42 protein-coding genes and 5 tRNA genes are annotated in these 44,841 nt (G+C 58.7%); 44 read left to right on the plus strand and 3 right to left on the minus strand.

Annotated features, from left to right (window positions below; all coding sequences use genetic code 11):
* Nucleotides 1-135 precede the first annotated feature (135 nt).
* The 40 genes from DW136_RS03890 to DW136_RS04085 all read left to right on the plus strand — a co-directional run bounded on the left by DW136_RS03890 (nt 136) and on the right by DW136_RS04085 (nt 39,197).
* Complete coding sequence (locus DW136_RS03890; RefSeq protein WP_197032793.1) at nt 136-912, plus strand: WecB/TagA/CpsF family glycosyltransferase; 777 nt, start codon at nt 136-138, stop codon at nt 910-912.
* Nucleotides 913-1,971: a polysaccharide biosynthesis protein gene (locus DW136_RS03895; RefSeq protein ID WP_089571660.1), complete on the plus strand. Its 1,059-nt coding sequence runs from the start codon at nt 913-915 to the stop codon at nt 1,969-1,971.
* Between the two features lies 1 nt (nt 1,972).
* Nucleotides 1,973-3,190 carry an NAD-dependent epimerase/dehydratase family protein gene (locus DW136_RS03900; protein WP_117837165.1) on the plus strand — a complete coding sequence of 406 codons (1,218 nt, stop codon included), beginning with the start codon at nt 1,973-1,975 and terminating at the stop codon, nt 3,188-3,190.
* A 4-nt stretch (nt 3,191-3,194) separates the two neighbouring features.
* Nucleotides 3,195-4,376 carry a non-hydrolyzing UDP-N-acetylglucosamine 2-epimerase gene (gene wecB / locus DW136_RS03905; protein ID WP_117839775.1) on the plus strand — a complete coding sequence of 394 codons (1,182 nt, stop codon included), beginning with the start codon at nt 3,195-3,197 and terminating at the stop codon, nt 4,374-4,376.
* Complete coding sequence (locus DW136_RS03910) at nt 4,376-5,557, plus strand: glycosyltransferase (RefSeq protein WP_199580157.1); 1,182 nt, start codon at nt 4,376-4,378, stop codon at nt 5,555-5,557. The genes wecB and DW136_RS03910 overlap by 1 nt, the downstream gene beginning before the upstream one ends.
* Before the next feature lie 2 nt (nt 5,558-5,559).
* Entirely contained in the window at nt 5,560-6,123 is a 564-nt protein-coding gene (locus DW136_RS03915) for a DapH/DapD/GlmU-related protein (protein WP_117839777.1), read from the plus strand.
* Nucleotides 6,110-7,180 carry a glycosyltransferase family 4 protein gene (locus DW136_RS03920; protein ID WP_158558601.1) on the plus strand — a complete coding sequence of 357 codons (1,071 nt, stop codon included), beginning with the start codon at nt 6,110-6,112 and terminating at the stop codon, nt 7,178-7,180. Before DW136_RS03915 ends, DW136_RS03920 begins: the two co-directional genes overlap by 14 nt.
* Nucleotides 7,170-8,360 carry a hypothetical protein gene (locus DW136_RS03925; RefSeq protein ID WP_147334503.1) on the plus strand — a complete coding sequence of 397 codons (1,191 nt, stop codon included), beginning with the start codon at nt 7,170-7,172 and terminating at the stop codon, nt 8,358-8,360. Before DW136_RS03920 ends, DW136_RS03925 begins: the two co-directional genes overlap by 11 nt.
* A complete protein-coding gene (locus DW136_RS03930) occupies nt 8,350-9,504 on the plus strand; it encodes a polysaccharide pyruvyl transferase family protein (RefSeq protein WP_117839780.1) in 1,155 nt (384 codons plus the stop codon). The genes DW136_RS03925 and DW136_RS03930 overlap by 11 nt, the downstream gene beginning before the upstream one ends.
* A gap of 44 nt (nt 9,505-9,548) precedes the next feature.
* On the plus strand, nt 9,549-11,282 hold the full coding sequence (locus tag DW136_RS03935; protein ID WP_117839781.1) for a thiamine pyrophosphate-binding protein: 1,734 nt from the start codon (nt 9,549-9,551) through the stop codon (nt 11,280-11,282).
* Nucleotides 11,279-12,361, plus strand: coding sequence for an NAD-dependent epimerase/dehydratase family protein (locus tag DW136_RS03940; protein ID WP_117839782.1), 1,083 nt, complete (start codon nt 11,279-11,281; stop codon nt 12,359-12,361). Before DW136_RS03935 ends, DW136_RS03940 begins: the two co-directional genes overlap by 4 nt.
* 64 nt (nt 12,362-12,425) lie before the next feature.
* Nucleotides 12,426-13,802: a lipopolysaccharide biosynthesis protein gene (locus DW136_RS03945; protein ID WP_147335434.1), complete on the plus strand. Its 1,377-nt coding sequence runs from the start codon at nt 12,426-12,428 to the stop codon at nt 13,800-13,802.
* A 610-nt stretch (nt 13,803-14,412) separates the two neighbouring features.
* A complete protein-coding gene (locus DW136_RS03950; RefSeq protein WP_118289130.1) occupies nt 14,413-15,513 on the plus strand; it encodes a hypothetical protein in 1,101 nt (366 codons plus the stop codon).
* 441 nt (nt 15,514-15,954) lie between these two features.
* Nucleotides 15,955-16,818 carry a hypothetical protein gene (locus DW136_RS03955; protein ID WP_117583154.1) on the plus strand — a complete coding sequence of 288 codons (864 nt, stop codon included), beginning with the start codon at nt 15,955-15,957 and terminating at the stop codon, nt 16,816-16,818.
* 124 nt (nt 16,819-16,942) lie between these two features.
* Complete coding sequence (locus tag DW136_RS03960) at nt 16,943-17,728, plus strand: hypothetical protein (RefSeq protein ID WP_117583155.1); 786 nt, start codon at nt 16,943-16,945, stop codon at nt 17,726-17,728.
* Nucleotides 17,729-18,064: 336 nt separating this feature from the next.
* Nucleotides 18,065-18,874 carry a DUF3825 domain-containing protein gene (locus DW136_RS03965; RefSeq protein WP_117583156.1) on the plus strand — a complete coding sequence of 270 codons (810 nt, stop codon included), beginning with the start codon at nt 18,065-18,067 and terminating at the stop codon, nt 18,872-18,874.
* A 138-nt stretch (nt 18,875-19,012) separates the two neighbouring features.
* A tRNA-Val gene (locus DW136_RS03970) sits at nt 19,013-19,087 on the plus strand.
* Between the two features lie 369 nt (nt 19,088-19,456).
* A complete protein-coding gene (locus tag DW136_RS03975; RefSeq protein WP_147330249.1) occupies nt 19,457-20,614 on the plus strand; it encodes a hypothetical protein in 1,158 nt (385 codons plus the stop codon).
* A 367-nt stretch (nt 20,615-20,981) separates the two neighbouring features.
* A tRNA-Ala gene (locus DW136_RS03980) sits at nt 20,982-21,054 on the plus strand.
* 198 nt (nt 21,055-21,252) lie between these two features.
* A tRNA-Ile gene (locus DW136_RS03985) sits at nt 21,253-21,328 on the plus strand.
* Nucleotides 21,329-21,803: 475 nt separating this feature from the next.
* A tRNA-Ala gene (locus DW136_RS03990) sits at nt 21,804-21,876 on the plus strand.
* A 75-nt stretch (nt 21,877-21,951) separates the two neighbouring features.
* A complete protein-coding gene (locus DW136_RS03995; RefSeq protein WP_118256827.1) occupies nt 21,952-23,985 on the plus strand; it encodes an ABC-F family ATP-binding cassette domain-containing protein in 2,034 nt (677 codons plus the stop codon).
* A complete protein-coding gene (locus tag DW136_RS04000) occupies nt 23,972-24,268 on the plus strand; it encodes a hypothetical protein (protein ID WP_233508968.1) in 297 nt (98 codons plus the stop codon). The genes DW136_RS03995 and DW136_RS04000 overlap by 14 nt, the downstream gene beginning before the upstream one ends.
* Nucleotides 24,269-24,277: 9 nt before the next feature.
* The gene (locus tag DW136_RS04005) at nt 24,278-24,961 is read left to right on the plus strand and encodes a site-2 protease family protein (RefSeq protein ID WP_118289131.1); all 684 of its coding nucleotides are present in this window, start codon (nt 24,278-24,280) and stop codon (nt 24,959-24,961) included.
* Between the two features lie 84 nt (nt 24,962-25,045).
* On the plus strand, nt 25,046-25,858 hold the full coding sequence (locus DW136_RS04010; RefSeq protein ID WP_117716112.1) for a ScpA family protein: 813 nt from the start codon (nt 25,046-25,048) through the stop codon (nt 25,856-25,858).
* Nucleotides 25,859-25,869: 11 nt separating this feature from the next.
* A complete protein-coding gene (scpB, locus tag DW136_RS04015) occupies nt 25,870-26,598 on the plus strand; it encodes an SMC-Scp complex subunit ScpB (protein ID WP_117716113.1) in 729 nt (242 codons plus the stop codon).
* The gene (locus DW136_RS04020; RefSeq protein WP_117716114.1) at nt 26,585-27,559 is read left to right on the plus strand and encodes a pseudouridine synthase; all 975 of its coding nucleotides are present in this window, start codon (nt 26,585-26,587) and stop codon (nt 27,557-27,559) included. The genes scpB and DW136_RS04020 overlap by 14 nt, the downstream gene beginning before the upstream one ends.
* A 66-nt stretch (nt 27,560-27,625) precedes the next feature.
* A complete protein-coding gene (gene cmk, locus DW136_RS04025) occupies nt 27,626-28,312 on the plus strand; it encodes a (d)CMP kinase (RefSeq protein ID WP_117716115.1) in 687 nt (228 codons plus the stop codon).
* Between the two features lie 3 nt (nt 28,313-28,315).
* Nucleotides 28,316-29,044, plus strand: a complete 729-nt coding sequence (locus DW136_RS04030; protein WP_117716116.1) for a lysophospholipid acyltransferase family protein — start codon at nt 28,316-28,318, stop codon at nt 29,042-29,044.
* Nucleotides 29,045-29,046: 2 nt separating this feature from the next.
* Nucleotides 29,047-29,943 carry a 4-hydroxy-3-methylbut-2-enyl diphosphate reductase gene (locus tag DW136_RS04035; RefSeq protein WP_117716117.1) on the plus strand — a complete coding sequence of 299 codons (897 nt, stop codon included), beginning with the start codon at nt 29,047-29,049 and terminating at the stop codon, nt 29,941-29,943.
* Between the two features lie 2 nt (nt 29,944-29,945).
* Nucleotides 29,946-31,388 (plus strand): DUF512 domain-containing protein, encoded by a 1,443-nt coding sequence (locus DW136_RS04040; RefSeq protein ID WP_117790787.1) that lies wholly within the window; start codon nt 29,946-29,948, stop codon nt 31,386-31,388.
* 10 nt (nt 31,389-31,398) lie between these two features.
* Nucleotides 31,399-32,733, plus strand: a complete 1,335-nt coding sequence (der, locus tag DW136_RS04045; protein WP_006236029.1) for a ribosome biogenesis GTPase Der — start codon at nt 31,399-31,401, stop codon at nt 32,731-32,733.
* Nucleotides 32,726-33,409 (plus strand): glycerol-3-phosphate 1-O-acyltransferase PlsY, encoded by a 684-nt coding sequence (gene plsY / locus DW136_RS04050; protein WP_117583167.1) that lies wholly within the window; start codon nt 32,726-32,728, stop codon nt 33,407-33,409. Before der ends, plsY begins: the two co-directional genes overlap by 8 nt.
* A 9-nt stretch (nt 33,410-33,418) precedes the next feature.
* Entirely contained in the window at nt 33,419-34,426 is a 1,008-nt protein-coding gene (locus DW136_RS04055) for an NAD(P)H-dependent glycerol-3-phosphate dehydrogenase (protein ID WP_117716119.1), read from the plus strand.
* Nucleotides 34,427-34,444: 18 nt separating this feature from the next.
* The gene (gene rpe, locus DW136_RS04060) at nt 34,445-35,116 is read left to right on the plus strand and encodes a ribulose-phosphate 3-epimerase (RefSeq protein ID WP_117716120.1); all 672 of its coding nucleotides are present in this window, start codon (nt 34,445-34,447) and stop codon (nt 35,114-35,116) included.
* A gap of 6 nt (nt 35,117-35,122) precedes the next feature.
* A complete protein-coding gene (locus DW136_RS04065; protein WP_117716121.1) occupies nt 35,123-36,301 on the plus strand; it encodes a cysteine desulfurase family protein in 1,179 nt (392 codons plus the stop codon).
* Nucleotides 36,298-37,107, plus strand: a complete 810-nt coding sequence (locus DW136_RS04070) for a Nif3-like dinuclear metal center hexameric protein (protein WP_118227204.1) — start codon at nt 36,298-36,300, stop codon at nt 37,105-37,107. Before DW136_RS04065 ends, DW136_RS04070 begins: the two co-directional genes overlap by 4 nt.
* Nucleotides 37,104-37,823 (plus strand): zinc ribbon domain-containing protein, encoded by a 720-nt coding sequence (locus DW136_RS04075; RefSeq protein WP_117716123.1) that lies wholly within the window; start codon nt 37,104-37,106, stop codon nt 37,821-37,823. Before DW136_RS04070 ends, DW136_RS04075 begins: the two co-directional genes overlap by 4 nt.
* 2 nt (nt 37,824-37,825) lie before the next feature.
* Nucleotides 37,826-39,040, plus strand: a complete 1,215-nt coding sequence (gene coaBC / locus DW136_RS04080) for a bifunctional phosphopantothenoylcysteine decarboxylase/phosphopantothenate--cysteine ligase CoaBC (RefSeq protein ID WP_233546534.1) — start codon at nt 37,826-37,828, stop codon at nt 39,038-39,040.
* Between the two features lie 80 nt (nt 39,041-39,120).
* Nucleotides 39,121-39,197: transfer RNA gene (locus tag DW136_RS04085), tRNA-Pro, on the plus strand.
* 534 nt (nt 39,198-39,731) lie between these two features.
* On the opposite strand, the gene DW136_RS04090 is transcribed toward DW136_RS04085, so the two are convergent.
* Complete coding sequence (locus DW136_RS04090) at nt 39,732-40,553, minus strand: DUF6273 domain-containing protein (RefSeq protein ID WP_158571434.1); 822 nt, start codon at nt 40,551-40,553, stop codon at nt 39,732-39,734.
* Between the two features lie 382 nt (nt 40,554-40,935).
* On the opposite strand from DW136_RS04090, the gene DW136_RS04095 reads away from it, so the two are divergent.
* The 4 genes from DW136_RS04095 to DW136_RS04110 all read left to right on the plus strand — a co-directional run bounded on the left by DW136_RS04095 (nt 40,936) and on the right by DW136_RS04110 (nt 43,815).
* Nucleotides 40,936-41,184: a hypothetical protein gene (locus DW136_RS04095; RefSeq protein ID WP_117716125.1), complete on the plus strand. Its 249-nt coding sequence runs from the start codon at nt 40,936-40,938 to the stop codon at nt 41,182-41,184.
* Nucleotides 41,185-41,186: 2 nt separating this feature from the next.
* Nucleotides 41,187-42,605 carry a hypothetical protein gene (locus tag DW136_RS04100; protein WP_118289133.1) on the plus strand — a complete coding sequence of 473 codons (1,419 nt, stop codon included), beginning with the start codon at nt 41,187-41,189 and terminating at the stop codon, nt 42,603-42,605.
* A 553-nt stretch (nt 42,606-43,158) separates the two neighbouring features.
* Nucleotides 43,159-43,563: a hypothetical protein gene (locus DW136_RS04105; protein WP_117629395.1), complete on the plus strand. Its 405-nt coding sequence runs from the start codon at nt 43,159-43,161 to the stop codon at nt 43,561-43,563.
* A 12-nt stretch (nt 43,564-43,575) separates the two neighbouring features.
* Nucleotides 43,576-43,815, plus strand: coding sequence for a hypothetical protein (locus DW136_RS04110; RefSeq protein WP_117629396.1), 240 nt, complete (start codon nt 43,576-43,578; stop codon nt 43,813-43,815).
* 12 nt (nt 43,816-43,827) lie between these two features.
* On the opposite strand, the gene DW136_RS04115 is transcribed toward DW136_RS04110, so the two are convergent.
* Together DW136_RS04115 and DW136_RS04120 are read right to left on the minus strand one after the other, a co-directional pair.
* Nucleotides 43,828-44,124 (minus strand): hypothetical protein, encoded by a 297-nt coding sequence (locus tag DW136_RS04115; protein ID WP_117629397.1) that lies wholly within the window; start codon nt 44,122-44,124, stop codon nt 43,828-43,830.
* Nucleotides 44,125-44,265: 141 nt separating this feature from the next.
* Nucleotides 44,266-44,694, minus strand: coding sequence for a hypothetical protein (locus tag DW136_RS04120; protein WP_117629398.1), 429 nt, complete (start codon nt 44,692-44,694; stop codon nt 44,266-44,268).
* Nucleotides 44,695-44,841: the final 147 nt, after the last annotated feature.

Consider the following 44,841-nt stretch of genomic DNA (forward strand, 5'->3'; position numbering starts at 1 on the left):
GGACCGCAATTCGACCGATTTTGACGGCATGGTCCAGCGCGACCTTGAATACATCGCTAAGCGCGGGATCATCACGGACCTCAAGATTGTCGTCCTTACGGTAATCGAGGTCATCACCGGTAAGGGTGCGTGCTAATGCTCGATAATTATTCAAAGTATTCCGAGCTCAATCGCGTGCCGGTAATTGATGTCCCGATTACCGGCACGAATATGCCTCACTGCATTCATTTTCTTACTGAGCATATCGATGAGCTCCGTGGCGAATACATCTGCGTTTCTAATGCACATACGTCTGTAATGGCCCACGATGATCCTTCCTATTGGGCTTGCCAAGCTGAATCCGTCATGTCTGTTCCTGATGGAAAACCCCTGTCGATTGTTGGTAGAAAGGCTGTTGCATCAATGGACCGCGTTACTGGTCCAGACTTGATGCGAGAGATTTTTGAGATCTCCAGCCTGCACGGATGGAGCCATTACTTCTACGGAAATGAGACGAAGAACCTCGAGGCGCTCAGAGATGCGCTTCAAAAGGAATATCCGAGCTTGGAAATCGCAGGCATGGAACCCTCCGTTTTCCGTCCACTGACATATGGCGAAAAATGCGATTTATCCCAACGTATTGCCGACTCAGGGGCCGATTTCGCATGGATCGCGCTTGGTGCGCCTCGTCAGGAGCTTCTTATGCACGAACTCAAAGGGGGGCCGCAGCCGCTGATGATCGGCGTTGGTGGCGCGTTCAACGTTCTCGCCGGAGTGGTACCGGAGGCACCGATCTGGATGCAAAACCTGAGCCTTGAGTGGCTATACAGACTTATCCAAGAGCCGAAACGACTTTTCAAACGATATCTAGTTACTAATACCAAATTCCTCTTTTACCAGTTCACGGGCGCCAAGCGCAAGGAAGGCAAGTAGATGAAATCCACCACCGCATTCAAAGACAAGACCCTGATGATCACGGGCGGCACCGGCTCGTTCGGCAACACCGTCCTCAAGCACTTCATGGACACCGACCTGGCCGAGATCCGCATCTTCTCTCGCGACGAGAAGAAGCAGGACGACATGCGCCACCGCCTGCAGGAGAAGTCGCCCGAGCTCGCCTCCAAGGTGCGCTTCTTCATCGGCGACGTCCGTAACGCCCAGTCGGTGCGCGACGCCATGCACGGCGTGGACTACATCTTCCACGCCGCCGCCTTGAAGCAGGTGCCCTCCTGCGAGTTCTTCCCCATGGAGGCCGTGCGCACCAACGTCATCGGCACGGACAACGTGCTGCACGCCGCGATCGACGAGGGCGTCGACCGCGTCGTGTGCCTGTCCACCGACAAGGCGGCATACCCCATCAACGCCATGGGCAAGTCCAAGGCCATGATGGAGTCCATCATCTACGCCAACGCCCGAAACGGCGCCGGCCGCACCACCATCTGCTGCACCCGCTACGGCAACGTCATGTGCTCGCGCGGCAGCGTCATCCCGCTGTTCATCGACCGCATCCGAAAAGGGGAGCCGCTCACGGTCACCGACCCCAACATGACCCGCTTCCTCATGAACCTGGACGAGGCGGTCGACCTGGTGCAGTTCGCCTTCGAGCACGCCAACCCCGGCGACCTGTTCATCCAGAAGGCGCCTGCCTCCACCATCGGCGACCTCGCCGAGGCGGTCCAGGAGGTCTTCGGCCGCGTGGGCACCCAGGTGATCGGCACCCGCCACGGCGAGAAGCTCTTCGAGACCCTCATGACCCGCGAGGAGCGCCTGCGCGCCGAGGACATGGGTGGCTACTACCGCGTGGCATGCGACTCGCGCGACCTGAACTACGACAAGTTCGTCGTGGACGGTGAGGTGGAGACCCAGGCCGACGAGTCCTACACCTCCCACAACACCGAGAGGCTCGACGTTGAGGGCACCATCGCCAAGATCAAGACCGCCGAGTACGTGCAGCTGGCGCTCGAGGGCCGCGAGCACGAGGCGGTGCAGTAGGGTGCGCGTCCTCGTCACCGGCGCCAGGGGCTTCGTCGGGAAGAACCTCTGCTGCGCGCTGAAAAACATCCGCGACGGCAAGGACCGCCGCGCCAAATACCGAGCCCTGCTGCCGCTCGAGGTCATGGAGTATGACGTCGACTCGACGACCGAGGAGCTGGACGGCTACTGCTCCCGCGCCGACTTCGTCTTCAACCTGGCCGGCGTCAACCGCCCCGAGGACCAGGCGGAGTTCATGGAGGGCAACTTCGGGTTCGCCTCCACGCTGCTTGATGCCCTCGAGCGCCACGGGAACACGTGCCCCGTCATGCTCTCCAGCTCCGCGCAGGCGAGCCTTTCCGGCCGTTTTGAGGGCTCGGTCTACGGCGAGTCGAAACTGGCGGGGGAGGGCCTGTTCCGCGATTATTCCGAGCGCACGGGCGCCCCGGTGCTCATCTACCGCTTTCCCAACCTCTACGGCAAGTGGTGCCGCCCGCGTTACAACTCCGCCGTGGCCACCTTCTGCGACGCCATCGCCAACGGCCGCCCCTACACCGTGAACGACCCCTCGGTGGAGCTGGAGCTCCTCTACATCGACGACCTCGTCGACGAGATGCTGGGCGCCCTGCTGGGGGAGGAGCACCGCTGCGGATACGAGGGGCTCGAGCGCGTCGACGGAGATGATTTCTGCTACGTCCCCGGGACCGACGTGAAAACCCTGGGCGAGATTGTCTACCTGCTGGGCAGCTTCCGCGACAGCCGCGAGACGCTTTCGGTGCCGGACCTTTCCGAGGGATCCTTCTCCAAGAAGCTCTGGAGCACGTTCCTGTCCCACTACGAGCCGGGGCACTTCGCCTACTCCCTGAAGCCCAACACCGACGAGCGCGGCTCGTTCACCGAGTTCCTGCGCACGCCGGAGCGCGGCCAGGTCTCCATCAACGTCTCGAAGCCCGGCATCACCAAGGGCAACCACTGGCACATGAGCAAATGGGAGAGGTTCCTGGTGGTCTCCGGTACCGCGTCGATCAGGCTGAGGAGGGTGGGGGAGGACGCCGAGGGCAAGCCCTTCCCCGTCGACGAGTATGTCGTCTCTGGTCCCGACATGCGCGTGGTCGAGATGATCCCCGGCTACACGCACTCCATCACCAACATGTCCGACACCGAGGACCTCGTGACGGTCATGTGGGCCAACGAGCCCTTCGACCCCGAGGACCCCGACACCTACTACGAGGAGGTCTAGCCGCATGGGCAAGGACTATTCCGATATCCGCTTCGGGGACGACGGCCGCCTGAAGCTGCTGATCATCGTGGGCACCCGCCCCGAGGTCATCCGCCTGTCCGAGGTCATCAAGAAGTGCCGCCGCCACTTCGACTGCCTGCTGGCTCACACCGGGCAGAACTACGACTACACGCTCAACGGCATCTTCTTCCGCGACCTGTCGCTGGACGACCCCGACGTCTACCTGGACGCTGTGGGCGCCGACCTGGGCGAGACGGTGGGCAATATCATCGCCGCGAGCTATAAGCTGATGGTGCAGGTCCAGCCCGATGCGCTGCTGATCCTGGGCGACACCAACAGCTGCCTGTCCGCTATCGCGGCCAAGAGGCTCCACATCCCCATCTTCCACATGGAGGCGGGCAACCGCTGCAAGGACGAGTGCCTGCCCGAGGAGACCAACCGCCGCATCGTCGACGTGATCTCCGACGTCAACCTTGCCTACTCCGAGCACGCCCGTCGCTACCTCAAGGACACCGGCTGCGCCCCGGAGCGCACCTACGTCACAGGCTCGCCCATGGCGGAGGTCCTGCGCGCCAACCTGGACAAGATCGAGGCATCCGATATCCTCTCCGAGCTCCGCCTTGAGCCCAAGCGCTATATGCTGCTCTCGGCCCACCGCGAGGAGAACATCGACACCGAGGCGAACTTCACGAGCCTGTTCACCGCGATCAACGCGCTGGCCGAGAAATACGACATGCCGATCCTGTACTCCTGCCACCCGCGCTCCCGTAAGCGCCTGGAGGCCACTGGCTTCAAGCTCGACCCGCGCGTGCGCATGCACGAGCCCATGGGTTTCCACGACTACAACTGCCTGCAGATGAACGCCTTCGCGGTTGTCTCCGACTCCGGCACCCTGCCCGAGGAGTCGAGCTTCTTCGCCAGTATCGGCCGCCCGTTCCCGGCGGTGTGCATCCGTACCTCGACCGAGCGCCCCGAGGCGCTGGACAAGGCGTGCTTCACGCTTGCCGGCATCAGCGAGCGCGGCCTGCTCCAGGCGGTCCACACCGCCGTCGAGCTCGACGCCGAGGGGTCGCTCCCCGAGGCCCCCGTGCCCGACTACGCCGACGAGACCGTGTCCACCAAGGTCGTGAAAATCATCCAGAGCTACACAGGCGTCGTAGACAAGATGGTGTGGAGGAAATGCTAGTGTCGCAGACCCAAGGGCTCACGACCGACGCGCTCGTCGACGAAGCACTCGCTCTGGGTGAATGTCTGGGACGCCCGCTGCGCTACGTCCAGCTCAACAGCTTTTACAACGGTTCCACCGGTACCATAATGCGCAACCTTCACCATGAGCTGACTGAGCGCGGGGTTGACTCTTACATCTTCTGGGGCCGTCGCCACAACACGATAAGCGACCATGAGCAGTGCTGCGCTTCGAAGGCCGGCTACCTCTCCCACGGCGCCATGACACGTTTGCATGACCGCATGGGCTTCTACTCTAAGCGAGATACCGCAAAACTGCTCAAGCGCCTGGACGAGATCGATCCCGATGTGGTGCACCTGCATAACATACACGGCTATTACGTGAACATAGAGATGCTGTTCTCTTGGCTCGCCTCACATCGTTGCCAGGTTAAATGGACGTTGCACGATTGCTGGGCCTTTACGGGCCATTGTGCGTACTTCACATATGTGAAGTGTGCACAATGGCAGTCTCATTGCGCGTACTCGAAATGCTGCCCGCAGCTGGACACCTATCCCATAACGATTTCAAAAACCAACTGCGCGAGAAACTATGAAGATAAGAAACGCATCTTCACGAGCGTACCGCCTGAGCGGATGACGCTAATAACACCTTCACAGTGGCTCGCGGATTTGGTCGGGGAGAGCTTTCTCAAAGATTATCCGGTGGAGGTCCGTCATAACGTCATCGACACCGACGTTTTCAAGCCCACCCCAAGCGACTTCCGCGAGAGATACGGTATTGGCGACCGGTTTATGGTGCTAGGCGTTGCGAGCCCTTGGACCAAGCGCAAGGGACTTCCTGATTTCGTCCGCTTAGCCGAGGAACTTGACTCTGACAAGTTTGTCGTAGCGCTCGTCGGCCTTTCGGATCGGCAGCTAAAGGCGCTTCCCCGGGGCGTTGTTGGCCTCAAACGTACCAACTCTCCCCAGGAGCTCGCCGGCATCTATACAACGGCGGACGTCTATTTCAATCCTACCGTAGAGGACAACTATCCGACGGTCAACCTTGAAGCCGAGGCCTGTGGCACTCCTGTTATAACTTACGACACAGGTGGGTGCAGGGAGACGCTTCATCGTGCTGATTCAAGTTTCGTTGCCGGCTTTGATCAAGCACTATCCATGATAGAGAAAGGCTTTTAATAATGAGGGTCGACAAAGTCGTTCCTGCTGCTCAGGGATATAAACGCGTAGCGAAAATACCTTTAAAGGGCGTTCTCCTTGCAATAAATAAGTTATCGAACAAAACTTATAAAAAGCTATACCCTCGCTACTTGGCGTGGCTAGGGGTCAACATCTCGGATAAGTTCTCCGAGTACGGTGATCCTTGGATAAGCCCTGAATGCCGCTTCGATGCGGCGGGCTACAATCTCATCACTTTGGGCGATGGAGTCACCATCAGCTATGGAACGTCCATCTTAGTCCACGACTACAGCATCGACAAGGCGTTGTATGCTCGCCGTGGGACGCATGGTAAGCTTCTCAAGTCTGTGACTATTGGCAGGAACTGTTTTATCGGCGCAAACACAATGATTCTGCCTGGCACTGTTATCGGTGATGACTGCATCATCGGGGGGGGGTCGGTTGTCAAAGGCCGCTTTCCGGTTGGATCGGTCGTATGCGGCAACCCGGCTCGCGTTGTTGGAACTGTAGATGAGTTCCTTGAAAAGCACGAGGCCAAAGAGGATATCGTTTATGGACTTTCCTAATGAGAAGGTGCTGCTGATTTCACGTCTCGACGGAAACAGGGGGCCTTTGGGCGTAGCCGCGGCAGTCCACTCCCGTCTTGCCCAGAATCATGCTTGCAAGCTTGCTGAGGTTTATTCCTTTGCCGATGTGCTAAAGCTCATTGTGAAGATTCCATTTACTTACAAGGGTTACTCCATATGCGTGCACCAAAATGGATTCAGAGTACCCATGGCGCTCTGCATGCTATCGAAGATTGATCACGGCAATAACTACTACCTCGTAGTTCATGGCATTGCAGCCGAAGAACGCAAATACCGGCCGGTGCTGTCTCGTGATCTTAAGCTCGAACCTAAGCTAATTAGAGAGTTCCCGAATCTCATCTGTGTTTCTAGGTTTGAGGCTGAAGTTCTTAAGAAGTTGTATGGCCGTAACGAAAACGTTACGGTGATCGGGAACGGTGTCGACCTCCCTGTAGGGGTTGAAGTCGACTCATTGTTGGCTGAGAAGCGCTCCTCGAATCCTCCCGTCGTGATAACGACGGGAGGATTCGAGGAGCGCAAGGGCTGCGATCTCGCACTCCTTGCGCTGTCGAAGTATGCTGCCCTAACGGATGCCCAACCTAGGCTCATAGTATGCGGTCGGGATTCCCGGGCCGTCGGCTCCAATCGTGCCCTCTGCGAAAAGATGGCTAGGGAGGGTGGTGTTGAGCTTGATTACCGCGGAGAAATATCTGACAAGGAAGAGTTAATGAGGCTCTATCGTAAGGCTGACTTCTATGCCGGGCTCAGCAGGTTCGACACCTTCAATGTATCCGTTTTGGAGGGCGCCGCATCTTGCTGCATACCTATTATTTCCGAGAAGTGCGGCGCCTCTGCGCTCTTTGACGGATCCAACTCTATTCGTTGCGATATCGACGAAGCGGATTGGGCAGATGAGGCTGCCACATCCCTTGTTCGCCTGTGTTCTGATAACGCCCTCTATCGCGAGGTGGCAAGTCGCTCTCACGCTGTTGCCACAGCGAATACTTGGGATGCCGTGGCGGAGCGCTATTGGGAGGTTCTTTCGAATGACGAATAGCGCTACCGCTGATCAGCCTGTAAACCTATCACTTTCGTCAAGGAGCTCGGTCTTCTTCTGGATGGGTTTTTGGGTCTTATTTGCCAAATTCTTTCTCCAAGCTACTGTTTTCGTTGCTGTAGAAGGTGCGTTTGCTAAGGTCTTATTGCTATTTGGATGCGCTTTTCTGGCGTTCAGGGTGGCTGTCCTTTTCCTGGAGGGCCACTCGAGCGGTTTGGGAATTATAGGTATATGTCTCGGAACTGTGTCCTATGTTCTATCTGGCGAGTCTGTTTTGTTGACTACTTCGCTTCTTCTTACCGCCGCATATGAAATTGATCCGCAATCTATCCTTAAATGCTGGAGCCGCGCCGTAACGGCAATCATAGTCCTTATGATCTGGACCTATGTCATCGCTCGGCTGATGGGCGTGACGATTGGATTGCAATGGTCCGATATTGGAGGCCTGTCTTCGAATCGTAGTGCGTTGTTTTTTATCCATCCGAATTACTGCGCAGCCGTATTCTTCGCTTGGGCTATGGCCATGTTCTGTCGAACGGATGTACACATTGCGCTGAGGGGAATCGTCGGCGCGATTTCTACGAGTGTGATTGTTGCTGTAGCGGGTTCGCGGACTTCGGCAGCATCTCTCCTTCTCTTCTATGCATTGGTGGTTGTACTAACGGCCTGGTCAAATCGTGCGGGCAGCGGCTTTGTAAAATGGGTGCCAAGGGTTATCGTTGCCGTTCCTTTGGTTCTCTTTCTTTTTACGTTGTGGATTTCCGCCATCTGGTTCATGGGACCCAACTTCAGCCAGGCTGCGAGTGATTTTCTTACTGGTAGGCCTGCTCTTTGGTGGGCACAATGGAATTATGCTGGTCTCACTGTTTTCGGACACCATGCCTTTGAAGGCGTTCTTCTCATCAGGGGATCATTTCACGATATCCACACTGTTGATGGGATGTACGCATCGTTTCTGTTCAATATGGGGGTCGCAGGTTTCGCCTGGCTTCTAGTGCTCGCATGGCGTGCTTTCAAATTGAAGGAAGGAATCGATCCCATCTTTGCAGCCGCTCTTATTGCCATTTTCATCTTTGCTTTCACCGAGTGGCATGCCGTAAATGCTGCTGTCTGCGCCCCTCTAATTCTCCTCTCTCGAGGAATGGTGCCTATCGAAAGGAGAGTACTCCGTGATTCCTGATATTCACAAACCTCTAATTTCTCAAATGACTTGGTACCAGTCTCAAAACTATGGGACGGTTCTTCAGGCATATGCCTTGCAAAGAACATTGAATGACATTGGGGCGGACGCTCGCCTCGTGAATTACGACCCCGCGCCTTGGCAGCAGCGAAATCAATCCGGGCTGCGTAAGAGTAAGCCCTTCAAGGCCGCTCGCATGTTCCAGCAGCGTGCAATGGGGGTTGCGCCGTTCACCTCAGCCGAGAAGAGTGCCGCGTTCAAGGGGTTTACTTCCACCTTCATTAAAGAAACCGAGCCGGTAGCTTCGCCAGATGATTTTGAAGCTCTGAATTCCTTTTTTGATGCGTTTGTCTGTGGCAGCGATCAAGTGTGGTCCCCACGTTGCTTCGACCCTCGTTACTATCTCGATTTCGTCGCTGACGATAAACCCCGTATCGCCTATGCTCCAAGCTTCGGTTGTGACTCGCTCCCGGATACCATTGCTGCGGCTATCGCCCCACTTGTCTCTGGCTTCAACGCTTTGAGCGCTCGTGAGACTGCGGGAGCGCGAATGGTGAGGGACCTTAGCGGCAGGGAGTGTAAGGTTGTCTGCGATCCAGTGGTACTGCTCGGTGCTGATGAGTGGCGTTCTATCAGTCGGCATGACACTCCGCTAGTCTCCGAGCGCTACTGTCTCTGCTACTTCTTGGGTCGCTCCGAGGGGAACTGGAAGCTTGCCCGTTCCATTGCCAAGAAAAAGGGCCTCGAACTCGTTATCATCCCTGTGTTTAACGGAGATATTAAGCGTGGGGGTATGGTTCCTTCTGGCGTGGGGCCGCTAGAGTTCCTCTGGCTCATAGACAATGCATCCCATGTGTGCACTGACTCGTTCCACGGTCTTGTCTTCTCGACCCTACTAGAACGAGACTTCTCTGTCTTTGAACGCTTTAAACCTGGCACCACCGCCTCACAAAACGTAAGAATTGAAAGCTTTTTGAGCCTTACAGGCCTTGAGGATAGATTAATCCGATGGGATGCTAAGGACGCATCCTGCTCTGTCGCCCAAGTCAACTTTGCTCGTGCCGAAACCAGGATTTCCTCACTTCGCCAGAGTTCTCTGGAGTATCTGCGAGGGGCTCTCAAGCCGGTACTCTCTGAGCACTAACGGTGCGCGTAATCGTGAACCATTAACAAAGAAAGGTAGCGTAAATGCCTGCTAAGTACACAGAAGAGAAGAACGTTCTCATGCTCATGAGTCTTATGAAGCAGCATGGAGTGAGGAAAATCGTTGCCTCTCCGGGGACCACAAACATATCGTTCGTGGTCAGTCTTCAGCGCGACCCGTATTTCCAGGTGTTCTCCTCCGTTGATGAACGCTCCGCGGCCTATATCGCCTGCGGTCTTGCAGAAGAGTCTGGCGAGCCGGTGGCTCTCAGCTGCACGCAGGCCACAGCGTCCAGGAATTACTTTCCGGGTCTCACTGAGGCCTATTATCGGAAACTTCCCGTGCTTGCAGTTACTTCGACGCAGCATGCGGTCCGCATTGGCCAAAACATTCAACAGGCCATCGATCGAACCGTCCAACCTATCGACACCGTGAAGTTGAGCGTGCAAGTGCCTATCATTCAGAGCGCTGAGGATGCCACTTACGCCAACGTTGCCATCAATCGAGCGCTGCTTGAGCTTCGGCGCGATGGCGGAGCCCCCGTCCACATCAACCTCACCACAACCTATACCAAGGTATACGATGCCTCAGAGCTCCCCAAGAGCCGTAGCATCATGCGTTATACATCAGAAGATGAACTTCCTCAGATCCCTTCCGGCTCCAGGGTTGCCGTCTATGTCGGTGCGCACAGCCGCTGGAGCGATAGACTTACCGTTGCCGTTGATTCATTCTGCGAGACCTACGGCGCGTGCGTTCTCTGCGATCAGACGAGTAACTATTGGGGCCGTTACCGCGTGAACCCCTCGCTGCTTTTCTCGCAAGGCAATGCCGTTGCCTCGTCAGAGACAATCGACGTCCTCATCCACATCGGGAACACTTCGGGGGGAGCCGCGCCAAGACGTCTTAAGGCGTCCTGGCGCGTCAATCCGGATGGAGAGGTGCGCGACACTTTCGGTTGCTTGAAGAACGTCTTCGACATGTCTGAGGAGCGCTTCTTTGAAACATATGCGAGTATGGTTGACTCGACTACTTCGCCGGCGTACCGAGAGGAGTGCGCGCGCGAGGCTACCGCCATTATGACCAAGATTCCTGAATTGCCTTTCTCAAACGCTTGGATGGCTCAACAGACTCTGCCCCTCTTCCCTGAGGGCTCAATTATCCACATGGGAATTTACAACTCGTTGCGTACATGGAGCCTCTTCGAGGGCAATCGGGTCCGTGGGTACTGCAACACGGGAGGATTTGGCATCGACGGTGGCGTATCAAGCCTGCTCGGAGCATCGCTGGCTACAGATGCCCCCTGCTTCGGCGTGTTCGGTGACCTTGCATTTTTCTATGATATGAATGCACTCGGTAACCGTCATGTTGGCAACAACCTACGCATCCTCATTGTTAACAACGGCTGCGGTGTCGAGTTCAAGAATCATATCAATCGCGCTTACCCCCTCGGCGATGAGGCAGACCTCTATGTAAGCGCTCGGGGCCATTACGGGCACCAGTCGCGCAAACTTATTAAGCACTTTGCCGAGGACCTTGGGTTCGAATATCGGGGCGTTGAGACAAAAGATGAGTATCTAGTCGCTGTTGACTTGCTCGTTTCACCAGAACCGCGCGACCGCCCCGTTCTGATTGAAGCGTTTGTGCGACCCGAGGACGACACCGATGCACTTAAGATCCTCTACAGTATCGAGGAGACTACGACGGGAAACGCCAAGGCTGCCATCAAGTCTGTCATTGGTGAAAAAGGCGTACGCATGCTGAAGGGGCTTGTTCGATGAAAGCGCTACTTCTGGGGGGCACGGGTGCGATAGGGAACTATCTCCAGGGGGAACTTTCCTCTCGTGGGTGGGACGTCTTCGTTACCTCTCGAAGCGCCCGTAGATCGCAGGGTTCGGTCACCTATCTCCGGGGCAATGCGAAGGATCCAGTATTTCTCGCTGATGTGTTAAAGGATGGATACGATGTCCTAGTAGACTTTATGACATGGGACCCCGAGGTATTCCGTTCAGTGTCCGAGCTCATGCTTGCTTCGGCTGGCCGCTACGTATTCCTCTCGTCCTACCGTGTCTTTGCCGATTCGCCGATTATTGACGAGCGAAGCCCGCGTCTCCTTGAGTCGTGTCCTGATGAGAGATATCGCGCTGGCGGAGAGTACGCAATCATTAAAGCTCATGAGGAGGACATCCTTCGATTCGGCTCGATGGAGAACTGGACCATCGTGCGCCCCGCCATTACCTTCTCGGGTGATGGTGTGGGCAGATTTCAGCTATGTACATACGAAAGCAGTCTCTGGCTTTGGCGCGCTTTAAAGGGGCTTCCGGTCCCCGTCGTTCACGATATGATGGGGAAACAATGCACTCTCACATGGGCATGTGATGTCGCGCGGATGATTGCACTGTTGGTCGGGAACTCCGCTGCCGCCGGTGAGGACTTCAATGTGGCGACCTCGCAGCACCAGACTTGGGGCGAAGTGCTCAACTTGTATCGCTCCGTCTTGCCGGTCGAGACGCGCGATGTGACACTTCATGACTATGAGTACCATTGCGGTCCCGCTTTGAAGGAATATGGCTACATTCCCCAGGTTCGCTACGACCGTATGGTCGATCGCATTCTCGACAACTCAAAGGTGCTTGAGTTCACGGGGCTAACGACTGGCGACCTTACCGACGTTCGAGAGGCGCTTCCCCGGGAACTCTCGGCCTATCTTTCGCATGGGCCGCACCTCTCCGCATCCCCGACGGTGCAAGGGCGCCTCGATCGAGTCTCCGGTTCGTCATTGCCGTTTCGAGACACTTTAAGCGAATTCGGGGTTTCTGGTTCCCTTAAGTATCTTGCTGCAATATTTGGGTTGGTGTAAAGGAAACTTGAGTCAAATAAAAAAGAAGAAACAGGATACTGAGGGTTCCGAGCAATCGCATGCTATGGCTCTCATTAAGAATACGGGCATCTTTGCTATTGGCACATTCGGCTCTAAGATTCTCACGCTTCTGATAATCCCGCTTTGTACTCATTATATCGCAACGGACGACATGGGCATCTATGACATGGTCTATACCATAATTGCCCTCCTGCAACCCATTGCAGTTCTTGCTATTCCAGAGTCGCTGTTCCGTTGGGTTATTGATGCTAAGGCCGATAAAAAAAGCGTCTACTCGACTTGGTTGGGTCTCTTTGCTGGGCTTACAGCGGTGTTCACGGCGATATTCTGGATCTGCTGGCTTATTGTCGACTTTGCCGATGCGGGTCTGATGTATGTCCTTGTCGTATTGAGCTGTCTTTATCAGAGTTTTCAGTACGGCACGCGTGGCCTTCATAACAATAAGTTGTTCGCGATTTCTGGCATCGTTTACTCAATCGCGTACTGTCTTGGCTGTTTTCTCCTGGTCGCCGTCCTGAATGTGGGATATCACGGACTTCTTTACGCGATGCTGTCCGCCACAGTCGTAGCATCGCTATTTCTGGTTGTTCCGCAGAGAGAACTCAGATCGTTTGCGGCATCCGGCATTAATGGGGAAGTGGCGTTGGAGATGCTGCGCTACTCGCTTTATTTGTTGCCCAATCAGCTGAGTTGGTGGGCGATGACTATGCTCGGGAGACTGATAATTGTCGGCTTCATGGGCTATTCCGCAAATGGCATCTTCTCCGTGGCGATGAAGTTTCCCTCCGCGCTCTCGATGATTTCCAACATTTTCACCCCCGCTTGGCAGGAGCAAGCAGTTATGCTCTTCAAGAAGAAGGGGAAGGACGAGTATTTCTCGAAGGTATTCAACCAATACGCCATTTTGCTTGCTACTTTGCTCATCCCCGGCGTGCCTGTGACCAAGCTCTTTGTCCAGTTTGCCATGGATCCTTCTTACTTTTCATGCTTTAACTACGTAGCACTTTTATACCTAGGCGCCGCCCTCAATGCGCTTTCTGCGTTTGTGGGAGTACTATATATGTGTGCCAAGGACACCAAGGGCGCTGCCAGTACTACGGTCATCGGCGCCGCCGTGAATATCGTTGCATCCCTTGCGCTTGTTCCCTTGATAGGTCTTATGGGGGCGGCACTTGGCAACTTCCTTGGAAATGCAGCCATTCTCGTTGCTCGCTTGAAGCAAACCCATAGATACTGCACGATGACTGTTGACTGGAAGAGGATTTTGGCTTACGGAGTGATTGTCGTTGTGGTTTCGCTTCTTGCGGCTGGTCTCAACTCGCTTCCTTCGATTTGCGCACTATCCCTCTGCTGCGCAATTGTCTTCTATTTTGCTAACCGCAGCTCCGTTAAGACTCTCAAGAGTTTCCTTAATAAATAGCATTGTGGAATAATTTTTCGGTTGAGCAGGGAAACTAGCTGTTAGCACCGGGCGATTTTAACCACTGCTAAAAATAATTTTTGACCATTTCCGCTCACCGAATATTGACCACCACGTCCCTGCTGCCACCTGACGTTTGCGGTATCTACGCGATAACGTCAGGTGTGCAATTGTGACGAACGAGAACTTAGATGGCCCACGGTAAGATATAATCGCGACGCCCTGTGAAATGTCAGTAGAGGAGGGGGTAGGCCCGCAGGTATGTAACATTGCGGAGTACTACAGAAAGACAGAGCTTGCTCGCTTCCGGACGAGGACGATCAGGAGCACGGGTTCAGGGCCCTGCCTCATGGGAACATCGGGAAGATAGCTTCAATTGCACATTGGATATTCCAATTATCCTTATTTGTTGACTTGAGAGTCGGCTGCCGATCGATTACGTAAGAGTCTCCTCCATTCACCGACTGACAAAACGATTTACACCTAATTATTGGCGCTGCTCAGGGACATTTTCTTTGTTTGTGCCTTGATCTCGCTAAACTAATAACTGCTGCTACCAGGGCATTTTCTGGTGCACATTCTATTGGCTCCTGCGAAGATCGGGGCGGGTATGTTTGCTGCCGAGTCCTACATCAGCCGTCATTACATTGCGATTGTTGCCATGGCCTGCCTATGCGTTTTGCTGGGCGGGCCTTCTTATGCCGCGGGCGCGGAGAGCCTCATCATCGCGGGCGCGACGTACTACGAGCCGGGCGTGTCGGGCCTCGGCTGGGCCTGGACCGATGCCGACAACCTGGAGCTTAACGGCTACGCGGGCGAGGCCATCGGCGCCGACGGCAACCTGGTGCTGGCGCTTGCCGGGCAAAACTCCGTGACGGAGTCGCATACGCCGGATGCGGACATCACGCTGTGCGGCATGGAGGTGTGGGGCAACCTGACGCTTCGCGGCACCGGGACCCTGACGGCGACGGGCTCGCAGTGCGGGATCCACGTCTCGCAGGCGCTCGTGGTGGACGGTTGCACCGTCGACGCCCGGGCAGGCGGGGCCGATATAACGGACGAGGCGGTCGCCGGCGTGATCGCAGGCGACATGGCCGTGCGCGGCGGCGGACGCGTCGTTGCCGCGGGCGCCGGGTCCGGAGCGGGCGTGCGCGCCTACGGCGTGTATCTGCAAGATGCGGGCCTTGGCGACGGTGCGGTTGGCTGCCGGCTTTCCGTCGACGCCTCGCGGCTCGATGCGGCCGGTACCGACGGCGGCGTTGCATGCACGGGCGGGTCGCTTGTGTCCGCGCGGTTTGTGACGCCTGTTGGTGGGGCTTTTGGTGCTGGCGGCGTGTTGGATGCCTCCGGTGCGATGGCACCGCATGTGGTGGTTGTGCCCGATGTCGCCACGCCTCCCGCGGGGGAGACCGACGGGCGCGACGTGCCAGGTGGCAGCGTGGACAGGTCTCCCACCGATGCTAACCCCGCTGCCGGAGGGCCCACCACAGGACCCACGGCAAATCCCACGATGAAACCCGCGGCCACGACAACCAAGACAGCAACGACAGTAACCAAGACCACGGTGTCCACGTCCTATAAGCCCAAGACCGCAACCGCCACCGCGACAACTGCGTTACTCCCCAAGACCGGCGACAACAACTGGGTCGCAGCTTCCGTGACGCTTTTCCTGCTTGGTACAATGCTTCTAGCTGCCGCATGTCGTTGTTGAGATAGCTGCCATTTGGAAGAAAGGGACATCCACAAGGCATTGCTATTTGCTTGTTTGCTTATAGGCGCCCAATTATCGAAGGCAGAGGCCATACGGACGCGTCCATGGGCTGAATCGCGGCAACGAGACCCGGGTTGATATACGGGAGAAAAGAATTCAACAATAAGGTGGTGCAGATCACAAACAGCAAAAAGGGCACCGGGACTTATGTCGGCTCCGGTGCCCAAGCGCAATATCGGCAGTACACAGAGCACCGCAATGCAACAATCAGGGTCGAGCGCAAGGCGGATTTAGATCCGCTGAATTCATTTATAGTGCAAGCAGTATGGTCTAACCCCTCTTTTGCGTATATCCGGCTGTTGCGGTCGAGGCCTACGTCCCATGCGTAGAATTGCTTGGTATATAGAATTGCAACACCATTAAGTATTGTGGGGGTTTCTTGTGAAGTGGAACGAATTGGCTGAATTAATATGCGCGTTTATCTCTTTAATTGTGACAGCCATCATTGGCAAGAAACAGTGTTGCCAGAGCAAGCGCATGGAGGAATTCGAGCGTCGCCAGGACGAAAGAGACGAACGCAGACACGCCGAAGGGAATAAGGCGCAGGCAATCGAGTTTATCTCGAAGTATTACTCAGACAGAGGATTAATTCCGCTTTGCGCTGTCGCCGCCATGCACAATGACCTTTTTTATTATTCACGTGAGATGTACCGGAACTTTTGTTGTCTCGTGCCGGAGGTACAGAATCTAATTCTTAAATACTGCAATCTTGACTTGCGGGTCAGGGGAGAGGATGACCTGTTCGTCCGTTGCATCACCGCAGTCGAAGCCGCCCTCCGTGACCGCTTCCCAGAAGACGAACCCGTTCTTTATGATGATGGGAAATACGTGCTTCGCAGCCTCGAAAGGTATGCGGGGGAGAGGCTGCCAGAACCTCGGGTTGACCTTCTTTCTGAGTGCCTGGACTCTTCCTTTCTGCCCCCTGATAGCTGTTCCCCGGGGTACGATTACCTTATCCGTAAGGTCCTTTCCGAGGCCTTCGAATCCAGGGTCGCTTCCTTCGCCCCCATTTCCTATCTGAAAAATGAATATCAATTCGAATCGAGCTCCGAGATTGAGGCCTGCCGATTCGCGTTAACCGTTGCATTCTACGCGGCGACCTACGGCTCTGGTGACGAGGCCAACGATAAGGACTACGGGTGCCCCGGCGGTTTCGATGGCGAGAGAATCGAGACCATGGAAGACCTATTTCTTCTTGCCGTCTTTCAGATGTATACCAGGTTTCTACTTCCGGACGAGGAATAGGAATCGCAACCACGTGTCCGAGCCTTAAATATGTGTTCAAACTTCTTCCCCTATGTCCCCTTTGGGGACAGCCGCCAGCGCAATACCTCAGTGCTATACTCGTTGTCCTAAGGAAGTGATTCATATGTACTTGAGCGATACTAAGATTCAGGAGCTCATCGACAGCAAGGTGCTGCTCAATGCCGATGCTTCGAACATCGGACAGGTTACGTATGACTTGCGCACTGACGGGTTCTACGTTAACGAAAGCAAGCAATCCGAGGTCGAACTTGGCCCTGGAGACTCGACTTTTGTCTCTTGCGTTGAATGTATCGCGCTGCCCAACGATTTGACCGCTAGCGTTCTTTTACGCAATTCGCGCATTCGCCAGGGGCTTTCTTTGGATGCGCCGCTATATTTCCCCGGTCATGGAACACGGCTGTTCTACCGTGTTACAAACGTAAGCGGCAACACGATTGCCCTTGATAAATCTAAGGGTATCGCGCAAGTCGCATTCCAGCGCGTCGAAGGCACGGTTGCTCATCCTTACCATGGAGCCTTTTCCGATGAGCTCAATTTTAATGGGCTTGCCGACTATTCCGACGTCTATGCCGGAGAGCTCAAAAAGGTCGAGGATAAAAAGAACGAAGTCGCCAACATCGAGTCTCGTATCTATGGCAACGTTCTGGCTCTCTTCGCCATTTTTGCCGCGATCTTCACGCTTGTGAACGTTAATGCCGGAGGGGTTTCTTCCGATATAACGACCGTCCGTTTCGTTGCGCTTGATCTGCTGATTATCGGCGGATTCCTGGTCCTTGCGTCCGCAATTGAGGCTTTTCTTGTTAAGGATAAAGAAGATAAGGCGTGGCTTCCGCTCGTGATAGGCATCATATGCATCGCAGCGGCGGTTTTCCTTGCTTTTCGTAAATAGTCAAGTGATCTAAAGGTAAGCAATATGGCTTCCGAGACGGGGTGCCCCGGCCAATGCCGGGGCACCCCTATCTGTTGAGCGGTCTTTTGTTTTTAAATTACATGGCAGCCATAGCAGCCCCAACACATCCTCTATTTAAAAAACGCATGTCGCAAAAGCGTAAAACCGGGGTCTGGTCGACGGGCCTTGGTTTTACTCCGCACTTCGCTTGGATCCGCGACCTCGTTTTCGAAAGCCACTCCCGCGACAAGCTCGTCAAAAAGCAAGGTCGCAATTGCTTTGTGGCGAGCCGGCGACCTGTCGCGCGTATAGAATCTAAGGATCCGCACTCCAGTTATGAAATGGATTGGACACCACACGGAGATCCCCAGCACCCTGTGCAGCAATGTGTACGACTTCGCGTTTTGCCCCGAGCCCTGCTACGACCGCCTGGTCGACCTCGCCGACCCCGAGGACTGGGGCCCCGGCAACCGCATCCTCAAAAACTACCTGTCGTTTTCGTTTAGCCGCGCGGTGTTCCTGACCGAGCGCGACGTGGACCAGACCGCCCCGTCCAACTTGCCGCTGGTGTTCGACGACGTCCGCTGCCTATTCAACACCGGCCTGCACACGCGCCGCTACGAAACCACCTACGGCCTGTTTGAGCCCAACACCAAGCCCGACGCGCACCAGCACTGGTTTTTGAAGGGCTCCTTTAAGGAAAGCGACCCCATGCTAGTCTCGTTTGAGTACCTGCCGTGCCGCGTACGCTTTGCCGAGGACCCTTCCGAGCTGGTCTTTGACCACCGCCTTCCCATCCGCTCCAACATCGATCACATTCTGGGCGACGAGGAGAACCTGACGCGCATTCCTGCCAGCCTGATGGGGGAGGGTAACTCGCTGCTGCTGCGCCGCGCCTTTGAGGGTGCCGTCGTCGAGGCCGCCCGCCGCGCCGCCGCCAACTACACACTCGCCGTGCCGCAGTTCTACGGCGGCCGGATCCAGCTGCTCTTGCCGCTGTGCCTAACCGGCGACAAGCCCGAGCTGGCGCTGACCATCCAGCGCGAGGACGGTTTCTACGCCGCACGCACCTGCCTCACGCTCGACATGGCCTACAACAACGCGCGACTTATCTGCCGTCCCGAGACCTCGTGGATTAAACGATAAAGGGTGGTTTAGCTGCGGTTTTTCAGATTGCTTTGATTGTTTTGGCTTGGCTAGCACCCACGAATTTAAAATCGAGGGCAAAAAGTTCTTGGTAAACCACGCGCGGCTATGTTAGTATCTCTTTTGCCGAAAGGCGACGGGCGATTGGCTCAGGGGTAGAGCATATCCTTCACACGGATGGGGTCACAAGTTCGAATCTTGTATCGCCCACCATCAAAAGCGTAGGTCAGAGGTGTTAAGCCTCTGGCCTTTTTTCATATGATGCCAAATCGAACCGAATTTACCTAAAGCGTTGTATGTTATGCAGTTCACTTTAGTTGTCGTCATCGCACGTTTTGAAAAGTGCATCTGCGTTCATTCATTGAATTCTCTGCGCAATCTATGCGCAATTGTGGAGACAGAGACCACTGGCTCACAGCTCGTACCAGCACGTTCATGTCTATGGCGGATTTTCAATAGATTGCGTCAAGCTTTTGGTCAGTGTTTGGTCAGCTACCCGTACTTACCCGCATGATGCGCCAGTAGATAATCGACCTTGCCCGCAATCCGCACGGCCTACGGCCGATACCAGGGGAGGCGCAAATGGACGATATCGTCTGCGCAAACACTGCATTCCGCTATTGGCGCTGCCCACCGCAGGTGCGCAATCTCTACCCGCGCCTGCCCAACTCCGAAGACGGCTGGCGAGCTCTATCCCAAGCCCCTTTTGTAACCGAAGTCCTCAAGACCCCAATTATCGCTGTTACTTCGCCAGGTTGTTGTAATCACCACTCGGGATTGCGCTCTACTATTCGCTGGGAAGGGGCATCGGATGCCGGCACAACAATCGACACTAATTTAGGCTTTTGTGTCACCAATCCGCTTAACACGTTATTTACTATGACACGCTTTGTATCCCAAATAGATCTCGTACTGGCTATGTACGAACTTTGCGGTTGGTTTTCTGTTTTCGAGCCGGCTCCCGCTGCCGAAATGCAGTTAAAAATGGCGGTAGAGGAGAATCGCAATTCCAGCACGCAGGATCTGTTCGAACTTGGAGAAGGCGAAGACGAGGTTCCTTGGAAACGAGTTTATGCCCGCGCAACCGTTAAGGACCCAGATAATGATAGCCAAACGAGCAAGCGTGAAGATGGAAGAGAGGTTACGAAACTCAAAGGTACTTCTCTCTGGATGAGAAAGCCGCTCATCGAGCTGAGCGACCTGCATCGTTTCGCCGACAAGGTCAAAAGTCAAATGTGGGGAAAGCAGTTTTATGATGCCGCTCAGCAGGTTATCGGCATTGCTGCGTCTCCGCTCGAGGTTGCAGGAATCTTGCTTCTAAACCGTCCGCGGCGTCTTGGCGGCGCTGGCTTCACGAACGTTTATGCCAACGACTTAACTCCTCTTTCCATATCGGCGCAAAGCATCGCAGGTCAAAAGGTCTGCTACGGCGATATCGTGATCGTAAATCCGATTCTTATGAAAGGGGCAATTATCGAAATCCAAGGTGAAGTCATTCATGGTTCAGGTGCAATACTTGACCACGATGCGGAACGCATGACTGCGTTGCAGAGCATGGGATTCGATGTATTCCTGGTGACTCACGATATGCTCAACGATTCAAAGCAGCTAGACACCATAGTCAGAAGTGTCTGCGACCGTTTAGGGATTCGCTATAAAGTCAAAACTGAGGCAATGAAGTGCGCCGAGACGAGACTGCGAGCAAATGTTTTGTGCAACTGGTTGGAAATCGGAATTTAGCCGGCGACAAGGCGCTAGAACTACCTAGTTTGCCTGTTAGTGAATTAATGTCATTTCAAAACTGTGCCGGATTACGGGGCTGGACCCGGACCGGCCGTCCATACCCTGCATTTCACGGAATGCGCAAGTCGCCTACCTGCGATTTTGATTTTACCGATTACGGCATGCTCGGGGGTTCCCGGCCTGGCCCCGTAAACCGGCATGGTTTTGGAATCGCCGGGTCGGCGGGGGCGCGGTCGGCCCCGGTAATGGGCCTGGCGCCGGCAAGACGGCCGTTGGGCGGATGGCGGAACGCGCCGCGACTGCGAAATTTTCCAAAATTGTCCTTGCATCGTGGTCCGAGTTCCCGTATAGTACTTCTTCGCACGGGGGCGTAGCTCAGCTGGGAGAGCGCTTGACTGGCAGTCAAGAGGTCAGGGGTTCGATCCCCCTCGTCTCCACCCGAGCATTGAATGAGGCTCCAACGCAAGTTGGGGCCTTTTTTCATATAGGCACACAAGGTCAAAGGCGGCAGCATGATCCTCCTGGTCGACAAGATCGTGCGTTGAACGGGTGCCGCGCGCATGGTAGTATTTCACATCGTGGTTCAAAGCGTTGGAGGCTGTTCTGCCACCCCAACTGCAAGCGCCACTTTATAAGGGCTCTTGGCGCAACGGTTAGCGCAGGGGACTCATAATCCCTGGGTTCTGGGTTCGAATCCCGGAGGGCCCACCAGGTTTTTCAACAGGTCAGGCAATATGTCTGGGCTGTTTTCTTTTTCATGGCATTAGTTTTCACTTGCAAATAGCCTGCTTGCTCACTTCCGGACGCCCTCGGTCGGCTGCCTGCGATGCCGCCGCCACGAAACCGGCCCATCTACTACGTTTAACCCCGACCCCTCGACCATACCCCGTATTTCGCGAAAACCGCAGGCCGTCTACCTGCGGTTTTATTTCTGCCCGAGACGCCATGGTCGGGAGATGTCGCCCAAACGTAGTAGATGGGCCGGTTTCGTGGCGGGGATCCCGGGGGCGACCGGAGTGGAGCCTGATAGGCGGGCGGCGGCAGCGCCGCCCGCCCGCATCGGCCCCGCGGGCGCCGGTCTCCGCCGTCGCGGCCCCGCGGGACTCCGGCGCCCGCGCCCCCGGAAAGTTTTTCCAAAATTGTCCTTGCATCGTGGTCCGAGTTCCCGTATAGTACTTCTTCGCACGGGGGCGTAGCTCAGCTGGGAGAGCGCTTGACTGGCAGTCAAGAGGTCAGGGGTTCGATCCCCCTCGTCTCCACCCGAGCATTGAATGAGGCTCCAACGCAAGTTGGGGCCTTTTTTCATATTGGCACACAAGGTCAAAGGCGGCACCATGATCCTCCTGGTCGACAAGATCGAAAAAAGCTTCGGCGCACGCGTCCTCTTTAGCGGCGCGTCCTTCCAGATCAACCCCGGCGAGCGCTTCGCGCTCGTGGGCCCCAACGGCGCCGGCAAAACCACCATGCTCAAAATCATCATGGGCATCGACAGTCCCGACTCCGGCCAGGTCCAGTACGCAAAGGACTGCCAGGTGGGCTACCTAGAGCAGGAAACTAATCTGGAACAAAAGGACACCACCATCCTCGCTGAGGTCATGGCCGCCGCCAAGGAAATCCGCCGCATGGGCGAGCGCGCCAACGAGCTGCAGGCCCAGATCACTGAGCTCTCCGAACAGGGCAAGGACGTTGACGCGCTCCTTAACGAGTACGGCCAGGTCCAGGACCGCTTTGAGCACCTGGGCGGCTACGAGCTCGAGAGCAACGCCCGCAAGATCCTGTCCGGCCTTGGCTTTAAGGTCACCGACTTTGAGCGCCCGTGCTCCGAGTTCTCGGGCGGCTGGCAGATGCGCATCGCGCTGGCCAAGCTCTTCCTGCGTCACCCCGACCTGCTGCTTCTGGACGAGCCCACCAACCACTTGGACCTCGAAAGCGTCCAGTGGCTGCGCGGCTTTATCGCCAACTACGATGGCGCCGTGCTCATCGTCAGCCACGACCGCGCTTTCATGGACGCCTGCGTCGACCATGTCGCCGCTCTCGAAAACCGCCGCGTGACCACCTACACCGGCAACTACAGTAGCTACCTCAAGCAGCGCGAGGACAACCTGGAGCAGATGCGCGCCAAGCGCGCCGCCCAGGAGCGCGACATCGCCCATATGCAGGTCTTCGTTGACAAGTTCCGCTACAAGCCCACCAAGGCTGCCCAGGCTCAGGAGCGCATCCGCAAGATCGAGCAGATCAAAAAGGAGCTTGTCATCCTACCCGAGGGCCACAAGCACATCGACTTTAAGTTCCCCGACCCGCCGCGCTCCGGCGACATGGTCGTGGGGCTCGAGGGCGTGGCCAAGTCCTACGGCAACAAGCACATCTACAGCGACATCGAGCTCAAGCTCTACCGCGGCGAGCACGTGGCACTCGTCGGCCCCAACGGCGCCGGCAAGTCCACGCTCATGAAGATCATCGCCGGACTGGAGCCGCCCACCACCGGCACCCGCGACCTGGGCACCAACGTGGGCGTGGCCTATTACGCCCAGCACGCGCTCGAGGGCATGACCGAGTCCAACACCGTCCTGCAAGAGATCGACACCGTCACGCCCAAGTGGACCGTGCCGCAGCAGCGCAGCCTACTGGGCGCCTTCCTGTTTAGCGACAACGATTCCATCGAGAAGCAGGTTCGCGTCCTCTCCGGCGGCGAAAAAGCGCGTCTGGCCCTGGCCAAGATGCTCGTGGCCCCCGAGGCGCTCCTGTGCCTGGACGAGCCCACCAACCACCTAGACATCGACTCGGTGGACATGCTCGAGAACGCCCTGCAAAACTTCCCCGGCACCATCGTGCTGATCAGCCACGACGAACACCTGGTGCGCGCCGTGGCCAACCGCGTCATCGACATCCGCGACGGACAAGTCACGGTCTACGACGGCGACTACGACTACTACCTCTACAAGCGCGAGGACCTCGCAGCCCGCGCCGCCGCCGAGGCGTCCACGGAGAGCGCGCCGGCCACGACCAAGTCCGCCAAGGCCAGCGCCGCCCAGGCCGACACCCCCGTCGCCGCCCCCAAGCCTGCCGAGGGCAAAAAGACCAAGGAGCAAAAGCGCGCCGAGGCCCAAGCCCGCGCTGCGCTCAACAAAAAGCTCAAGGGCGTGCGTAACCAGCTCAAGAAGATCGAGACGGAGCTCGACAAAAAGCGCGCCCGCTATGACGAGCTTATGGAATTGATGGCAAGCGAAGAGCTTTATGCCGATCAAGACAAGTTCAACGCCGCGCTGGGGGAATATAACGGCCTTAAGCAAGAGCTACCCAAGCTCGAGGACGAATGGCTGGAGCTTTCCACCCAGATCGAAGAGGAGACCGCGCGTGAACTCTCGTAAGGCCGCTGCCGTGGCGATGAGCATCATCGCCGTCGCCTGTCGCATCTGCGGCATCTTTATGAGCGCGATGACCGTGCTGCTGTGTTTTAGCGGCCTCACCGCCAAGCTGCAGATCGCAGGCTTTGTCGTTGAGCTTTCGCGCGCACTGCCGAGCGCCATCGCCGGCTATGGCGTCATCACGTCGCCCTTTGGCGGCGTGTTCCGCCTGGATTACGCCATCGTCGCCGTGATCCTGTTTGTGATCGACTACCTGCTCACGCGCGCCTCGCGCCGCGTCCGCTAGGGGAGCGCTATGTCCAGCAGCTACCTCATGAACCTGCTCGCCAGCGCCGTCGCCGTCATCGTGGGCATCGTGATCCACGAGAGCGCACACGCCGCCGCGGCCTGGGCGCTCGGCGACAAGACGGCCCGTTCGCGCGGCCGCGTGTCACTCAACCCGCTTAACCATATCGACCCGTTTGGCACCATCATCCTGCCGCTGCTCATGCTCGCGGCCGGCGGCCCGGTGTTCGCCTTCGCCAAACCCGTGCCCGTCTACCTCAACAACCTCAAGCACCCCAAGCGCGACGAGGTCCTGGTGAGCGCGGCCGGCCCCGCGTCGAACATCGCACTCGCGTGCCTTGCCGCGGCACTCATGCACGTGGCGTACGGCAACCTCTACACCGGCATCTCCTTTGCCCTGGCGTCACAGATCATGAACTTCGGCGCCACGTTTATCGTGGTTAACCTGTCACTCGCATTCTTCAACCTCATCCCGATCCCGCCGCTCGATGGCTCGTCGATCATCGTGCCGCTCCTCAAAGGCAAGGCGCTCAACAACTACTACCACCTGCAGCAATACGCCATGCCCATCCTCATCATCGTGCTGTATCTGCTGCCCATGTGGACTGGCATTGATGTGATCGGCCGCTATTTCGACGTTACCGTGTATCCGCTGGCCGAGTGGCTGCTCAACTTCGCAATCGCCGGCGTCTAAGGTAAACTTACAGGTCGACCGCGCAAAACGGTCGCAACATGCACCCAAACCGCGCCGCGAAGGCGCCGTCAAAGGAGGTCGAAGATGTCGTATCGCGTGTCGACTCAGGTCTACAGCGGGCCGTTCGACCTGTTGCTGCAGCTGGTAACCCGCCAAAAAGTAGATATCGGCGCCATCTCCATCAGCGAGGTGGCCGAGCAGTACCTTGCCGAGGTGGAGCGCATCGAGGCGCTGGACCTGGACGTGGCGAGCGACTTTCTGCTGGTCGCGGCAACCCTTCTGGACATCAAGGCCGCCTCTCTGGTGCCGCAGGAGGCCCCGCGCAAAGTCGATGACGACGATGACGAGTTCGACGAAGACCTCGAGGAACTCAGCGCGCTCGACGGCGACGCCTTGCGCGAGGTCCTGATCCAGCGCCTGATTGCCTACAAGCAGTTTAAAGGCGCGGCTGCGGCCCTCGGTGCCCGCATGCAGGCCGAAAGCCGTATGCATCCGCGTGTGGCCGGCCCCGACCCTGAGTTCCTAGGGCTCATGCCCGACTATCTGGCTGGCATCGCCCTGCGCGGCCTGGCCGTTATCTGTGCCGACCTGGACGGCAAGCGCCAGACTTTCCTGCTGGAGGCCGAGCATGTGGCGCCGCATCGCGTACCGCTCGACCTGACCGTGGCCTCAGTCGACCGCTTTACCATGGCGCACCAAACCTGCACCTTCCGCGAGCTGTTGGACGGCGACGCCACCACCGAGCAACTCGTCGTCACCTTCCTGGCCATGTTAGAGCTCGCAAAGCGCGGTTCGCTCACGCTGAGCCAGGACGAGATCTTCGGAACCATCTGCATCAACCGAGTCGAGGGCGCCGAGGCATACGTGCCCGGCGAGGGCCCCGAGCTCACCGAATAGGAGCAGCAACCATGTCAACCCTTTCAACGCTGGAGGCAAACAGCCTCAAAGGCGCCCTCGAGGCGCTGCTGCTGGTGTCGAGCGACCCGGTGAGTGCGCCCGCGCTCGCCGGCGCACTGGATATCGCCCCCGGCGAGTGCGCATCGCTGCTCGCCGAGCTCAAGGTTGAGTACGAGGAGGCCAACCGTGGCTTTCAGCTGCGTGAGGTCGCCGGCGGCTGGCGCCTGTTTACGCACCCCGCCTACCACGACGTGGTCGAGGCCTATGTGTTGAGCTGGGACACGCAAAAGCTGTCGCAGGCCGCGCTCGAAACACTTGCCGTCATCGCATACCACCAGCCCGTGACGCGCGAGGTGGTCAAGGGCATCCGCGGCGTCAATTCCGACGGCGTCATCGCGTCGCTCGTGGACAAAGGTCTGGTGCGCGAGCTCGGACGCGACCCCCAGCGCGGTCAGGCCATCATTTACGGCACGACCAACGCCTTTTTGGAGAAGTTCGGCCTGCGCTCCACCCGCGACCTGCCCGACCTGGAGCAGTTTGCCCCCGACGAGCAGTCGCGTCAGTTTATCCGCGAGCGCCTGAGCGGCCGAAGCATTCAGTCCACGCTCGAGGAGCAGGCCGAGGACCTGGACGAAGAGCGCGATCTGCTCGATACCGATGTTGAAGATGTTGAGGCAGTCGAGGACTTGGAAAACCTGGTCGTCGACGAGACCTCGGAGGATTTACATGACGAGGACTAACGAAGTAGGGGAGACGCGCGCCGGCGCTGCGGTGCCCAACGCGGATACGCACGAGTCCGACACCCAGCCCGTCTATCCGCACACCATGCGCCTGCAGCGCTTTTTGGCGCGTGCGGGCGTGGCGAGCCGCCGCGGCTCGGAGGACCTGATGACCGCCGGCCGCGTGACCGTCAACGGCCAGGTCGCGACCGAACTAGGTACCAAGGTCGACGTCGACCGCGACCATATCGAGGTCGACGGCATGCCCGTCAAGCTCAACCAGGGCGCCGTGTACCTGATGCTCTACAAGCCGACCGGCTACCTCACCACCATGAGCGATCCGCAGGAGCGACCCTGCGTGGCCGACCTGGTCCCGCGCGACCGCTTTCCGGGGCTCTTCCCGGTGGGTCGCCTGGACCGCGACACCACGGGCCTTTTGCTCTTTACCACCGACGGCGACCTGTCGCAGGATCTGCTGCACCCTAGCAAGCACGTCTACAAGACCTACCAGGCGCTCGTGGACGGGCAGCTGTCCGACCACGATCTTACGCCGCTGCGTCGCGGCATCGAGCTCGACGACGGTCTGTGCCAGCCGGCGATCTGCCGCGTCATCACCGCTCGTGAGGCCGAGGCCGTGGCTCCCCAGGGCGTGAAGCCCGGCACCACCGCCGTGGAGGTCATCATCCGTGAGGGCCGCAAAAACCAGGTCAAGCGCATGCTGAGCAAGATCCACCATCCGGTGATCCGTCTGCACCGCTGTAACTTTGCCGGCCTGGAGCTCAAGGACGTGGCCAAGGGCTCGTGGCGCGAGCTCACCGACCGCGAGGTGCAGATCCTTAAGGCCGGCGGCATCCCGCCCAAGCAGGCCGCTTCCGAGCGCGCCGCCGCGCCCGCGACCAACACCGCGGCCCACACGCGCCACCACGGCAGCCACGGCTCCGCGCCCAAGCGCAACACCTACCGCGAGCGCTACACGGGCTAGTCAGTCCGCCAAGCCCCAGCGCTCGCGCATCATACCAGCACGTCAACCACCGAAAGGAAGCATTGCATGATCGTCGCCATCGACGGCCCCGCCGGTTCCGGCAAGTCTACCATCGCCAAGGAGATCGCCCGCCAGCTGGGCTTTAACAAGCTCGACACGGGCGCCATGTATCGCGCCGTCACCTTCGCCGCGCTCGACCGCGGCATCGACCTGGACGACGAGGCGGCCATCGACGCCCTCGCTGAGCAGATCGAGATCCGCTTTACCAACGGCACCGGCGAGGACACGCGCCTGACCATCGACGGTGCGGACGCATCGGCTGCCATCCGCACCCCGCAGGTAGACGCCAACGTGTCCAAGGTCTCGGCCTACCCGGGCGTACGCGCCGCCATGCTCATCCATCAGCGACGCGCCGCCGAGGACCGCGATATCGTGGCCGAGGGTCGCGACATCGGCACCGTCGTGTTCCCCAACGCACAGGTCAAGGTCTTCCTGACCGCCGACCCGCGCGAGCGCGCCCGTCGTCGCGTGCTGCAACGCCACCAAAGCGACGCTCAGCCGCTCAGCACGGAGCAGCTCGAGACCGAGGTCGACGAAACCCTCGACGCCCTCAAGCAGCGCGACAAACTCGACAGCAGCCGCGAGGTCGCACCGCTCGTGCCCGCCGAGGACGCCGTGCACGTCGACTCCACCGCCCACACCATCGACGAGGTCGTCTCGATAATCGAGGACCTCATCAACCAAAGGAGGTAGCCCATGCGCCTGTTTAAGCAGACGCCCGAGGATTACTACAACGCCCCCTACGCCGAGTTCCCGGCGCTCATCCGCGCCGTCGTCGTGGTGGTCATGGCTATTCTGTGGGTCTTCTCCAAGCTCATGTGGCGCTGGAAGGTCGAAGACGTCGACCTGCTGTTTGAGCGCCAGGAAGGCCGCGGCAGCGTGGTCATCTGCAACCACACCTCGATGGCCGAACTCTTGGCCGTGGAGACGGCGCTGTTCTTTGGCGGCCGCCGTGTGCGCCCCATCTTTAAATCCGAGTTCGCCAAAAGCAAGATCGTGCGCTGGGCCTTTAGCCGCGTGGGCGGTATTCCCGTCGAGCGCGGCACCGCCGACATGAAGTGCCTGCGTGCCGCTCAGCATGCGTTGCAACGCGGCGAGGATGTCTTGATCTTCCCCGAGGGCACGCGCATCCGCTCGCGCGAGATCAAGCCCGAGGTCCATGGCGGCTTTGCGCTCATAGCCCAGATGGGTAAGGCACCCGTCAACCCGCTCGCCATCTGCGGCTGGTCCGACATCACGCCCAAAGGCAAAAAGATCATGCGCCCCAAGAAGTGCTGGATCCGCGCCGGCAAGGCCATCTCACTTTCCGACGCTCCGGCCGAGCTCAAGCGCAAGGAGCGCCTAGCCTGGTTTGAGTCCGAGGCCATGAGCCGCGTCTACGCCATGCGCGACGACCTGTGCGCCGAGCACCCGGGCAGGTTCTAGCCATGGGTGAGAACGTCATGAATACCGCCGCGGCCGCCGCAAGGGAGGTCGTCCCCACCATCGAGATTGCCGCGCATGCCGGCACCTGCTACGGCGTGCAGCGCGCGCTCGACATGGCGCTGGCCGCCGCGCCGCAGGCAGGGGAGAGCGCTCAGGTCCACACCCTGGGCCCGCTCATTCATAACCCCATCGTGGTGCGCGCGCTCGCCGAGGCAGGCGTTGGTCTGGCAGACACCTTGGACGACGCTGCTTCGGGCACCGTGATCATTCGCGCCCACGGTGTGGTGCCGCAGGTGATCGAGGCCGCACGTGAGCGCGGCCTCGACGTGGTCGACGCCACCTGCCCCTACGTGAAGAAGGTCCATGTGGCGGCCGAGCGCCTGGTGCGCGAGGGCTACCGCGTGATTGTCGTGGGCGAGCCGGGTCACCCCGAGGTCGAGGGCATTCTTGGCCATGCTGGTGATGACGCACAGGTCGTGAGCTGTGCCGCTGACGCCGACGAGCTGTCGCTCAAGGGCAAGGTGGGACTGGTTGTGCAGACCACCCAGACCGCGCAGAACCTGGCCGAGGTTGTGGCCTCCATCACCCCACGCGTGCAGGAACTGCGTGTGATCAACACGATCTGCGCCGCCACGAGCGAGCGCCAGCAGGCGGCCGCCGCACTTGCCAACCGCTGCGACTGCATGGTCGTCGTGGGCGGCAAAAACTCCGGTAACACGCGCCGCCTGGCGCAGATTTGTGCCGATGCCTGCGAGCACACGCACCACATCGAGGAAGCTTCCGAGCTTGAGGCCGCATGGTTTGCCAACGCGCGCCACATCGGCATCACCGCCGGAGCCTCCACCCCGCAAGAACACATCGAACGCGCCGTCGCGCGCATCAAGGAGCTTTGCCGCTAATCATGGACCAGACCGTACCCGCATACGCCGCCGAGGTGGCCGATTACGGGCGCAGCCGCGACCCCGAGCCGGGTGAAGGCGCGCTCGTTAAGAACGTGCGTCCCGAGTCGCCCGCATGGGATGTGGGTATCGAGCCGGGCATGCGCGTGCTCACGGTCAACGGCGAGCAGCTCACCGACATGATCGTGTGGCTCTGGGAAGCCGACGACGACACCGTCGAGCTGGAGGTATTCGATCCACGCGACGGCACCGTCACCCCCGTCGAGCTCGACCGCTTTCCCGGCGAGGACTGGGGCCTGGAGTTCGATGGCCCCATCTTTGATGGCATGCGTACCTGCGTTAACGCCTGCGTGTTCTGCTTTATGACCATGCTGCCCAAGGGCGGCCGCTCCACGCTCTATATTCGCGATGACGACTACCGCCTGAGCTTTTTGCAGGGCAACTTTGTCACGCTCACGAACCTCTCCGACGAAGATGTTCAAAACGTCATCCAACGCAACATGAGCCCCATGAACGTGTCGGTCCACGCCGTGAGCCCCGATGTCCGCCGCCGCATGATGGGCCGCAACGCCCAGCGCGGCATGGACGTACTCGAGGCCATCATGGCCGCCGGCATCGAGATTCACGCGCAGATTGTGTTGTGCCCCGGCATGAACGACGGCGAGGAGCTGGAAAAGACCCTGCGCTTTTGCGAGGAGCACGAGCAAATCACCAGCCTGGGCATTGTGCCGCTCGGTTTTACCAAGCACCAAAACCGCTTTAGCTGGTCATACAGCGACAAGCCCGAACTGGCGCGCGAGACCATCGCCATGATCCGACCCTTCCAGGACCGCGCGTACGAGCGTTTTGGTCGCCATACCTTCCAGATGAGCGACGAGTTCTATCTGGACGCCGGCATCGAGCCGCCCGAGGCGGACTTTTACGACGGTTACCCGCAGTACTACGACGGCATCGGCATGATCCGCTCGTATCTAGACGAGACCGACGACGTGCTTGCCGCCGATACCGAGCGTCTGGCCCGCGTCCGCGAGGCCATCGCCGCCCGCAGCCAGCACCTGCTGTGCCTCTCGGGCGCCAGCGCACGCGACACGGTGGCCCGCTTTGTGGAGTCGCCCCAGGGACTCGCCGGCACTGTCACGGCCATCAAGAACCGCTACTTTGGCGGCAACGTGGACGTGACCGGCCTCATCGTCGCGTGTGACATCTTGGAGCAGCTGCCCCAAGATCTGTCGGGGGTTATGCTCTTTGTGCCTAAGCTCATGTTCAACGCTGACGGCATGACGCTTGACGAGTATCATCGTGACGATTTACTCGCAAGCCTTACCAGTCGCGGCGCCGAGGTTCATGTGGTGTCGACCATGCCGCATGAGCTGCTCGATACCCTGGAGCACATCCTTGGCATTGTGCCTGCCGACTCTACTAATTCCGCTGACCCTACCCATTAAAGGAGAGCAGATGAAACCTATCGTCGCCGTCGTCGGACGCCCCAACGTGGGCAAGTCCACGCTCGTTAACCGCCTGGCCCAGACCTCGGACGCCATCGTCCACGAGTCTCGCGGCGTCACGCGCGATCGCTCATATCACACGGCCGATTGGAACGGCCGCGAGTTCACCATCGTCGACACGGGCGGTATCGAGCCGCTCAAGAGCGACGACGTCTTTGCCACGTCCATCCGCGACCAGGCGCTCGCCGCCGCCGAGGAAGCCGCCGTCATCCTGTTTGTGGTCGATGGCCGCACCGGCGTCACCGAGGAGGACGAGTCGGTCGCTCGCATGCTCAAGCGCTGCGACAAGCCGGTCTTTCTGCTGGTGAACAAGCTCGACAACCCCGATCGCGAGAACGACAGCATCTGGGAGTTCTATTCGCTCGGCATCGGTGAGCCCACGCCGCTCTCGGCCCTGCATGGTCATGGCACGGGCGACCTGCTCGACGATATCGTGGCCCTGCTTCCGGAGGAAGAGGACGAGGTCGCCGACGAGTTCCCCGATGCGCTGAACGTGGCCATCATCGGCCGCCCCAACGCCGGCAAGTCCTCGCTGTTCAACCGCATCCTAGGCGCCGACCGCTCTATCGTGTCCAACATTGCCGGCACGACGCGCGACGCCATCGACACCGTCGTGGAGCGCAACGGCAAGCACTACCGCATGGTCGACACCGCGGGCATCCGCAAGAAGAGCACCGTGTACGAGAATATCGAGTACTACTCGATGGTCCGCGGCCTGCGCGCCATCGACCGCGCCGACGTGGCGCTGCTCGTCGTCGACGCCTCCGTGGGCGTTACCGAACAGGACCAGAAGGTCATGGGTCTTGCCATCGAGCGCGGCTGTGCCATCGTTGTGCTGCTCAACAAGTGGGACCTGCTCGACGACGACCGCAAGCGCGAGGCCTGCATGGAGACCATCGACCGCCGTCTGGGCGTCATGGCTCCCTGGGCCCAGTACCTGCGCATCTCTGCCCTCACTGGCCGCAGCGTCGAGAAGATCTGGGCGATGGTCGACGCAGCCGAGAAGACGCGTTCGCAAAAGATCAGCACCTCGCGCCTCAACACGTTCCTCACCGACCTACGTGAGTTCGGCCACACCGTGGTGGACGGCAAGCGCCGCCTGCGCATGCACTACGTGACTCAGACGGGCGTCAATCCGCCGACGTTCACGTTCTTCGTCAACCACAGCGATCTGGTCAACGACACCTACCAGCGCTACGTGGAGAACCGCATGCGCTCGACCTTCGATTTTGCCGGCACGCCCATTCGACTCTTCTTTAGGAAGAAGGAACAAAAGGATGCATAATCCGATTCTGCTGACCGCCATCTGCGCCGTGGTCTCTTTCTTTATCGGAGCGATTCCGTTTGGCCTGATCCTGGGCCGCGTGTTCAACCACACCGACATTCGCAAGGCGGGTTCCGGCAACATCGGCACAACCAATGCGCTGCGCGTGGCCGGCCCTAAGGTGGCCGCGCTCACGTTGTTGCTCGACTGCCTTAAGGGCGCCATCTGCGTCCTTATCGCGCGTCCGCTCATTGCCGACTTGGGCTATGGCTTCCCCGTAAGCATCATGGCGCCCGGAGCCCCCGGCGATTGGATGCTCGGCGTCATTTGCCTGGCAGCGGTGTGGGGCCATATCTTCTCGCCCTACCTTAACTTCCACGGCGGCAAGGGTATCGCGGTTGGCCTGGGCGTCATCCTCGCCTGGTACTGGCCTATTGGCCTGTCGCTGCTCGGCATGTTTATCGTGGCCGTCGCCATCACCAAGTATGTGTCGGTGGGCTCGCTTGCCGCTGCCATCGGTCTTCCCATCGCTGCTTGCGCGGTCTTTCCGTACAGCAGCCTGGGACTTAAGTTTTGCATGGCGATAATCGGCATCACCGTTGTGTGGGCCCATCGCGCGAATATCCAAAAGCTCATGGCCGGTAAGGAGTCCAAGCTCTCGTTTACCAAGCGCGTCACCGAGCCCGACGATAAGTAGGAGAGAATCATGAATGTTGCGCTGATTGGCTCCGGCTCCTGGGGAACCGCCGTCGCCGGCCTTGCCGCCGCGCGAGCCGAGCGCGTGACCATGTGGGCCCACAGCGAGCAGACGGCCGCCGGCATCAATGGCGAGCACTGCAACCCCCGGTATCTGGTGGACTACGAGCTGCCCGGCAACGTCGTCGCCACGACGGACCTGGCGCAAGCGCTCGACGCCGCCGACGCCATCATCTTTGCCGTGCCCTCCACACACCTGCGCAGCGTATGTCATCAGGCAGCGCCTTTCATCGCCGCCAACACCCCGGTGCTCTGCCTTACCAAGGGCATTGAGCCCGAGTCTGGCCTGCTCATGAGCGAGGTCATTGCCAGCGAGATCGGCAACGAGCGGCGTGTGGCGGCCCTCTCGGGCCCCAACCATGCCGAGGAGATTTGCCGCGGCGGGCTCTCTGCCGCCGTCATCGCCAGCGAGGACCAGCAGGTGGGGGAGACCTTTAAGGAGCTGCTGCTGTCCACGGCCTTCCGCATCTACCTGTCGCAGGATATGACCGGTGTCGAGGTTTGCGGCGCTATGAAAAACGTCATCGCCATCGTGTGCGGCATTTCCGCCGGTTCTGGTGCGGGCGACAACACGCTTGCCCTTATCATGACGCGCGGCCTGGCCGAGATCAGCCGTCTGGTGCACGCCCGCGGCGGTCAAGCCATGACCTGCATGGGTCTTGCCGGCATGGGTGACCTCATTGCCACCTGCACCTCCGAGCATTCGCGCAACCGCACCTTTGGCTACGAGTTTGCCCACGGCGTCTCGCTCGACGAGTACCAGGCACGTACGCATATGGTGGTCGAGGGCGCCGTCGCGGCCCGCAGCGTCAGTGAGCTTGCCCGTTCACTGGGCGTAGACATTCCGCTCACCTTTGCCGTGGAGCAAACGCTCTACAACGGTGTTACGTTGGATAGGGCGCTCGAGATTCTTACCGACCGCGTACCCTCCCAAGAGTTCTACGGACTCACCGACTAGTGCAGAAAGGCTACTACCATGGGTTCCATTAAAATCGCTCCGTCCGTCCTCTCGGCCGACATGGCCAACCTCAAGGGCGAACTCGACAAGATCGCCGGTGCCGACTACGTGCACTTCGACGTAATGGACGGCCACTTTACCGGCAACCTCACCTTTGGCGTTGACATCCTCAAGGCCGTCAAGCGCTCCACCGACGTGCCGGTCGACGCGCACCTGATGGTGTCGAACCCCGACGAGACGGTCGATTGGTACGCCGACGCCGGTGCCGACATGATCACCGTGCACTACGAGGCTTCCACGCACCTGCACCGCACGCTCACGCATCTGCAGCAGCGCGGCGTCAAGGCCGGCGTGGTGCTCAACCCCGCCACCCCCGTGTGCGTGCTCGAGAGCATCATCGACGTCGTCGATATGGTGCTGCTCATGAGTGTGAACCCGGGCTTTGGCGGCCAGAGCTTTATTCCCGGTACCATTGCCAAACTGCACGAGCTCAAGGCTATGTGCGAGCGCTACGGCGTGTCGCCCATGATCGAGGTCGACGGCGGCATCTCTTCCAAGAACATCGCCGAGGTCGTCAAGGCCGGCGCCAACGTGCTCGTGGCCGGTTCTGCCGTATTTAAGTCCGAAGATCCCGCTGCCGAGGTTGCGCTGCTGCAGAAGCTGGGCAACGAGGCCGCACAGGAGGCATAAACCCTTATGACCGCAGGTCAAAACCGCATACCCGTGAATCTTGACTATGCCGCCTCGACGCCAATGCGCGCCGAGGCGCTCCTTGCGCAGCGCGAGTACGACGACAGCGAGCTTGCCGGCGTCAACCCCAACTCGCTGCATTCGCTCGGCCGCAAGGCTGCCGCGCGTCTGGAGGTTGCACGTCGCGAGATCGCCCGCAGCTTTGGCGCGCGCGTCCGCCCGTCCGAGATTGTACTGACCAACGGCGGCACCGAAGCCAACCAGCTGGCGCTGCTCGGTCTTGCCGAGGGCGCTCGTCAGCGCGATCGCAAGCGCGATCGTGTAATCGTTTCGGCCATCGAGCACGATTCGATTCTGGACAACCTGCCGTTGCTGCGTGCCGCCGGCTTTACCGTCGACCTGGTGCAGCCCTGCCACATGGGCTACATTGAGCCTGCCGCGCTTGTCGAGCTGCTAGGCGACGACGTGGCGCTCGTGAGCATCATGGTTGCCAACAACGAGACCGGCGTGGTGCAGCCCATCCGCGAGCTTGCCGCGGCCACGCATACCGTTGGCGCCCTGTTCCACACCGATGCCATCCAGGGGTATCTGCATATTCCGCTCGATGTCACCGAGCTGGGCGTCGACGCCATGTCCGTCGCAGCCCACAAGATTGGCGGTCCCGTGGCATCTGGCGCACTCTACCTTAAGAGCCGCACGCCGCTGCGCCCGCGCATCTTTGGCGGCGGACAGGAGGCCGGTCGTCGTGCCGGCACGCAAGACCTGCGAACGCAGCTCGCCTTTGCCGCTGCCGCCTCGTCTCTGACGCCCCATGTGGCTCAGGAGCGCGCGAAGCTGCAAGCCCTTTCCGACAAGCTCTACGCCACGCTTACGGCTCATCCGCGTATTCATGCCACCATGGGCGACTACGCACAGGCCGATCGCCTGCCGGGCATGGTGTCGATCTACGTTGATGGCATGGACTCCGAGGAGCTCATCGTCAAGCTCGATGCCGCCGGCTTTGAGGTTTCGGCCGGCTCGGCGTGCTCGAGCGGCAGCATGGACCCGAGCCATGTGCTCAGCGCCATGGGCATTGGTCGCGAGCAGGCACTAGGTGCACTGCGCATTTCCTTTGACGACCGCGTGAATCCGGACGATCTGGACGAGTTTGCCCAGACGCTGCTCTCGATCGCAGGTGCCGCATGATCGTCGCCGAGCTCGAGCGCGCGCTACTGGCACGCTATCCCAAGACGGACACCGAGCCCTGGGACCACGTAGGACTCTCCGTTGGCGATCCGGCCGCGGAGATCACCGGCGTTGCCTGCGCACTCGATGCGACTGAGGCTAATGTTCGCCGCGCCCAAGAAGCAAGCGCCAACGTGCTGCTGACGCATCATCCCATATACATCAAGGCACCCGAGGCCTTTTGTCCGGCGGATGCCACACGACCCCAGTGCAGTGCGGCCCTCTACGAGGCTGCCCGCTGCGGGGTGAGCATTATCTCGCTCCACACCAACCTGGACCGCTCGCACGAAGCCCATGTCTGCCTGAGCAAGCTGCTGGGTGCCGCACCCGTGAGCTCACTGGAGCACGTGGACGACCCCGAGGCCACCGGCCTGGGCGCACTTGCAACGCTCAACGACCCGTGCACGCTGCGCGATCTTGCCACCCGTGCTGCCACGGCCTTTGGCAGCGACCCGCGTGTGTGGGGCAAAGCTGATCGCCCGTGCCGCACCGTCGCCATTTTGGGCGGCTCCCTGGGCGACTTCGGAGAGCTCGCCATCGCCGCGGGCGCAGATGTTGTCGTGACGGGCGAGGCGGGCTACCACGTGGCACAGGACCTTGCCTTGCGCGGGCTGCCGGTGATCTTGCTCGGCCACGACCGCTCCGAGGAGCCGTTCGTTGATATATTGATGAACTCTGCAGTTGACGCCGGGGTCGACCCCCGTCATGCGATTAAAATACTGAACCCTTGCCAATGGTGGACTGTGACAAAAGGAGAGAACTTATGAGCGCCGGCGCTACGCTACTCAAGCTGCAACAGATCGATTTGGAGCTCGCCCGCAACAAGAGCGAACTTGCCAATATGCCGGAGCTCAAGGAGCTCGCTTCCAAGCGCAAGACCTACGTTAAGCTCAAGGCCGAAATGACCAAGCTCTACGCCCAACGCAAGGACCTGGATATTGAGCTCGACGATCTCAACACCACCGAGATCCAGACCAATAACGCCATCGAGGCCGCTAAGAAGCGCCACGTTGACGGCTCCGACTACCGCGAGGTACAGGACCTGGAAAACGAGCTCGCCACCCTGGCCAAGCGCCTGGACAAGATTGAGCACACCCGCAAGGATGTCGTTGTCGCCCACAAAGAGGCGCTCGACCGCGAGACCCGCGCGCAGGCCATCATCGCCAAGTTCGAGGAGGGCGTGAAGGCCGATACCAAGGCCGCCCGCGCCAAGGCTGCCGACCTGCAGGCTCAGATCGAAGCCGCCACTAAGGAGCGCACCGCTCTTGCCGCCACGCTGCCGGCCAACGTGCTCACCGACTACGAGCGTCTGCTCAAGCAGTTCCGCGGCTTGGCCGTCGAGACCATCCAGGGCAACATCCCCACGGTCTGCCACACCGCGCTGCAGGCATCGTCCATGAGCGACCTCAACCACGACGGTAGCGAGATTACGCACTGTCCGTACTGCCACCGCCTCCTGGTGCTCCCGAGCAAGGAAGCCTAGCGATGACGGCGGCATCCAACAATTCAATGCAACTTGAGGGAAAAACGATCCTGCTGGGCATTACCGGCGGGATCGCCGCCTATAAGTCGTGCAATATCGTGCGCCTGCTGCAAAAGCGCGGCGCACGTGTCAAAGTCGTTATGAGCGAGCATGCCACGGAGTTCGTGGGCCCGCTCACGTTCCGCGCGCTCACCAATGAGCCGGTCGCGGTTGGGCTATTCGACGACCCCTCCGACCCCATCCACCATATTTCGCTGGCGCAGGAGCCCGATTTGGTGGCCGTGGCGCCCGCGACGGCCAATATCATCGCCAAGATGGCAAACGGTATCGCCGACGACCTCATCTCCACCACGCTGCTTGCCACACCGCGACCCATCGTGGTCGCACCCGCCATGAACAACGGTATGTGGAAGGCGCCGGCGACGCAGGCCAATATGGCCACGCTGCGCGAGCGCGGTGTCCACGTGGTGGGGCCCGGCAGCGGCTACCTTGCCTGCGGTGACGTGGACACGGGACGCATGAGCGAGCCCGAGGGCATCGTCGAGGCCGTCTGCGAGGTGCTCAACCCCGTCCCGCAAGACCTGGCGGGCAAGCGCGTCGTGATTACCGCCGGCCCCACGCACGAGCCGATTGACCCTGTGCGCTTCATTGGCAACCGGTCGTCGGGCAAGATGGGCATCGCCCTGGCGGGGGAGGCCGCTCGCCGCGGCGCTGCGGTCACGCTTGTGCTGGGGCCGACATCGCTCGACGTGGGCCGCGGCGTGGAGTGTGTGCGCGTGCAGACCGCAGCAGATATGCTGCAGGCGGCTCTGAGCGCCTTTCAGACGGCCGATGCGGCCATTTGCGCGGCCGCCGTCGCCGACTACACGCCTGCCGCCCCTGCGGACCACAAACTCAAAAAGGCCAACGAGCGCCTGGACCACATCGAACTGGTCGAGACGGTTGATATTTTGGCCGAGCTTTCACGCCAAAAGGGAGAGCGGTGCGTGATCGGCTTTGCGGCCGAGACCGATAACGTCGTGGAGTACGCACAGCGCAAACTTGCCCGTAAGGGTTGCGATGCGATCATCGCCAACGATGTCTCGCGCGCTGATTCAGGCTTCGGAACCGATACCAACAAGGCCTGGATCGTGAGCAAAGCGGGTACGCAAGAACTTCCCGTACTAACAAAACCCCAGCTTGCAGATACAATTTTGGACTTGCTTCAAAATTTGTAAAAAAGTTCTTGCACAAGGGCAAAGTTTCGGGTTAATATACTCCCTGTTGCGAGCGAGAGCAGAGCAACAAACAAAAGCTTCGGGACGTGGCGCAGCTTGGTAGCGCACTTGACTGGGGGTCAAGGGGTCGCTGGTTCGAATCCAGTCGTCCCGACCAGAAGTTTGCAGGTCAGGCACCTAGTGCCTGACCTTTTTTGTTTTAAGCAATTGCTTAATTTTGATTAAGCAACAGGGTGCTAAAAATCTACCTACGCGATATTCGCCTTTTGCGGCTACTTGCGCGTTTTGCACGCGCTTGAGCCGATTTATTAACGCGATATGAATCTACATACGCGTAGCTGGTATACAGCCGAGTACGGGCTGTATTTATCGCGGCGATTTACACAGATATAGCGACTGTAACGGACAAGCGTGTCGCTGTATTTATTCCAGTAGTTCACTTGACCGGTGGACAAGTGAGCGGTTGCAACGAAACGGCAAGCGGGATGGGCCCTATACGAGGGCGCCGCAGAGGTAATAGAGGTGAAGTGCGGCAGGCGCTCTGAGAGGCGCAGTACGACCCCTTTTTCCTCGAACCGACTACCTTTGTACCATGAACCTCAAATTGTTCAAGTAATCGCCAAAAGAAAGGCCCGCGCAGGATTGCACGGGCCTTTCACTAGACAAACTAGAAGACAAGCTAGAAGACAGGTTAAAAACACCAGGCGAGGAATATGCAATACGAGTACGTCGCGCCGTAGTCGTTATAGTTACCGTTGCTATAGATACAGCGGAAGTACGCGGAGCCGCTCGGATCCACGGAGCGCGTCCAGTGATAAAAGCTCGACGACACCCCTGAATGGTTCGAGTACGTCACGCCCTTGGATTTGTAGTACTCGTACTGGGTACCGTCGGTCTGGCGGTCTCCGTAGATCTCGGTCATCGAGAGCAGGAAGACTTTATCGGTCGTGGCCGATGGGGCGCTGGCACTGCCACCACCCTTGTTATCGGTCATCTTCGTGACGGCCTTCGCCTTGGACTGGAGTTCGATCGGTAGGAGCGACCAGAGGTCACCGGAATTGAGGCGGCCGCGGATCTCCGATTTCTCCCAGCCGCCGGCATTGGTGCTCGTGGCGTTCATTCGCTGCTCGTCCATGGCAGTGTTGGTTACCTCGAACGTGAGCCCAGCCTTACCGGAGCCGTCCCCGAGGTCATCGTGGTTGATACCGATGATGCGATACTCGAGCGTCTTGCCGTTCGTCAACTTCATCGAGAACTTCGTCCCCGCGTCCATCGCGGCCTTCGCCTTTGCGTACGCCGGCGACGCCTCGCCCTTGGCGGCGATGTCCTCGGCCACGGCCTCCTGCTCGTCGAGCGTCCAGTCCTTCGCGTCCTTGGCGACAGCCGCCTGGACGGTCGCGGAATCGGCTCCCGCAGAGCCGCCGCCGGTTGCGCCGCCCTCGACCCCGCCGGTCGTCCCATTGCTCACCGTGTTGCCGACCAGGTTGAACTGGTTGCGGATGGCCCCCGCCACGCCGGGTCCCGCGAACACGATCACCAGGCCGATGATGGCGATGATCAGGACGTACTCGATGATAGATTGGCCTTGGAGGCGGGTTCTCCTAGGAGATACCCCCCCCCCCCCGAAGGTTAATTGCCGCTGCATGCATTTGCGGCTCCCTTCGCTCAGGGTTTGTAGATACATCGCCGAGCGTAGGGCTATTTCAGATTTCTGCATCGGTCTTGCCGCAGCGGCAAACGTAATTAACTAAACGCCTTCGCGGCGCAATCAACCGCTCACTCAATCGAATTTGTTGCTCAACAAATTCGCAGGTGAGGACAGTAGAATTGGTGTTATCGGAAGTGACGGATGACCGCCGGTGTCGAAGCTGGCGGCCGAGAAGAAAGGACCGAAAATGAGAACTATGGAGCTGATAATCTTCTTCCTGCCTCTCCTGGCGATCGCCGCCAACATCTGCGGCGTGGCGGAGCTCGTTAAGATTGCCAGGGCCAAGGGGCATTACACCAATGACGCGGGAATCCTCTGGTTCATCGGCCTTTTCGGCACGGCGCTCATGGTCGGCCTGATCGTCTGCGCACTGCCAGACCGAGCTGCGCCGGCGCCCAGCGCAAAAACGGATGAAGACGCCCTGCCCGAGGTGTAGACATGTCAAAGTACAAGATCGTCTACCGCGACGCCAACCCCTCCTGGCAGGAACTCTGCCCCGTCAGGGTACTGGCCGTCCAGGTCTCCAGGGACACCGAGACGGGAGCTTGCTTCCTCCAGACAAAGATCGTCAACGTATCGACGAAACCCATCAGCCGCATAGAGTTCACGGTCGGGCTCGAGGGCGAGGGAGGGGAGACGGAGAACGTCGACTTCTCGCTCCTAGATGCCGACCTGCCCGCCGGCGAGGTGCTCAGGCCCAAGGCGGTGAGAATCAAGCTGTCTGTTATCACCGGCTCGCGTGCCGTTGTGACCCGAGCGGACTGCGAGACGTCCTTCGACGACCCGGTCGACATCGATAACCCCGCGCCACTCGCGCTCAACGGAATCGAGGAGTCGGAACGCGATGTCCTGCTCTCCGAGATGGGCGCCGATGCCTGCAAATGCTCGGGTGTCCATTCCGAACACGAGGGATGGTGGCAGTGCGGCTGCGGGGCGGTGAACCTCAAGCGCGGAACCTGCTGGAACTGCGGCGCCGTGCGCGAGAAACTGGCGGATCTGGAAGATGCCGCGTTCCTGGATGAATCCAGAAGGGACAGGGTCTACAAGACGAGCGTCGCGATACTCGAGAAGGGCAACAGGAAGGAAGCTGAGGCCGCAAAGGAAAGCCTCGAGAGGCTGGCCGAGCAGGGATACGGGGACTCGGGCGAGAAGGCAAGAGAGGCCGGCGCGAAGATTGCGAACCTCTCCAAAAGGAGGAAGAAAATAGCCGTCGCGGCTGTCGCGGGCATCGTCCTGCTTGCCGTCATGGTCGCCATCTCGCCCCTGCCGTCCATGCTCGAAGCAAGGGCGGACATGAAGGCGGAGCAGGAGAAAATCGAAAGCGTCGCGATTGAGCAGACCGTCGAACTGGGAACATATTCGGGCGAGCTCTCGGCTTATACAGGAAAGGATATCGAGGGCCAACCGATTGAATGGATAGTCCTCCACAAGGAGGGCGACAGGGCTCTCCTCATGACCGAGCATTGCATCGATGAGATGGAATTCAGCGAGAATGGAGACGTATGGGACTTCAAGTCAAGCTCGCTGTATAGGTATCTGAACGGACCCTTCAAAGAATACGCCTTCAACGATGCCGAGCGCGGGATTTTAGCAGGCGACGTAACGATTCTAGACTCCTGGAGCGATTACCTTAGCGAGGATAATATGTACGCGACTCTAGCCGGCACGGACGTCCCCGAGGCATGGTGGGCTTCCGATATAGAGAAATGCGAAGACGATTCATATGGGGCTTACTACGCCGGTCAACCCTTGACTAGTTACATTGACGAAGAAGGTGGCATCTCCTGCGGCGACCTCGGCAGCACGCAGGATTCGACTCTCGGAGTTCGCCCAGCCATCTGGGTCAAATTGAATTAGCAATCGATTTTTCCATCGGTTAAATTGTGAAGGTGGCTTCCGAACCATCGGGAGCCACCTTTATGCGTTCACTTGAACTTGGCTATTGCCGTGCCTTGGGAAGGATTACGCCGGGGGCATTCTTGTTGGAGTTGCCATGCAGTGTATTCGGGCTGACGTTTCAGTCGGAACAATCCAGATGAAGACTCCGGCACTGCTCAAACATTCCCGTTTAGTCATATACGTCACTGAAATCGCACTTGGCACCGAGACCAGTTACGTCCACATCCGCGTCCGGAACGAATCGAAGCGGTATCCCGTTTCAAAACGAAGCCTCGGTCCATGAAGGAGACTTTCCCATATACATAGATTAAGATAAGACCGTGTATGACCAATATGAACTTGAGCATATTCCGTCCATATTCATACTGGATGATCAAGGAAACATCATCGGCTTATCCGAAGGAGAGGAAGAACCTCTTGCCTTATTAAAGAAATACGCCAAATACAACGGATATAAAGCGGAAGGAGGCGACATCAAGTAACTATCAAAGGCCAGATTAAGGAGCCAGCCATGAAGAAATGCCTGCTCTCCATCGTCTCAGCAGCTCTTTGCCTCTCCCTTGTCATGACACCATTTGTGCCCGTTGCGGCAGCCTATGCCGACGAGGGGTCTCCCGCCGAGAGCAGCGAAATCTACGTCGGAGACAACTACGACGAAAATTACGATATATCCCTTTTTGAGCGCGGACGCTGCACGGATTCATATTCCAAGGCGTGGTGCGATTCTCACGGATTTGCAAATAACCGCACCGTCCCTCACAAGGTCAAGCTGAACGTGAAGGAGGAGTCTTGCCTGCGCGATCCCTACCTTGCTGGCACCGCTGAAGTTATCGCCGGTCTCGTGACAACCGGTCCTGGCGGCGGCTTGTTTGCAACCGCAATGACATCGTGCCGACTTTTCACTTGCATGTTCTAAAAGGAGGTTGCCATGCTGTCGCAAAATCAATCGAGATACTTGACCACAATCGGCTTTGCCCTGCTTGCATTACTCTTTGCTAGCGACCTTTTGCTGAAACCGCCCAAGGAACTCGTTTTGCTTGCCATAGACTGCCTTTCCGCCCTTTACTTTACGGCAACCCTATTCGTCGGACTAAAGGAGAGGAAAAAAGGCGCAGTCGTCGCATCCGCCGTATGCTTGATCATAATCATTGCATCATTCTTTATCTGACACGTTGGTGATTTAGGGGCGATATCGTAGGAATACGACCGGGAGAGTCGGGACCAGATTGCCCGGGTTGCCCGGTCGGCTCGCGCGACGGTGCGGCGGTTCCACAGAAAGCTCTCCGGACTTCACGCCGTTTCTGATCGCATTGTAGACAGCCATCTCGTCTTCGCAGTCGGCGAGCACGCGGTGTGCGTCGTCGTTTTGGATGTCCAGTAAATCTCGAAGGTCCTCCATGCACCAGCGTCCGAGATTTGGCCATGCGCGTTGCGCGAGCTGATAAGTGTCGATTGCGATGTTGTAGTTAAAGTCCAAGCCAATGCCGTCCCAGGCAGAACGGCTTTGTTTCCTTGATTATCAACTTCATCCGGACACTTCCCGCATTCATCCGTGTGTGTACGGATGAATGCGGGGTTCAATACCCCGGCGGTCTGATCGGCAGGCCGCCGGGAACTCTCACTCCTCGATAAAAGCCGGCACCCGGTTAGTCCTGCGCATCTTGAAATTGCCATTTTCGTGGGAGACGTAGAGGATGCCGTCCATCCCGTCTCGCGATGCATATGAAAGGTGAACAGAACCGCAATCCGCTCCATCATTGTCGAGAAGATCGAACGAATTCGGGTCGCTCGTTGCGGCCAAACGACCACTCATACAAGAACCATCGTCATTACAGATTTGCCATTCCATGTCTTCGCCTGCAAGAATCGCCATAGACGGCCTGGTCGCGCCATCGTTGACATACATCCCGTCTATGCCAAACCCATTTTCAGCGCCATCGATGAACGACTGCTCGGACCTATACCTCGCAAATGATGCACATAGCACCATTGCAAGACAAAGTACAAAGCCAACAATCGCTATCTTTGCATAGCTCTTGCCTATCATGTCATTCACCTCCCTCGTATGTATCGAGGTATTCCTGCTTGAGCGCCTGCGAGGACGACTCGATCTTTTCCACGAGCGCGCCGGCCTCGATGAAGTAGAACGAGTCGGTGAGGTCTGCCAGGTCGTCGAGCAGATGGCTTGAAATGA

The organism is Collinsella sp. AM12-1 (assembly GCF_003472325.1).
Classification (GTDB): domain Bacteria; phylum Actinomycetota; class Coriobacteriia; order Coriobacteriales; family Coriobacteriaceae; genus Collinsella.

Bases quoted from the DNA above. Each gene is read 5' to 3' on its own strand.
- DW136_RS03915 (WP_117839777.1), top strand. From the start codon at position 5,560: ATGAGGGTCGACAAAGTCGTTCCTGCTGCTCAGGGATATAAACGCGTA.
- DW136_RS04030 (WP_117716116.1), top strand. From the start codon at position 28,316: ATGCGCCTGTTTAAGCAGACGCCCGAGGATTACTACAACGCCCCCTAC.
- DW136_RS03995 (WP_118256827.1), top strand. From the start codon at position 21,952: ATGATCCTCCTGGTCGACAAGATCGAAAAAAGCTTCGGCGCACGCGTC.
- wecB (WP_117839775.1), top strand. From the start codon at position 3,195: ATGGGCAAGGACTATTCCGATATCCGCTTCGGGGACGACGGCCGCCTG.
- DW136_RS03925 (WP_147334503.1), top strand. From the start codon at position 7,170: ATGACGAATAGCGCTACCGCTGATCAGCCTGTAAACCTATCACTTTCG.
- DW136_RS04105 (WP_117629395.1), top strand. From the start codon at position 43,159: ATGAAGAAATGCCTGCTCTCCATCGTCTCAGCAGCTCTTTGCCTCTCC.
- DW136_RS03940 (WP_117839782.1), top strand. From the start codon at position 11,279: ATGAAAGCGCTACTTCTGGGGGGCACGGGTGCGATAGGGAACTATCTC.
- DW136_RS04005 (WP_118289131.1), top strand. From the start codon at position 24,278: ATGTCCAGCAGCTACCTCATGAACCTGCTCGCCAGCGCCGTCGCCGTC.
- DW136_RS04110 (WP_117629396.1), top strand. From the start codon at position 43,576: ATGCTGTCGCAAAATCAATCGAGATACTTGACCACAATCGGCTTTGCC.
- DW136_RS04070 (WP_118227204.1), top strand. From the start codon at position 36,298: ATGATCGTCGCCGAGCTCGAGCGCGCGCTACTGGCACGCTATCCCAAG.
- scpB (WP_117716113.1), top strand. From the start codon at position 25,870: ATGTCAACCCTTTCAACGCTGGAGGCAAACAGCCTCAAAGGCGCCCTC.
- DW136_RS03890 (WP_197032793.1), top strand. From the start codon at position 136: ATGCTCGATAATTATTCAAAGTATTCCGAGCTCAATCGCGTGCCGGTA.
- DW136_RS03895 (WP_089571660.1), top strand. From the start codon at position 913: ATGAAATCCACCACCGCATTCAAAGACAAGACCCTGATGATCACGGGC.
- plsY (WP_117583167.1), top strand. From the start codon at position 32,726: ATGCATAATCCGATTCTGCTGACCGCCATCTGCGCCGTGGTCTCTTTC.
- DW136_RS04100 (WP_118289133.1), top strand. From the start codon at position 41,187: ATGTCAAAGTACAAGATCGTCTACCGCGACGCCAACCCCTCCTGGCAG.
- DW136_RS04020 (WP_117716114.1), top strand. From the start codon at position 26,585: ATGACGAGGACTAACGAAGTAGGGGAGACGCGCGCCGGCGCTGCGGTG.
- der (WP_006236029.1), top strand. From the start codon at position 31,399: ATGAAACCTATCGTCGCCGTCGTCGGACGCCCCAACGTGGGCAAGTCC.
- DW136_RS03960 (WP_117583155.1), top strand. From the start codon at position 16,943: ATGTACTTGAGCGATACTAAGATTCAGGAGCTCATCGACAGCAAGGTG.
- cmk (WP_117716115.1), top strand. From the start codon at position 27,626: ATGATCGTCGCCATCGACGGCCCCGCCGGTTCCGGCAAGTCTACCATC.
- DW136_RS03935 (WP_117839781.1), top strand. From the start codon at position 9,549: ATGCCTGCTAAGTACACAGAAGAGAAGAACGTTCTCATGCTCATGAGT.
- DW136_RS04095 (WP_117716125.1), top strand. From the start codon at position 40,936: ATGAGAACTATGGAGCTGATAATCTTCTTCCTGCCTCTCCTGGCGATC.
- DW136_RS04040 (WP_117790787.1), top strand. From the start codon at position 29,946: ATGGACCAGACCGTACCCGCATACGCCGCCGAGGTGGCCGATTACGGG.
- coaBC (WP_233546534.1), top strand. From the start codon at position 37,826: ATGACGGCGGCATCCAACAATTCAATGCAACTTGAGGGAAAAACGATC.
- DW136_RS04055 (WP_117716119.1), top strand. From the start codon at position 33,419: ATGAATGTTGCGCTGATTGGCTCCGGCTCCTGGGGAACCGCCGTCGCC.
- DW136_RS04010 (WP_117716112.1), top strand. From the start codon at position 25,046: ATGTCGTATCGCGTGTCGACTCAGGTCTACAGCGGGCCGTTCGACCTG.
- DW136_RS04075 (WP_117716123.1), top strand. From the start codon at position 37,104: ATGAGCGCCGGCGCTACGCTACTCAAGCTGCAACAGATCGATTTGGAG.
- DW136_RS04120 (WP_117629398.1), bottom strand. From the start codon at position 44,694: ATGATAGGCAAGAGCTATGCAAAGATAGCGATTGTTGGCTTTGTACTT.
- DW136_RS04065 (WP_117716121.1), top strand. From the start codon at position 35,123: ATGACCGCAGGTCAAAACCGCATACCCGTGAATCTTGACTATGCCGCC.
- DW136_RS03975 (WP_147330249.1), top strand. From the start codon at position 19,457: ATGGACGATATCGTCTGCGCAAACACTGCATTCCGCTATTGGCGCTGC.
- DW136_RS03965 (WP_117583156.1), top strand. From the start codon at position 18,065: ATGAAATGGATTGGACACCACACGGAGATCCCCAGCACCCTGTGCAGC.
- DW136_RS04035 (WP_117716117.1), top strand. From the start codon at position 29,047: ATGGGTGAGAACGTCATGAATACCGCCGCGGCCGCCGCAAGGGAGGTC.
- DW136_RS03920 (WP_158558601.1), top strand. From the start codon at position 6,110: ATGGACTTTCCTAATGAGAAGGTGCTGCTGATTTCACGTCTCGACGGA.
- rpe (WP_117716120.1), top strand. From the start codon at position 34,445: ATGGGTTCCATTAAAATCGCTCCGTCCGTCCTCTCGGCCGACATGGCC.
- DW136_RS03950 (WP_118289130.1), top strand. From the start codon at position 14,413: ATGTTTGCTGCCGAGTCCTACATCAGCCGTCATTACATTGCGATTGTT.
- DW136_RS03945 (WP_147335434.1), top strand. From the start codon at position 12,426: ATGGCTCTCATTAAGAATACGGGCATCTTTGCTATTGGCACATTCGGC.